The 43,500-nt window shown below is 64.2% G+C and carries 26 protein-coding genes, 1 tRNA gene and 1 pseudogene; 14 read left to right on the top strand and 14 right to left on the bottom strand.

The features are described 5' to 3' along the window. The coding region (locus J2X50_RS23245) for a hypothetical protein (protein ID WP_429098406.1) at window positions 1-1,154 on the bottom strand (1,154 nt) is incomplete at its 3' end. Between the two features lie 470 nt (window positions 1,155-1,624). Here J2X50_RS23245 and J2X50_RS23240 point away from each other — a divergent pair. The 6 genes from J2X50_RS23240 (at window position 1,625) to J2X50_RS23215 (ending at window position 8,425) form a co-directional block, all read left to right on the top strand. Then, complete coding sequence (locus J2X50_RS23240; RefSeq protein WP_429098410.1) at window positions 1,625-3,307, top strand: putative bifunctional diguanylate cyclase/phosphodiesterase; 1,683 nt, start codon at window positions 1,625-1,627, stop codon at window positions 3,305-3,307. Between the two features lie 138 nt (window positions 3,308-3,445). Then, on the top strand, window positions 3,446-3,973 hold the full coding sequence (locus J2X50_RS23235; protein WP_429098405.1) for a ubiquinone biosynthesis methyltransferase UbiE: 528 nt from the start codon (window positions 3,446-3,448) through the stop codon (window positions 3,971-3,973). Window positions 3,974-4,008: 35 nt separating this feature from the next. After that, on the top strand, window positions 4,009-5,142 hold the full coding sequence (locus tag J2X50_RS23230; RefSeq protein WP_429098403.1) for a methyltransferase domain-containing protein: 1,134 nt from the start codon (window positions 4,009-4,011) through the stop codon (window positions 5,140-5,142). After that, a complete protein-coding gene (locus J2X50_RS23225) occupies window positions 5,139-7,508 on the top strand; it encodes a SpoIIE family protein phosphatase (RefSeq protein WP_429098401.1) in 2,370 nt (789 codons plus the stop codon). Before J2X50_RS23230 ends, J2X50_RS23225 begins: the two co-directional genes overlap by 4 nt. A 4-nt stretch (window positions 7,509-7,512) precedes the next feature. Next, window positions 7,513-8,073: a slr1658 superfamily regulator gene (locus tag J2X50_RS23220; protein ID WP_340041294.1), complete on the top strand. Its 561-nt coding sequence runs from the start codon at window positions 7,513-7,515 to the stop codon at window positions 8,071-8,073. Between the two features lie 13 nt (window positions 8,074-8,086). Beyond that, window positions 8,087-8,425, top strand: coding sequence for a slr1659 superfamily regulator (locus tag J2X50_RS23215; protein WP_429098399.1), 339 nt, complete (start codon window positions 8,087-8,089; stop codon window positions 8,423-8,425). A gap of 259 nt (window positions 8,426-8,684) precedes the next feature. Here the strand turns inward: J2X50_RS23215 and J2X50_RS23210 are convergent. Continuing rightward, window positions 8,685-8,918: pseudogene (locus tag J2X50_RS23210) on the bottom strand (amino acid ABC transporter permease); the annotation flags it as partial. Between the two features lie 513 nt (window positions 8,919-9,431). Between J2X50_RS23210 and J2X50_RS23205 the strand changes: the two are divergent. Further along, window positions 9,432-17,675: a DUF7507 domain-containing protein gene (locus J2X50_RS23205; protein ID WP_429098398.1), complete on the top strand. Its 8,244-nt coding sequence runs from the start codon at window positions 9,432-9,434 to the stop codon at window positions 17,673-17,675. Beyond that, entirely contained in the window at window positions 17,672-21,562 is a 3,891-nt protein-coding gene (locus J2X50_RS23200; protein ID WP_429098396.1) for a TonB-dependent receptor, read from the top strand. The genes J2X50_RS23205 and J2X50_RS23200 overlap by 4 nt, the downstream gene beginning before the upstream one ends. Window positions 21,563-21,801: 239 nt before the next feature. Here J2X50_RS23200 and J2X50_RS23195 read toward each other — a convergent pair whose 3' ends face one another. From J2X50_RS23195 to J2X50_RS23165, 7 genes are read right to left on the bottom strand one after another with little or no spacing between them, the layout of a single operon-like run. Then, the gene (locus tag J2X50_RS23195) at window positions 21,802-22,551 is read right to left on the bottom strand and encodes an ATP-binding cassette domain-containing protein (RefSeq protein WP_429098394.1); all 750 of its coding nucleotides are present in this window, start codon (window positions 22,549-22,551) and stop codon (window positions 21,802-21,804) included. Between the two features lie 9 nt (window positions 22,552-22,560). After that, the gene (locus tag J2X50_RS23190) at window positions 22,561-23,760 is read right to left on the bottom strand and encodes an alanine racemase (protein ID WP_429098393.1); all 1,200 of its coding nucleotides are present in this window, start codon (window positions 23,758-23,760) and stop codon (window positions 22,561-22,563) included. An 11-nt stretch (window positions 23,761-23,771) separates the two neighbouring features. Further along, window positions 23,772-24,749 carry an ABC transporter permease gene (locus J2X50_RS23185; protein ID WP_429098391.1) on the bottom strand — a complete coding sequence of 326 codons (978 nt, stop codon included), beginning with the start codon at window positions 24,747-24,749 and terminating at the stop codon, window positions 23,772-23,774. Between the two features lie 47 nt (window positions 24,750-24,796). Continuing rightward, window positions 24,797-25,861 (bottom strand): substrate-binding domain-containing protein, encoded by a 1,065-nt coding sequence (locus J2X50_RS23180; RefSeq protein WP_429098389.1) that lies wholly within the window; start codon window positions 25,859-25,861, stop codon window positions 24,797-24,799. A 60-nt stretch (window positions 25,862-25,921) separates the two neighbouring features. Beyond that, window positions 25,922-26,983, bottom strand: coding sequence for a substrate-binding domain-containing protein (locus J2X50_RS23175; RefSeq protein ID WP_429098387.1), 1,062 nt, complete (start codon window positions 26,981-26,983; stop codon window positions 25,922-25,924). Between the two features lie 36 nt (window positions 26,984-27,019). Continuing rightward, window positions 27,020-28,273 (bottom strand): M20 family metallopeptidase, encoded by a 1,254-nt coding sequence (locus J2X50_RS23170; RefSeq protein WP_429098385.1) that lies wholly within the window; start codon window positions 28,271-28,273, stop codon window positions 27,020-27,022. Further along, window positions 28,273-29,484 (bottom strand): ROK family transcriptional regulator, encoded by a 1,212-nt coding sequence (locus J2X50_RS23165; protein WP_429098384.1) that lies wholly within the window; start codon window positions 29,482-29,484, stop codon window positions 28,273-28,275. The genes J2X50_RS23170 and J2X50_RS23165 overlap by 1 nt, the downstream gene beginning before the upstream one ends. A 338-nt stretch (window positions 29,485-29,822) precedes the next feature. Here J2X50_RS23165 and J2X50_RS23160 point away from each other — a divergent pair, with 338 nt between their 5' ends. The 4 genes from J2X50_RS23160 to J2X50_RS23145 all read left to right on the top strand — a co-directional run bounded on the left by J2X50_RS23160 (window position 29,823) and on the right by J2X50_RS23145 (window position 34,884). Continuing rightward, on the top strand, window positions 29,823-31,148 hold the full coding sequence (locus tag J2X50_RS23160; RefSeq protein WP_429098383.1) for an MFS transporter: 1,326 nt from the start codon (window positions 29,823-29,825) through the stop codon (window positions 31,146-31,148). A 100-nt stretch (window positions 31,149-31,248) separates the two neighbouring features. Next, entirely contained in the window at window positions 31,249-32,685 is a 1,437-nt protein-coding gene (gene hydA / locus J2X50_RS23155) for a dihydropyrimidinase (protein WP_429098381.1), read from the top strand. Next, a complete protein-coding gene (locus J2X50_RS23150; protein WP_429098379.1) occupies window positions 32,682-34,106 on the top strand; it encodes an amidase in 1,425 nt (474 codons plus the stop codon). The genes hydA and J2X50_RS23150 overlap by 4 nt, the downstream gene beginning before the upstream one ends. A 28-nt stretch (window positions 34,107-34,134) precedes the next feature. Next, window positions 34,135-34,884: an aspartate/glutamate racemase family protein gene (locus J2X50_RS23145; protein ID WP_429098408.1), complete on the top strand. Its 750-nt coding sequence runs from the start codon at window positions 34,135-34,137 to the stop codon at window positions 34,882-34,884. A gap of 187 nt (window positions 34,885-35,071) precedes the next feature. Here the strand turns inward: J2X50_RS23145 and J2X50_RS23140 are convergent, their stop codons facing one another. The 4 genes from J2X50_RS23140 to J2X50_RS23125 all read right to left on the bottom strand — a co-directional run bounded on the left by J2X50_RS23140 (window position 35,072) and on the right by J2X50_RS23125 (window position 39,445). Further along, window positions 35,072-35,815 (bottom strand): GntR family transcriptional regulator, encoded by a 744-nt coding sequence (locus J2X50_RS23140; protein WP_429098377.1) that lies wholly within the window; start codon window positions 35,813-35,815, stop codon window positions 35,072-35,074. Window positions 35,816-36,425: 610 nt separating this feature from the next. Beyond that, window positions 36,426-37,952 (bottom strand): tripartite tricarboxylate transporter permease, encoded by a 1,527-nt coding sequence (locus J2X50_RS23135; protein ID WP_429098375.1) that lies wholly within the window; start codon window positions 37,950-37,952, stop codon window positions 36,426-36,428. Window positions 37,953-37,956: 4 nt separating this feature from the next. Further along, a complete protein-coding gene (locus J2X50_RS23130) occupies window positions 37,957-38,415 on the bottom strand; it encodes a tripartite tricarboxylate transporter TctB family protein (protein ID WP_429098373.1) in 459 nt (152 codons plus the stop codon). Between the two features lie 61 nt (window positions 38,416-38,476). After that, window positions 38,477-39,445 (bottom strand): Bug family tripartite tricarboxylate transporter substrate binding protein, encoded by a 969-nt coding sequence (locus tag J2X50_RS23125; protein WP_429098372.1) that lies wholly within the window; start codon window positions 39,443-39,445, stop codon window positions 38,477-38,479. 206 nt (window positions 39,446-39,651) lie between these two features. Here J2X50_RS23125 and J2X50_RS23120 point away from each other — a divergent pair, with 206 nt between their 5' ends. Both J2X50_RS23120 and J2X50_RS23115 read left to right on the top strand, forming a co-directional pair. Beyond that, the gene (locus J2X50_RS23120; RefSeq protein WP_429098371.1) at window positions 39,652-40,329 is read left to right on the top strand and encodes a response regulator transcription factor; all 678 of its coding nucleotides are present in this window, start codon (window positions 39,652-39,654) and stop codon (window positions 40,327-40,329) included. Window positions 40,330-40,354: 25 nt separating this feature from the next. Then, window positions 40,355-42,793, top strand: a complete 2,439-nt coding sequence (locus J2X50_RS23115) for a sensor histidine kinase (RefSeq protein WP_429098369.1) — start codon at window positions 40,355-40,357, stop codon at window positions 42,791-42,793. Window positions 42,794-43,415: 622 nt separating this feature from the next. On the opposite strand, the gene J2X50_RS23110 is transcribed toward J2X50_RS23115, so the two are convergent. Beyond that, window positions 43,416-43,492 (bottom strand) — tRNA-Met (locus J2X50_RS23110). Window positions 43,493-43,500 lie beyond the last annotated feature (8 nt).

Here is a 43,500-nt window from a genome sequence, read left to right as displayed (position 1 = left end):
GCGCCCTCGGTCAAGGTCCAGTCGCCGTTCAGCGTCGCACCTTCCGCAACCGTGCTCGGGCCATCGACAATGTCGACATCAGGTACGTCGTCGACAATGTTGATCGTCAACGTGGCGGGTGCGGAAGACGCATCGCTGTCGGAGACCACCAGGTTGAAGACGTCGGTCTCGGCGCCAGCGCCATCCTGCGTCGGCTCGGTCAGCTCGTACCTGTAGGTCACCACGCCGGTGACCGGATCATAGCCGGTGATCGTCAGGGTGCCGTGCTCGCCAGCAAAGGTCGCGCCGACCAGACCGGAGATCGGGATGGTGACGGGATTGCTACCGTCGGCGGCACTGATCGTCAGGCTTTCCAGATCGCTCAGGCCGTCCGGGTCGGAAAGGGTAAACGTGCCCTGGTGGAACTCCCTGTCGGAATCGGGATCGGAACCGACGGAGCCATTGGTCTTCAGACCGGCCTCGTCCACGATCCCCGAGCCGAGGGTCGTGCCGGGCTCGAAGTTGATTGCGGGCTCGCCATTCTTGCGCTCCGTCGGGAACAGCTCGCGCCGCTCGAATTCGGGGAACTGCAGTGCCGTCGGCGGAAGCAGGGCGCTGAGGTTGAAGCCGTCGCCGATGCCGCCGACCGGGGCCTCGAAGTTGCCGCCGGAGCTGTTGGCCGAGCCGGGAGCGGCCGACATCGCGCCGTCGGGACCGAAAGCGACGTCGACGCCGGCGGATTCGAGCGCCGCGATCAGCGCGACGCGGGGCAGCTCGACATCGCCGAGGATGAAGGTGGGCACGTTGGCCGCGGCGTCCTTGATGACGATGACGCTGCCGTCGGCCTGCTCTAGGACCAGGTTGGCGCCGTCGACGCGGATGTTGTCCACCGAAACATTGGCCGGCAGCCGCACCACGTTGGAGGCGTCGGCGGCATATTCGGTCGGGGTCGCCGCGGCGGGCGCGGCAGCCTGCGGCTGGGGCGCCTGCGCCGGCTGGCCGGAACCGGCATCGACCGGCACCGGTTCGGCCTGGGCCGCCGGCAGTTGCTGCTGGCCCTCGGCCTGCGCCAGAAGCAGCTCGTTGCCGCCACCCGACTTTCCGTTGCCGGACAGCGCCAGGCCGCCCTCGATCTCACCAGAATTGTTGCCGAACTGCGAGCCGGTCGTCGCCATCGCCCTATCCCCTGTTTTGTTGTCCGACAGAACAGTGCCACAGCGACAATTGCAACCAATGGGAAACTCGGTGCATATATAGTGATATGTAGGATGGGCGACTTTTTGATGATGGTAAATTTGGCCTATATTATCCAATATATCTTTCATTCAAATACGAGGCCGATAGACGGCAACGGTGCGGGCAACGAGCGGTTGCAGCTGACCGGCCGTGCCCGAGGGTCCACCGAGGTCCCTGCCGGCGGCCCGACAGCAGGACGCGCAACCGGCCGCATGCCGGCCATGCCCACGGCGCCAGCCGTCGTCACGCTGTGAACAGCAACCGGCAAGCGTTTGCCACGGCTTACGCTGTTGTGGTAGCTTGCCTTCCGTAGCGGTAAGGAGATGCGGACTTGTACCGCTTGAGACGTTGGCTTGCGAACGTGCGGGGCGCGCAAGGCAGGGGAAGCAGGGGAGGAAGTGCATCCGACCTGCCCTCGACCGACGTGCGGCTTCAGGGATTGTTGGCCGACACGCCCGATATCGTGTCGTTCTACGGTCGTGATTTCCGCTTGACCGGCCATGCCGCCGGGCTCCGGGACGTTCACGGCAACCCGGCTTCGGCGGGCGCACATCTGCGCGACATCTATCCGAAACTCACCGAGACCGCGGCAGGGGACGCCCTGCAACTGGTTCCGCGACACGGCGTGCCGGCGATCATCGACCTGGGCGGACATGGCCGGGACCCCCGGCGCGTCCTTGTCTTCAAGGCCGTAGACGGGATCGGCATTCTCGAGCTGTCCGGAGCGGGCGCAGAACAGGGCAGCGCGGACAAGGAGGCCGAGCACGTCAAGCTGCTGCACCAGGCAACGCACGACGCCCTGACGGGCCTGCAGAACCGGCGGCAGTTCGGCGAAAGGCTGCGCCAGATACTGACGGAGATCGACAGGTCGGGGGACCGTCCCGCCCTGCTCCAGATCGACCTCGACGACTTCAAGTCGGTCAACGACACGCTCGGGCACGGCACCGGCGACACGCTGCTGCAGCTCGCCGCCAACCGCATCAGCGGCGCGCTCGGCACGGGCGAGAGCGCATACCGATATGCCGGCGACGAGTTCGCCGTCATCCAGACCGGCAAGCAGCAGCCGGGCGAGGCCGAACGCCTCGCACAGGCGATCGTCGACGCCTTTAAGGCGCCCTTCATCATCAACGACATCCCGCTCTTCGTCGGCGCCAGCATCGGCATCGCCTTCGGGCCGCAACACGGCACCGAGAACGAGGAGCTGATGAAGGCGGCGGACATCGCCCTCTATGCCGCAAAGCGCGACGGACGCGGCTGCGCGCGGGTCTTCAACCGCTCGATGATGCTGCTGCTCGAGCAGCGCGAAAACCTCAGGCGCAGCCTGCGCATGGCATTGGAGCGGCAGGAACTCTATCTCGAGTACCAGCCACTGATCCGGCCGCCGAAGACCGTGGTCGGCTTCGAAGCCCTGCTCAGATGGAACCATCCGGAAATCGGCCTGATACCACCGGGCGTGTTCATCCCCATCGCCGAGGCCGACGGCCTGATGGACGACATCGGCGCCTGGGTCATCGAAGAGGCCTGCCGCCAGGCGATGAGCTGGCCGCCTTCGCTGACTGTGGCGGTCAACCTGTCGCCGGCGCAGTTCCTGAGCGGCACGCTCACCGACACGGTCGCGCAGATCATCGACAACGTCGGCATCCGGGCGGACCGGCTCGAACTGGAAATCACCGAGACGGTGCTACTCGAACAGACCGTCGACAACCTGGACACATTGAACACGCTGAACGTACTCGGCATCCGCATCTCGCTCGACGATTTCGGCACCCACTATTCATCGCTGGGCTATCTCAAGAATTTCCCCTTCGACACGCTGAAGATCGACCAGTATTTCATCAACGAGCTGGCGACGGACCGCAAGAGCCAGACGATTGTCCGCTCCATCATCGGCCTGGCGCACGGCCTCGGCATCAGCGTGACCGCGGAAGGGGTCGAGACGGCCGCCCAGGCACGCTGGCTCGTCGACGAAGGCTGCGACTGCCTGCAGGGCAATTTCCTTGGCCGCGCCCAGGGGGCGCAGCCGACACGGGAATTTATAAAGCGTTCGGGGGTTAGGCTGGTTGCCACGGAGGAAGATCGAGCCTTCCAATAGTCATCACCGACCTGGCATGGCCGCTGTCGCATGCGACGGGCAGGCCCTGTCGGGACAACGGAAAAATCGAACCGGTGCTCATGTCAGGATCGCGGATCGTCTGCGTCACGGCATCCACCCTATCCGGCGAGGATATCAATGTCGGCAGATGCCGCACCCCAACAACCAGGTCCCGAACGCGAGTTCGGCCGGATGATCCAGCTCGACATGGACGTGACCGCATTCCTGTCGAACTGGATGAACTGCGACTACATTTCGAACTACGTGGCCAGGGCCATCAGCCATAACCGGCCCGATTCGGTGTTGTTCTCCAATCTGTTCTCATCAGCCTTCAACGAGTTGCTGGAGGTCGCCTTCCGGACCCGACATCCGGGGGGCGTGATCGCGTGCAAGGTTTCCCGGCACGCCCACATCGACCGCATCGAGCTGGCATTCGCCTGCACAAGCGAGGAGCGTCAGTTCTACGAAAAGGCGATCCTGCAGGCGCAGAGTGCCGACGCACAGCAGCGCTATCTCAATTCGCTGTCGGGCGACACCGCGCCGAGCCGGGATATGGTGCTGCTCGAACTGGCCGTCGACTACGAGGCCGCGTTGTGGCTCGAAACATCCGGCCAGGACAGGATCGCGCTCGTGGTCGACTTGCCGCTCGGGGGTTCCGCACATTGAGCCCGCATTCTTCCCGGTTCCGGGCACAATACGACATGAACAGCCAGGAGTTCACGCTCTCGGGGAGCGTGAGACCCCAGTCGATCGACGAACTCGCCCCCAGCCTCAGCCTGCTCAAGGAGGCCATAGACCGCGTACGAGGCGTACTATACCTCAACGTCCGGCGCCTGGCGCAGATGAACAACGTCGCGTTCCATGCCTTCTCGAGGATCATCGTCGATGCCTGCCGGATGCGGCCCGACCTCAAATTCGTGGTCGTCACCTCGAGTGTGGTCGGCTGGACGACACGCAAGTTCAGCCGGCTGAGCAAGATCGAGCCGAACATCACGGTCGAGGAATATGACAGCGCCTTCTATCCCGGGCAGAGCTTCCTCGAGGAAGGCGGCTTCATCCCGATCCTGCGGACGCAGACGAAGATGACCTGGCGACACGAGCGCTCGATACTCGAACGGCACGGCATGCGTCCGGGGATTTCCATGGCGGACATCTGCTGCGGCATCGGCGACTTCGCCATGCTGGTGCAGAAGGAGTTCGAGCCGGCGCGCATCGTGGCGCTCGACCATTCCCGCTCCAGCCTGGCCTACGCGCGCAAGGTGGCGGAGGAATTCGACGTCCGCGGCATCGAATATACCTATGGCGATGCGTCGGAAATGCTGCTCGACGACGACCAGTTCGACCTGGTGACATGCCGACACTCGCTGCAGATCTTCAACCGGCCGGATCTCATCCTCAAGGAACTGCTCAGGATCTGCAAGCCCGGCGGGCGCGTCTACATCACCAACGAGAAGAACTCGCACTGCCTGGGCGAACCGCGTGCAGAAAGCATACAGTGGACCTACAACGAGGTCGCCAGGCTGTTCGAGCATTTCGAGATGGACGTGGAACTGGGGCCGAAGAGCCGGCGCTACCTCGCCGAAGCCGGCTTCGAGGACATCAGGGTCGAGCAGTTCATGGTGACGAACCTCGATGGCGACCCGAACGACTTCGCCGACGTCATCGCCGCTTGGGAGGACGTATACGCCGGCGACATGGCCGCCAAGCGCGGCGATTCGCCGGAGTTCGTCAAGCGCTTCCGCCAGGGCTTCCGGGATCACATCTACGCCGCCCTTCACCCGAAGGGTTATGCTGGGTGGCCGATCTGGGCCGCATCCGGGCGCAAGCCGTCATGAGCGCCCCCGCCGAGGAGACGCCGCGATTCGGGTTGCGCTCCTTCCGGGCGAAGTTCGTTCTGGTCGTCGGCGGCGCCGTGCTGTTCGACCTTTTGATGAGCGGCGGCCTGGCATTGTGGAACGTCCAGCGGCTCTCCGAGGACGCTACCTCCGAAGTCGGCGCCGGCCTGACCGAGGCCAACCAAGCCTATATCCGCTCCTACGCCGAATCCACGGCATCCCGCGTCGACCTTCTGCTCGACCGCGTGCATGCGGACGTGAATTCGCTGGCCGGCGTGCTGCAGGCGCAGATCGACAATCCCGACAGGCAGAAGCAGGTCGGCGCGACGCTGGCGCGCCAAGCCGCGAACTCGGTGTCGGTGGTCTACAACGCTCAGGGCGACTGGGCCCAGAACCTGCCGGGCGCGCCCTCCGTCGTCAGCGTCTGGGGTTATCTGCTCGGCCCGGACCGCAAGCCGCTGCCGGCTGTGCAGGAGGAGATCGAAAACAGCGCCGTCCTCGACCTGGTTGCGCCCAGCCTGCTGACCACGGGCTCGTCGAAGCTGCAGATGTACTATATCGGGCCCAAGGAGCGGCCGATCTTCAGGACCGCACCCTACACCGATCAGGCTCAGACCTTCGATCGGCTCTATCCCGGGCACAACAAGGCCGAATTCTGGGAGTTCTTCTTCCCGGGCATCTACGGTTCGTGGGAGCAATGGGCGGCGAAGCCGGAATCGCGCGGCGTCAGCGGCAACGACATCACCCAGACGGCACCCTACACCGACGCCATCACCGGCAAGCTGATCGTCAGCTTCTTCCATCCGCTGTGGACTCCCGATCGCAGCGGCGTGGCGGGTGCGGCCGGCGCCGATATCACGCTCGACCAGCTCGCCGAGGTCGTGGAAAACGTCAGGGTCGCCGACAGCGGCTTCGGCTTCTTGACCATGTCCAACGGCAACGTGGTCGCCATCAATCCCAAGGGCGAAGAGACCATCGGCCTGGTTTCGTCGAGCGGCAAGGCCGGCGAAGGCGTCACCGGCCTGGAGCGCTCGCTCGGCGGCAGCACCCAGCCGGCGATCGCCGCGCTCGCTTTCGACCAGAACGATGACGGCGTCGTCCAGCACATCACGCTGAACCAGGGTGGCGAAGGGGTTCCCTACATTGTCGTGCTGAAGAAGCTCAAGCAGACGAATCTCTGGACCTCCGGGCCGATCCAGGCCCAGGCGATGTCCGTCGGCATCGTGGTGCCGGAACGCGAGATCTACGCGTCGCTGTTTGCCGCCCAGAATAGCATCTCGCAGGCGACCAACCGCATCCTGCTCTACCAGCTGCTCGCGATCATGGTCTCGCTGCTGATCGTGTTTGCGGCCGTCTTCGGCCTGTCCAAGCGCATCACCGCCGGCCTGAGCGCGCTTGCCGGGGCGGCCCGCCGGCTGCAGAACAAGGATTATTCGGTCCGCGTGAACATTCCAACGCGTGACGAGGTCGGCGAGGTCGGCGTCGCGTTCAACCGCATGGCGCAGGAGATCAGCTACAACACCGAGCACCTCGAACAGCTCGTCGACGACCGCACCCGCGACCTCGAAGACGCCAACCAGGAGATATCGAGCCTCAACGAAAAGCTGCGCAGCGAGAACCTGCGCCTCGGCGCCGAGCTGGAAGTCGCCCGCCAGATCCAGATGATGGTGCTGCCGAAGGAGCGCGATCTGGAGGCCATTCCGGAAGTGGAGATCGCAGCCTACATGCGGCCGGCCGACGAGGTCGGCGGCGACTATTACGACGTGCTGCAGAACGGGTCGCGGGTCAAGGTCGGCATCGGCGACGTCACCGGCCACGGGCTGGAGAGCGGCGTGCTGATGCTGATGGTGCAGTCGGTCGCCCGCGCCCTCCAGGAGACGGGAGACGGCGACCCGCTGCAGTTCCTCGACCGGCTCAACCGGGCGATCTACAAGAACATCGAGCGCACCAACTCGGACAAGCATCTGTCGCTGGCCTTCCTGGATTACGACGGCGGACGCATGACCCTGTCGGGACAGCACGAGGAAGTGCTCGTCGTGCGTGCCGGCGGCGAGGTCGAGCGCATCGACACGCTCGACCTCGGGCTTCCGGTCGGCCTCGAGCGCGACATCACGCCCTTCGTCGCCACCCGCAACATCCCGTTCGACAGCGGCGACGTAATCGTGCTGCACACCGACGGGGTGACCGAGGCCGAGGACGAGGACGGCGAGTTGTTCGGCCTCGATCGCCTGTGCGAAAGTGCGCGACAACGCCACGGCGGCTCTGCCGAAGAGATCAAGACCGGTATAGTAGAGGATCTGATGGAGCATATCGGCGCCAGGAAGATTCACGACGACATCACGCTCGTCGTCATGCGGCACAGGTGAGACCATGACCACGTTGTATGGACCGGCCGATATTGCCATCGGCATGAGGGAAAGCATCAGCCGCGTCACGCTGTTCGACGGGCCGCTCGAACTCAAATGGCACCATTGCGCCACCACTTCGGACTTCTTCGCCGAGCTGTTCGCGCTGCCCTTCCACGCGTCGCGCAACGACTACAAGGAGGTGCGGCACAATATCGGCTATCTCGTCAACGAGCTGATCGAGAACGCGCTGAAGTTCCGTGAGCCGGGCGAAATCGTGGTCGAGGCGGCGATGGAGCAGGGCAACTTCAAGGTCAAGGTGACCAACGTCATCGCCGAGGCCTCCGCCGCCGACTTCCAGCGCCTGCTTGCCGAAATCACCATGGGCGACCCGGCCGACCATCTGATCCGCCGCATCGAAGCCAATGCCGAAGACGCCGACGCGACCGGCTCCGGCCTGGGACTGCTCACCCTGATGAGCGACTATGGCGCCCGGCTGGCATGGATCTTCAGCCCCACCGAGGCGGTCAACCGCATACACCTCGAGACCTACGCAACCATCCCGGTCTCGGAGATGAGAAACTGACGGACATCATATTATGGAAATAAGAACCGACGACTATCGCGTGTGGACCGAGGCAGGCGAGATCTTCTTCGACGGCACCATGCGGCTCTCGGGCTCCGATGCCTATGCCCCGATCCTCGCCTTGATGCTGGACGTGCTCGAGCAGAAGCCCGCCGAGATCTCGCTCGACCTCCGGGACCTGGAATTCCTCAACTCGTCCGGCATCAATCTCCTGGCGAAATTCACCATAGAGGTCCGCAAGCATGCCGATGTCCGCCTGGTCGTGCGCGGCAGTTCGGAATTCCCGTGGCAGGCAAAGTCCCTGCCCAACCTCAAGAAGCTTCATCCCGCTGTGACGCTGCAGATCAACTGAGCCCACGGCGGCAGGCCTTGCCGCCAGCGGTGTCGCCTCGACCGCAGGGCATATGCCCCGATTGATCCGCGGGGCGGCCGTCCCTTCGCATGCGTCGCGCTTCAGAGCCCCCAAGAAGCCCGCATGGTTTTGCCACGCGGGCTTTGATTTTTCTCCAAGTCGTCGTTTGGCATTTGGCAGGAGACCGGTAGCATTCCTCGAATGCCCAGGGACGCGAGGCGCACGAATATCGGCTCGCGGTCTTCGGTCGCGGCGCGCCCTGCCCGACGTCCAGGATCGAGGTGATGAACAGGTTCCAGAGCACCGCGACCATCAGCATCGGGATGATCTCGAATATCCGGTTGTAGATCGACTGAACGGAGTAGAGCAGATCGGCCATGGCGATGACGCCGACCAGCGAAGTCGCCTCGATCATGCAGATCAGCTGATTGCCGGTCGGCGGCACGATGGACTTCATCGCCTGCGGAATGATGACGCGCCACAGAACGCGTGCATCGTAATTTCTGATATATTATCACAACCCTCAATTGTTGCCGCAATGCAACAGACAGTTACCTTACTGGAACCGAAAGGTTCTCCATGGTTGCACGACTCAGGGTTTCAGGCGATGAAGATTCACGACCGGCAGCAACCTGGGGGCGGGAATGCGGCGGGAATGGTGAAGGATTCAAGTGACATTCAACACTCTGCCATCATAGGCAGAGACAAGTAGGCAGTTTGCTGCAGCGACGCCGGCCGAGAGCCGGGTTGTGCCCGAACTGAAACTGACGGTTGAAGCGCGCTCTGTTTCCTCAGCTCTGCTCGTTCGCGTTCTGACGAGACCAAGGAAACAAAGCCCCCCATGGCACCTGAATGCGGAATTCGGTGGCACTCAGCGTGCCTGTCGTTGCTCGCCTTTATCCTTGTTGGCCTTACCGCTCCCGCAGCCGCCCAGGCTGTGCAACGCAGCTTCATAAACCAGAGCTTCGAGCAGCCCAACCTAGGCTCCACTGCCTGCTTTCGAATCATGTCGTCGTCCCAAGTGCCGGGCTGGGAGACGACGCATTCCAGTCAGGCTCCCGGCGGCAACTGCGCCCTTGCCGCCACGGCCGGTCCTTCCATCGAGCTATGGGCAAATGGCTTCAATGGAGTGACATCCGCCGCCGGCACCCAGCACGCCGAACTCAATGCTTCCGAGGCATCCCGGCTCTACCAGAACGTCTGTCTGGTCAACGGCGAACAGTTTGCCTACCAGTTTTCGCATCGGGGCCGCTCCGGCACCGACGTCATGGATTTCAACATCGCCCCGACGCCGACCGGCACGCGCACGCAAATCGTGCGGTCCTCGACTGGCAGTACGGCCTGGGCGACCCGCACCGGCACCTATACATACACGGGCACCTCGGGCATCCAGACGCTCGGCTTTGAAGCCATTTCCAGTTCCGGCGGCATTTCCTACGGCAACTTCCTCGACAACATCCAGATCACGCTGACACCGTATCTCGAGTTCCAGCCGGGAAATCAGTCCGGCCTCGAGAACATTCCGACGGCGAACCTTCCGACCATCAGGGTTTCCGGCACGCTGACCTCCGCGATCATCGTCAAGGTGACGGTATCAGGCACGGCGACGCTCGGCACCGACTACACGACCCCCGGCGGCAGTGCGTCCTTCAACGTCACGGTGCCGGCCGGCGACTATGACGGCACGCAATCCATCGCGACCGGTATCGTCATCCTCAACGATACGGCGATCGAACCGAACGAAACCATCGTCCTGACGATCACGCCCAATCCGGCCACCTACACGATCGCGGGCACGCAGATCTGCGGCGCGACGGCCAATGCGGCTGCCACCTACACGATCCTCGACAATGATGCGCGCATCACGGTGACGAAGGCGCTGACCGGGGTACGCCTCGCGGCGAGCGACCAGTTCGCGCTATCGATCGCGGGCACCAATGGCCCTGTCAGTGTCAACACGACCGGTACCGGCTCGACCGCCACTGGCCAGGCGCAGCTGTCAAACATAGCGGTCGGAACGGCCTACACCGTGTCCGAAGCCATGGCCCCAGGCAGCGTCAACTCTCAGGGGCGCTACGGAGCATCGCTCTCCTGTACCAATGCCAATGCCACGTCGACGACCGTCCTGCCCGGCGGGGCGGTGCGCAGCGGCAGCGTGACGCCGGTGCAGGGCGACGACATCAGTTGCGTCTTCACCAACACACCCCGCACCCCGGCGATATCCATGACCAAGTCAGCCGGGGCGATCAGCGATCTCGACAGCAACGGTCCAGACGCCGGCGACCAGATTCCCTACACATTCACGGTGACCAACACCGGCGACACCACGCTGACCGGCATCGTCATCAACGACGCCAAGCTCGACACGCCAGCCAGTTGCGTACCGACGACGCTTGCTGCCGGTGGGGTTGCGACCTGCACCGGCGTCCACACCATCACACAGGCCGAGGTCAATGCCGGCGCGGCGAGCAACTCCGCAACCGCCACCGGCACGCCGCCGGAGAGCCCGGCCGTTACGAGCCCGCCATCGACGACGACGACGACGATCGCCGCGAACCCGGCCCTGACCTTGGTCAAGTCGGCGGGGGCGATCGTCGATTCCAACGGCAGCGGCCGCAACGACGCCGGCGACAAGATCACCTACACTTTCGCCGTCACCAACACCGGCAACGTCACTCTGACCTCGGTCAATGTCGACGATTCCCGTATCGGCGTTTCGAACCTCGCGGTCACACCAGCAGCCATCGCACCCGGCGGCACCGGCACGGCCACCGTTGTCTACACCCTCGTCCAGAGCGACATCGACTCCGGCGTCGTCAACAATTCGGCTACCGTCAGCGGCACGCCTCCGACCGGTCCGGAAACCACCAGCCCACCGTCGACCACGACCACGCCGATTGCCAACGCGCCGTCGATCGCCTTGACGAAATCAGGAAGCGCCATCGTCGATGTCGATGGCAATGGTCCGGATGCCGGCGACACGATCTCTTATGCCTTCACGGTCAGCAACACTGGCAACGTCACCCTCGATCCGGTGACAGTCAGCGACCCGCAGCTCGGCGGCGCCATCGCCTGCCCGGTCACGCCGCTCGCGCCCGGCGCTTCCGCCGCCTGCGGCACGACGGCGACCTACACGCTGACCCAGGCCGACATCGACGCCGGCACCTTCGCCAACACGGCGACAGCGTCGGGCACGCCCCCTGCCGGCCCGATCGTCACCGGCACAAGCACGGCCACGACGACGATCCCGCGGTCCCGCCGGATGGCAGTGACCAAGACGGCAGCGCTCGACGATACGGTCATTGCCAACGGCACCGCGGATGTGGGCGAGATCATCACCTACAGCGTCACCGTGCAGAACACCGGCAACCTGACGATCACCAGCCTTGCCGTTAGCGACAGCTTGAACGGGGCGCCAGCGACAACGCTGAGCTGCGCACCAACGACGCTTTCGCCCGGCGCCACGGCAACCTGCGCCAGCTACAGCCACATGGTCACCCAGGCCGAGGTCGATGCCCGGCAGCCACTGGACAACGTCGCAACCGCAAATGGCTCGACGAGCACCGGCGCAGTCAGCGGCGGCGACGACAAGTTGGTGCCGATCACGCCCGCGGCGCCCAGTCTTGTCATCGACAAGACCGTCGACCAGACGTCGATTTCGGCACCGGGAACGTTGACCTACACGGTCACCGTCCGGAACACCGGCAACGTCACGCTGACCGGCGTCAATGTCACCGACACCCTGCCGGACGGAAGTGCGGCGACCTTGCCGGCCCCTGTCCAGACCGGCGCCACCGGTGCGCCCTCTGCAGATCTCGATGTCGGCGAGACCTGGACCTACACGCTGACCTATGCCGTCGATCAGGCGGCGATCAATTCGACGGCCTCGCCGCTGACCAACACGGCGACGGTGACCACAACGCAGACGCCGACGCCCGCCAGCGACGACGCCAAGACAACGATCACACGCAATCCGCTTTTGGTCATCGACAAGACCGTCGACCAGACGTCGATTTCGGCGCCTGGAACGCTGACCTATACCATCACCGTCCGCAACACCGGCAATGTCACGCTGACCGGCGTCAATGTCACCGACACCCTGCCGGACGGCAGTGCGGCGACCTTGCCCGCCCCTGTCCAGACCGGCGCCACAGTCACGCCCACTGCGGACCTCGACGTCGGCGAGACCTGGACCTACACGCTGACCTATACCGTCGATCAGGCGGCGATCAATTCGGCTGCTTCGCCGCTGACCAACACGGCAACGGTGACCACGACCGAGACACCGACGCCGGCCAGCGACGATGCCAGGACGACGATCACCCGCAACGCGTCCTTCACGACCGACAAGACCGTCGACCAGACGACGATTTCCGGTCCGACGACGCTGCACTACACGGTGACGCTGACCAACACCGGCAATGTGTCGCTGACAGGCGTCGCGCCTGTCGACACGTTGCCGAACGGCACAATTGCGCCTGTTGCCGCCAGCGGGCCCGACCTCGATGTGCTGGTCGGACCGACCGAAAGCATTTCGGCGAACGGCGTGCTCGATGTCGGCGAAGTCTGGACCTACACCATGAGTCATGGCGTGGATCAGGCGCGGATCGAGGCGGGCACCGATCTGGTCAACACGGTCGTGGTGACGACCTCCCAGACGCCGTCGCCACAGGATTCGGCCACCACCACGATCACCCAGTTTCATTCGCTCGCGATCGACAAGACAGTCGACAAGGTCCGGGTTGAAAACGCCGGCGAGCTGCTGACGTACACCATCACGGTGACCAACACCGGCAATGTCGAACTGAACGGGGTGAGCCTGACGGATTCGCTGTCGAACGGCGTCACCCTCACGCCGAGCGCCCCGACCGAAAGCATCCTGCCGGCCAACTACAAGCTCGATGTCGGCGAAACCTGGACCTACACGGCCACCTATGCCGTCACCCAGGCCGACCTCGACGATCCGACGACGCTGGTCAACACGGCCTCGGTGACCACGACCGAGACGCCTACTCCGAAGGAGGCCACGGCGGTCACCGACGAGAACGAAGTGCCGGACATAGAAGTTGAAAAGACCGTCGATGTGACCTCTATCGCGGCGCCGAGAACGCTGACCTATACCATTCGCGTCCACAACACCGGCAATGTCAGGCTGACGGGCATAGCTGCCAACGACACGTTGCCCGGCGCGGCCGGCCCCGTCCTCCTGACTGGCGAGACGGAGAGCGTTCTGCCGGCCGATGGTGCGTTGGATGTCGGCGAAACCTGGACCTACACGATCACCTATGCTGCGGACCAGGACGACATCGACGCTGGTGCCGATCTGGTCAACTCGGTCTCGGTCGAGGCCACCCCGCCGGCAGGCCCGAACGTCAGCGGCAATGACTCCGCCACGACCGACGTCACCGGCATGCCTGCGCTTTCGGTGGAAAAGACGGTCGACAGGACGTCGATCTCGGCGCCGGGCACGCTGAACTACACCATCACTCTTGCCAACACCGGCAACGTCACCCTGACCGGCGTGACGCCGACCGATACGCTGCCGAACGGCAGCACCGCCGTGCTGACGGGACCGAGCGAGAGCATCTCGACCAACGGGGCGCTCGATGTCGGCGAAAGCTGGACCTACACGACCAGCTATGCCGTCGAGCAGCCGGAGATCGACGCCGGCGCAGATCGGGTCAACCAGGTCTCGGTCGTCAGCACGCAGACGCCCACCCCGGAAACCGGCTCCGCCACCACCACGATTTCGTCAAACCCCGGTCTTTCGGTCGAGAAGACTGTCGACAGGACGTCGATCTCGGCGCCGGGCACGCTGAACTACACCATCACCCTTGCCAACACCGGCAACGTCACCCTGACCGGCGTGACGCCGACCGACACGCTGCCGAACGGCACAACCGCCGTGCTGACGGGACCGAGCGAGAGCATTTCGCCAAACGGGACGCTCGATGTCGGCGAAAGCTGGACCTACACGACCAGCTATGCCGTAGGACAAGCTGAAATCGACACCGGCGCGGACCGCGTCAACCAGGTCTCGGTCGTCAGCACGCAGACGCCGACAGCCGCAAGCAGCAGCGCAACAACGACGATCACCCAGGCGCCACGCCTGCAGGTCGACAAGGTCGTCGACCGTAACTCGATCGCCGCGCCGGGCCAACTGACCTACACCATCACGGTCGAGAACCTTGGCAATGTCTCGCTGACGCCTCCGACGGGCGACATCGTCGACACCTTGTCCAATGGCGGCACGGTAACGGTCGGTCCGCGCTCGGGTGACGGCGGAACGGCTGGCGTGCTCGATGTCGGCGAAACCTGGACCTACACTGCGACCTATCAGGTGACGCAGGCCGATATCAACGCGGGCACTGCACTGGTCAACTCGGCAACCGCGACATTCACCGCGCCTGGCGGCGGCACGGCAAGCGACAGCGATACCGCAACGACGACCATCAACCAGACGCCGGGCCTGACGATGATCAAGACGGCGACGGCGGGCGATCCCTACGACGCGGTGAATGACACCGTCGCCTACAGCTATGTGGTGACCAACAGCGGCAACACCACCATCACCCAGCCGATCAGCGTTGCCGACGACAAGATCGCATCGGTGTCCTGCCCGGCGCTGCCGGTGGGCGGCCTGCTCCCGAACGGCTCCCTGACGTGCACGGCCAGCTACACCATCGTCCAGGCCGACATCGACAATGGCTCGGTGACCAACACGGCGACCGCGACCGACGGCACTACGACATCCCTTCCGGCGAGCGAGACGGCGACTGCGACGCAGACGCCGTCGATCGCGCTGACGAAGACTGCCGGGGCAATCAATGACCTGGACAGCAACGGTCCCGACATTGGCGACACGATCGAGTTCACCTTCGCGGTGACCAACACCGGCAATGTAACGCTCGATCCCGTCACCGTCGACGATCCCAAACTGGGTGGAGCGGTCGCTTGCCCGGTCGCACCGCTCGCACCCGGCACGGCCGCGGTTGCTTGCGGCACCACAGCCACCTACACGCTGACCCAAGCCGACATCGATGCCGGCACCTTCGTCAACATCGCAACGGCAACCGGCACGCCCAACGGCGGCGACCCGGTCACCGGCACCGGCACCTCGACGACGTCCATCAACCGGGCACCGGCGCTGACCTTGGACAAGACGGTGACCTCCGGCGAGCCGTACGACCAGGTCGGCGACATCATTGCCTACAGCTACCTCGTGACCAACAACGGCAACACCACCATCACCGAACCGATCACGATTGCCGATGACAAGATCGCTTCGGAAACCATCGAGTGCGCGCCGCTGCCACTGGGCGGTCTTGCCCCCTCGGGTTCACTGACCTGCACCGGCAGCTACACGATCACCCAGGCAGATCTCAACGCCGGGACCGTCGTCAACATTGCGTCGGCGCATTCCGGAACGACCACTTCGCCAACTGACACCGCAACGGTGACCGCGACGCAGGCGGCGTCGCTCGCCCTGAGCAAGACCGCCGGCGAGATCAACGATCTCAATGGCAACGGCCGTGCCGATCCCGGCGACACCATCACCTATACCTTCGTCGCGACCAATCTCGGCAACGTCACGCTGACCGGCGTGACAGTCGACGACACGCGTATCGGGGTGACCAATCTTGCGGTGACGCCGTCGACATTGACCCCTGCCGGCGAAGGCGCGTCGAGCGGCACGGCAACGGCCACCTATGCCTTGACGCTGGCAGACATCAACGCAGGCAAGGTGGTGAATCAGGCGACTGCTACCGGCCAGCCACCGACTGGCGACCCGATCACCAATCCCTCCGACGACCCCCGTCTGCCGGGTCGCGACGACCCGACGACCGTGCCGATCGAGCCGGCGCCCGGTCTGACGCTGATCAAGACAGCCGATGCGGTCGCCGACACCAATGGCGACGGGGTCATTGGTAGTGAGGGCGATATGATTACCTATCGCTTCAGCGTCACCAACAATGGCAACGTCACGCTCTACGACGTCGCTCCCAGCGACGCAGGGCCGAGCTTTGACGGTGAGCCTGGAACGAACGCATTGTCGGCGTTCACGCCGGCGAGCGTGGCTGCGATCGAACCCGGGTCAGGTGTCCAGTTCACCGCGACCTACACAATGAGCAGCGCGGACGTCGATGCCGCCGCCGGCGTCACCGATGGCGTGAGCAACACCGCCGTGGCGGAAGGCTACACCGAAGGCGGCCAGGCGAGCGGCACTCGGGTCGCGTCGCCGCAAAGCGGTACCATACTTGGGCTGCCGCTCGGCTCCCCCAGCGATCTCAAGCTGACCAAGCAAGCCAACATCCGGCAGATCAGGATCGGTGAGAAGGCCTCGTTCACCATCATCGTTGAAAACAACCTGTCCCGCAATGTCGGCCCGGTGATCGTCACCGACACTATCCCGGTCGGCTTCCGCTACGTCGAAGGCTCGGGCACCGTTCACGGCACCGAGGCTGCACCCGAAGTCTCCGGGCGCAATGTCAGCTTCACCATCGCGGACATCGCGCCCAACGCCAAGGTCGAGATCCGGCTGCAGATGGTGGCGCTCAGCACGGCCGGGCCGGGGCGGCATATCAACACTGCAATCGCCACAAACGAAGCCGGCAAACCGCTTGCGCCGAAAGCGAGCGCCTGGGTCGAGATCATCGCGGAACCGATCTTCGATTGCGGCGAGATCATCGGCAAGGTGTTCGACGACCTCAACCGCAACGGCTACCAGGACGAAGGCGAGCCTGGATTGCCGGGCATCCGGGTCGTCACCGTCAGGGGGCGGCTGATCACCACCGACCAGCATGGGCGCTTCCACGTCGCCTGCGCCGACATGCCGGACAAGCGCATCGGCTCGAACTTCATCATGAAGCTCGACGAGCGCACCTTGCCGACCGGCTATCGCGTGACGACCGAAAACCCGCGTGTCGTGCGGCTGACCGCCGGCAAGATGACCAAGCTGAACTTCGGCGCCAGCATCGGCCGTGTCGTCCGCCTCGACCTCAAGGGCGCAGCCTTTGAAAGCGGTGGCGTCGCACTGAAGCCGAACTGGGCGAAGGGGCTCGACCAGCTGATCGACGTGCTCGGCAAGGAGCAGTCGGTGCTGCGGCTGAGCTATGTCGACGCCGGCGCCGACAAGGATCTTGCGCAACGGCGCGTGCGACATCTCGAAGCCGAGATTCTCGAACGATGGAACGCCGCTGGGGGGCGGTACAGGCTCGGAATTGAAACGCGCGTGGAGACAGGCCAATGAACACCGTCCTGATCCCCAATGTCTCTGCTCGGCAGGTCAATGGCCACGTCCGTGCCTGCCTCATGGCCAGCTGCGTCTTCATCGCCTTGGCGCTCAGTGGTCCTGTCCAAGCGCAGGGTGGTGACGACTGCATCGACCAAAGCTGCAAGCCCGGCCTGCATGGCAAGACGTTGAACAACAGCGGCGGCACGGTCAAGACCGGCCAGAACACCGAGCGCGAAACGCCTGAAGATGCCGGCGACATACCGTTCTCGATCAGCGTCGACGGCGAACAGCTCGACCGCAGCTCGACCGCGCGGCAAGGCCAGGCAGCCAAGGGACCGCGCAAGCCGGCGGCAAAGCAGATCGACGCGCAGCGCAAGACGGATATCGGGCTGAAGGCCGTGGACATCCAGGTCAAGTTCGACGGGCTCGATGCCCGTCCGACGCTCAACATCTCGACCATGCCGGTGCGGCGCGCCTATAGGCCCGGCGAGCAGATCGACTTCCTGGCGACCGCCAACTACCCCGCCTTCATCAGCCGCTCGGAAATCCGCATCTATGGTTCGAACGACCGGGCCGGCGACGAGCCGCGCGCGGTCATTCCCGTCGTCATCAATGGCAAGGCAAGCTGGACCATGCCGGCGGAAGTCGACCGGCTGACCGGCAAGGACGTCGAGTATCGCTATCTTCTGCGTGTCTACGATGCCAACGGCCGTTTCGACGAAACCGCGCCGTTGTCGATCGCCCGCACCGAGAAGGATCTGTCACCGGTGCTGCCGCGCGAGGCGACCGCACCTGGAATGGGCGAAGACCGTACCGCCTTGCGCAACATCCAGATCAATGGTGGTGCCGTAACGGTTTATGGCCGCCGGGTCCCGGCGGGGCATCAGGTGCGCGCCCTCGGCGAGATCATTCCCGTCGACCCCGACAACGCCTTCATCGTCCAGCGTATCCTGCCGCCCGGCGAGCACGACGTCGATGTCGGCGTCGTCAAGCAGGGCGATGGCAAGGACAGCGCGCTGGATTTCCGCCGCCAGATCAACATTCCCAACAATGACTGGTTCTACGTCGCGCTCGCCGATTTCACCGTGGGCAAGCGGACCGGAGACGATCATATCGAGGACGTTCGTCCCGGCGAATACGACAAGATCTACACCAAGGGCCGGCTGGCCTACTATCTCAAGGGCAAGATCAAGGGGAAATACCTGCTGACGGCGGCCGGCGACACCGGCGAAGCTCCGATCGACGAGATGTTCCGCAATCTCGACGCCAAGGATCCGCGCAGTCTACTGCGGCGCCTAGATCCGGACGACTACTATCCCGTCTACGGCGACGACTCGACCGCGATCGAGGACGCGCCGACCAAGGGCAAGTTCTATGTCCGCCTCGAGCGCGGCGACAGCCAGGTGATGTGGGGCAGCTACAAGACCACCATCAACGGCACCGAATTCATCCGGTCCGACCGTGGGCTCTATGGCGCGAATGGCGTCTACCGCTCGGCGCAGACCACCAGCTTCGGCGAACGCAAGACCGAGGCCACGCTCTATGCGGCACAGCCCGATACCTTGCCGCAGCGCGACGAATTCCTGGGGTCCGGCTCGTTCTATTGGATGAAGCGGCAGGACATCACCGCGGGCTCGGAAACCATCGCCATCGAAGTCCGTGACGCGGTCACCGGCCGGCTGATCGAACGTCGCACGCTTCGCTATGGCGAAGACTACAGCTTCGACTACATGCAGGGTACCTTGCTGCTCAAGCGGCCTGTCCTGTCCACCGCGGGCACATCAGGCCCGGTGCGCGACGGCGCTCTGGGCGGCAACAAGGCCTATGTCGTCGCCCAGTACGAGTACACCCCGGTTGCCGGCGACGTTGACGGTTACGTCTATGGCGGCCGCGGCCAGCACTGGATCAACGACAAGGTGCGCATCGGCGTCACCGGCATGAATGAAACGACGGGCGATGCCGACCAGCGTGCACTCGGCGCCGATATCAAGATCCGCCATTCCGACAAGACGTTCCTCGAGGCCGAAGTCGCCAATTCCAAGGGGCCAGGTTTCGGCCGCTCGCGCTCGCTCGACGGCGGGCTGACGATCGAGGACCTGCCTTCATCGGGGCAGCGCAACAAGTCGGCAATGGCCTACCGCGTGCGCGGCCAGGTCGGGCTCGAGGACGTCTTCGACAATGGACCCAAGGGCACGGTCGGCGGATACTTCGAGAAGACGGAGGATGGTTTCTCGACGCTTTCCGAACAGTCGGACGGCGACGAGCGCATCTGGGGCGCGTTTGCGAATATTGACGTCGACGACGCGGTCACGGTCGATCTCAAATATGACGATTTCCGCGCCGCGGACTACAACCGCTATGTCTATCCGATCGGCGATCCCGAGGCGCCAGCAAGGATCCGGACGAAGCGCAAGGGCGAGGGCGCTGTCAGCTGGCAGATGGACGAGTACTGGAAGGTGACTTTCGGCATCACCTATACGGAGCTCAACGATCCGTTGCGCGCCAGGGCGTCGCGCTACCGCAGCGGCTACAACGGCGACCGGCTCGATGCCGGCATGCGCGTGGAGTACCGGCCAAACGACGACCAGATGTTCTACGGCTTCGGCCAGGGCACCTTGTCCAGGTCGGGCGACATCCGCCGCAATGACCGCATCGGTGTCGGCACCGAGCTCAAGCTGACCGAGAAGGTCGGCCTCGATGCGGAAGTATCCTACGGCACCGGAGGCCTGGGCGGCCTGGCCGCCGTCACCTACAGCCCGACTGCCGACGACCAGTACTACATCGGCTACCGGCTCGATCCCGGCCGCGCCTTCGATCTCGACCGCAGCTACGACCTGATCGGCACCGATCGCGGCGAGATCGTCGCCGGTGTCAAGCACAGGCTCGGCGACGAGGTCTCGGTCTATTCCGAAGACAGCTACGACATGTTCGGCTCGCGCCGCTCGCTCAACCAGACTTACGGTGTCATCTACACGCCCGACACGCTCTGGACGGTGAATGCCTCGTTCGAGGCCGGGCTGATCGAGGATGACGGCGTCTACGCCGTGCTCGACGATGACGGCAAGCCGACCGGAACATACGAGTATCGCGAGAACATCGACCGCAAGGCCGTTTCCGTGTCGGTCGGCTACAACAACGAAGACGAGGGCATCACCGGGCGGGTTCGCGGCGAGGCGCGTTTCGACGATTCCGACGACAATACGCGTGACCAGAATACATACCTGCTCGCCGCCGGGCTTTCGCTCAAGACCACGCCGGACTGGCGCATGATCGCCAACTTCGAAGGCGTCTGGTCGGATGCGGGCAACTGCGATGCCGGTACCGACGCGTGCCGCCGATCGTTCCGCGACGGCGATTATGTCGAGGCGTCGCTCGGCTATGCCTATCGCCCAGTTGACAACGACCGGCTCAACGCCCTGTTCAAGTACACCTATCTGTACGACCTCCCCGGCTCCGACCAGGTCAGCGCGGTCACAGGCGACCAGTATGGCCCGCTGCAGCGCAGCCACATCATGTCGGCAGACTTCACCTATGATCTGCTGCCGTGGCTGTCGGTCGGCGCCAAATACGGCTTCCGCATCGGCCAGGTTCGCTACCGTGAGCGCAGCGCCGGCGGCGGCGCGGCATTCGAGACCGAATGGCAGCGTTCGTCGGCCCATCTCGGGATCCTCAGGGCCGACCTGCATATCGTCAAGGACTGGGATGCGCTGGTCGAGGGCAGAGTGCTTTCCATGCCCGATCAGGGCACCGTCGATTACGGCGCGCTGCTGGCAGTCTATCGTCACGTCGGCGAGAACTTCAAGGTCGGCGTAGGCTACAATTTCGGTGCTTTCTCGGACGACCTTCGTGACCAGACGCTCGACGACATGGGAGCATTCCTCAACGTCGTCGGCAAGTTCTGACGAATCGCCTCGACGCGATCGATCGACGCTGGAGTCAACATCTGCCCTCATCCTCGGGCGACGAAGGGCCATTTGAAGCCGACAACATGGAATCGTTGCCTCCCATTTCACCGCCGCAATGCCCGATCTGCCGGGCAATCCAATCGTGTCGCGCCCGCTCGACCAAGTGATGGTCGGCCTGGAACGCTACCGTAACCTGATGACGAGCGTCGCGAGCTACCCGCAAAATCAGCAGGTCGTCAGTGTTGCTGCAGGCCCGTGATCATGGCGATGATCTCGTTCTTGTCGGTCTTCGTCGTCTCGCGAATGCCGATCTGGCGGCCGCGGCGGAGGACGCAGATGCGGTCCGACAGCTTGAACACCTGGTCGAGGCTGTGGCTGACGATCAGGACGCCGATGTCGCGCTGCTTCAGCGACTGGACGATCTCCTCGACCTTGGCCGTCTCGGCGACGCCGAGCGCCGCCGTCGGCTCGTCGAGCAGGATCAGCTTGCTCGCCCAATGCGTCGCCCTGGCGATCGCCACGCCCTGGCGCTGGCCGCCGGAGAGATCGCGGATGGCGGCGTGGGCGGAAGGGATGCGGACGTCGAGTTCCTTCACCAACTGCTCGGTCTCGGCGATCATCCTGCGGCGGTCGAGCAGGCCAAAGCCGTTCACCGGCTCGCGGCCGAGGAACATGTTCATGTAGACCGTCTGCTGGTCGGCCAGCGCCAGGTCCTGGTAGACCACCTCGATGCCATGGGCGCGCGCCATCGTCGCATTCGCCATGGTCACGGTCTCGTCTTCGATGGTGATCGTGCCCGAGGTCGGCGTGTAGACGCCCGAGATGATCTTGATCAGCGTCGACTTGCCGGCGCCGTTGTCGCCGACCAGTGCGACGATCTCGCCTGGACGCACCTCCAGCGAGAAATTCTCGATCGCCGTGATGCCGCCGAAGGTCTTGCGGATGTCAATGAGCTTGAGAACAGGGGCTGCTTGGATTGCGGTCATCTCACCCTCCTAGACCGGCCAGGCGGCGGTTTCACCGAAGCCGTTCTCGATCGTTTCCACCCTGGGCGCGCCCTTCGAGATGCCGGAGACGCCGACCACATAGGCGCGCGTGACGAAGGCCTGGCCGCGGAAGCCGAAGACGGCCGTGTCGCCCGGCTTCGGCGCGCCGGCGCCGGTCGCGTCGATCATGGCGTAATAGTCGATGGCAGAGGGTGGCGGCACCTCGACGCTGCGCAATGCGCCCGAGGCGATCGTCGGCTCCGAACCGACGATCGCCTTGACGTCGTAGTCGGGGAAGATCGGGTCGATGTAGAAGCCGCCGCCGAAGCAATAGGCCTTGCCGCCCGAAAGGTGCGAGACCTCGGTCAGGTAGAGCACGGCAGGCAGCTCCGGCAGGTCTTCCATGACATGCAGCGCAGTGGTGCCATGCAGGCCGTTGCCAGGCTCGCATTGTGTCGCGCCCGCCTCTGCGAGTGCCGCCAGCATCACGCTCGACGTGGTGCCCGGCGCGTTGACCTCGATGTCCCTGCGCCCTGACTTGGCCAGCGCCTCGGCCGCGTTGGTCAGCGTCGCCAGGTTGTGCGTCGGCACCACCTTGCGGCTGGCATGGTCGAACAGCAGCGCTGGGAAGGTGGTGATGCCGGCAAAGCGCCCGCCGGCCAGCGCGTCGAAGCGGTCGGCGACCGCAGCAACGTCGGCGGCAGCATAGCCACCCTCATGACCGCGGTAAAAGGTGTCGCCCTCGGCGTGAATACGGGCCAGAAGGTCCTGCGTGCGGCCGGCGGCCTGCGCGCCCGAGGCTACTTCTTCGGCCTTGGTGTCATTGAAGACGGTCCAGTAGTCGGGCTTGAAGGTCGCGGCAGCGGCAGCGGCCTCGTGGCGGGCCACCTGCTGCAGATGGCCGAGATGAGCGACCTTGAGCCCCGCCTTATGGGTGGCGCGGGCGCAGGCCATGTCGACGGCGACGGCGCCATCGATGCCGCCGCGCTTGACCGCCCGGCAGAACGAGCTGGAACGGCCAACCTGCTTGGTCATGGCGAAGATCTTGAGGTCGAGGCGGCGCGCCTCGGCGCTGAGAACGCCGGCATTACGCTCGACGGCGTCGAGATCGAGCACATAGGCGTTGGCCGGGATCTTGCCCTTTTGGTGCAGGGCCATCGCCGCTTCGATGAAGGCCGGGTTGCGGCGGCGCAGGACGTCGAGAAACATATGAGCTTCCTTCAGCGGGACTTTTCGCGCAGCGACACGGCCACTGCTGCGAGGATGATGAGACCGCGAACGATCATCTGGTCGGAAACGGAAAGGCCCATCAGGATCAGGCCGTTGTTGAGCATGCCCATCATCAGCGAGCCGACGAGGGCGCCAACGACCGAGCCCTTGCCGCCGTTGAGCAGCGTGCCGCCGACGATGACGGCGGCAATCACCGTCATCAGGTCGGTTTCGCCGAGCGTGTATTTCGCCGCCTGCAGGCGGCCGGCATAGAGCAGGCCGGCGAGACCGGCGAGGCCGCCGCTGACGGCAAGCACGGCCAGGCGGATGCGCGGCACGCTGATGCCCGACACGCTGGCCGCGCGCGCATTGTCGCCGGTCGCAAGCACATGGGCACCGAAGCGCGTCTCGCGGTAGATGATGTGGCCGAAGGCGACAGTGATCGCCGTCCACCAGATCAGCGACGGGATGCCGAGGAACGCGCCCGAGCCAAAGAAGCCGGTGAAGGTGCTGTCGGTGACGGGGATGGAGCGCAAATTGGTCATCGAGCGGGCGACGCCAGCAAACAATCCCATGGTCGCAAGCGTCACGAGGAACGACGGCAGCCGGACATAGGCGACCAGCGTGCCGTTGAGCAAGCCGATCAGCAGACCGGCGCCCAGGCCGGCAAGCACGCCGGCGACCAGCCCGTATTCGTTGATCGTGACCGCTGCCGCCAGTGCGGCCACGGCGACAGTCGAGCCGATGGAAAGGTCGATCTCACCTGCCGACATGACGAAGACCAGGCCGATGGCCATTACGGTGGCGGGTGCCGTCTGCAGCACGATGTTGGAAAGGTTGCGGACCGTCAGGAAGCCGCTGTCCTTGAGCACGATGGCGAAGAACAGGAAGATCGCCAGGAAGCCGAGATAGACGACGTATTGCTGCAGGTTGATGCGGCTGGCCAGGCCGGCTTGCTGGCCCGTGAGGCTGGTGTTGGCTGGGGGCATCTTTCTTCCTCCTTGTGGCAGGGGGCGCCAGCCCCCCGCCCGGATAACTACTTTGCGGCCTCGGCGACGCTCGCCGGCACATCCTTGTTGAGCGACGTCTTCCACCCCTCGGCCACGGTCGCCTTGGTGACGGCGAGCGAGTCGACGACGAGGAACGGCTTCTGGTCGACACCGACCATCGCGCCTGCAGCCGACCGCGCCGCCGTCACGCCGATATTGTATGCCTCGTCGGCAACCAGTGCCGCGATGTTGCCGCCCTTGACCATGTCGAGCGCGGCCGGCTCGTTGAGGTCGAGCGTGACGATCCTGGTGCGGCTGTTGCCGGCATTGCGCAGCGCCGACAGCACGCTCAGCGCCGGCTCGGCCCAGGTCACATAGATGCCGTCGAGATCGGGATGCTGGGTCACCATCGCCTGGGCGATCTCCTCGCTGCGGGCGGGGTCGGCCATGCCGGCCTCGGCGACGATCTTCATCTCCGGATAGTCCTGCTCGATGGTCGCCTTGAAGGCACCGTCGCGCTGGTTGGTGACGTAGAAATCGGCGTCGTGGAAGATGAAACCGAGCTTGCCCTTCTTGCCGAGCGCGTCGGCCATGGCGACGGCGGCCTTGTTGCCCATCTGGAACAGGTCGTCGGAGACAATGGTCACGTAGTCCTTGCCATGGACATAACCCGCCGGCGAATTGTCGACGAAGGCGAGCTTGACGCCGGCGCTGCGTGCCGGGTCGTAGACGACGGCGGCGGTCGCCGGGTCGACCGGCAGCGAGACGATGATCGACGGCTTCTTGGCCATCACCGTCTCGACGTCGGCCTTCTGCCGGGCAGCGTCGAAACCGGCATCGGTCTGGGCGATCACCTCGATGCCCAGGCGCTTGAACTCGTCATGCGCGCCGGAGTTCACCGCGTTGGTGTATTCGCTCATCTCGTGCCAGACCAGGGCTGCGGTGAACTTGCCGCCCCTGATCTTCCGTTCCTGGTCCGGGGTCAGCACGACGCTCTTTGCCGGCGTCGGCTGCTCGCCATTCGGACCCTTGGTGGCGCCGTCGGCGGCAAGTGCCGCGGTCGCCGATAGCATCGCTGCGGAAAGGGCGAGCGCCCTCAATGTCATGCGCATGACTGTTCCTCCCGGGCAGATGATTGCCCCGGCGAGCTCATCGCCGCCGGGGCGACTGGACTACTTGGCTGCGTCGAGCACCGACTTCGGCGCATCGCGGTTCAGCGATTCCTTCCAGCCCTCGGCGACATTGTCCTTGGTCACCGTCAGCGCCGGGGCGACGACGAAGGCCGGCGTCTGCTGGCCGAGCAGCGACTTGAGGCCGGCTGCGGCCATGGCGCGGCCGAGTTCGTAAGCCTTGTCGGCGACGAGCGCGGTCACGTTGCCGCCTTTGACCATGTCGAGCGCCACCGGTTCGGCGAGGTCGAGCGTCACCACCTTGGTCCTGGCGTTGCCGCTGGAACGCAGGGCCGAGAGCACGCCGTCGGCGGGCTCTGCCCAGGTCACGTAGATACCGTCGAGATCGGGGTTCTGCAGCAGCATGGCATTGGCCAGTTCCTCGGCCCGCGCCGGGTCGGAGATGCCCTGCTCGGCGACGATCTTGATGTCGGGGTAGCTCTTTTCGATCGTCGTCTTGAACGCCTGGTCGCGCTGGTTGGTGACGTAGTAGGTGGCGTCATGGAAGATGTAGCCAACCTTGCCCTTGCCGCCGATGGACTTGGCAAGCGCGTCGGCGGCCTGCTTGCCCATCTGGAACAGATCGTCGGTAACGATCGCGGCATAGTCGGTGCCGTGCTTGTAGCCGCTCGGCAGGTTGGACAGGAACACCAGCCTGGTGCCGTCCTTGACTGCCTGGCGGAAGGCTTCGGCCGAGGTCACCGGGTCGAGCGGCAGCGCCAGGATGACATTGGGCCTGGCCGCGAGCGCGGTCTCGATGTCGCTGCGCTGGCGCGCCGCGTCGAAGCCGGCATCGGTGGTCACCGCGACCTCGACGCCGGCGCGGGCGAACTCATCCTTGGCGCCGGCCGAAACCGCATTGGTGAAGTCCGACGAGGTGTGCCACAGCAGCGCCGCCTTGTAGCCCTTGTCCTTCAGGGCGCCGATGTCTGCGTCCGAAAGGGCGACGTCCGCGCTCGGCGTCGCGGTCTCTCCCGAGGGGCCGACTGTCTGCGCGGTGGCAGCACCGGCGGCAAGCATCAGGCTGCCCGCCAGGGCAGCTGCAAGCATCTTCTTGATGATCATGTTTTCCTCCCGATCATGTCTAGCGAAGTAGGCAGTTCACTCGATGACCCCGCAGTAGCGGGCCATGAAGGCAGCGAAAGCGACGACGCCGGCGAGATATTCCTCGACCTCGACGTGCTCCTCGTAGGTGTGGCAGTTGCGGATGTCGCCGGGCGCGCAATAGACGGCCGGAATGCCCAGCCGATTGACGAAGAACGGCGATTCCGACCAGAACGGCGCGCCCTCGATCCGGCCGCGCCCCTGGAGCGCCTGACCGAGTGCCTCGGACAGCAAGGCGACTTCGGGCGCGTTCGCATCGATCTCCGCGGCAGTGCCGCCCAGCGCATGGTCGCGCCCCGCCGGATAGGCGAACTCGACCTTGATCTCGGGATCGCCGATGGCGCCGCGCACGGCCGCCTCGATCTCGGCCGCGGCCGTGTCCAGGGACTCGCCCGGCAGCAGCTTGCGGATCAGGGACAGGGTGCAGTGCTCCGGCACGGCGATGTAGCCGCCGCCGGCCAGGCCCGTAATGAGCAGGAAGCTTCGCCCGACCAGCGGATGCTCGGCGCGGGCCGCGATCTCGTCGGAGTGCTGCCACAGCGCCGTCATCGCCTGATGGCTCGCCTTCAGGGCATCCTTGCCCAGCTCCGGCACGCCGAAATAGGCCGACTTGCCCGTGATCGTGATGTCGGTGATGAAGAAGCCAATCTGCGCCGGATAGACCGCGAGCCGCGTCGGCTCGACATAGACGGTGAAATCCGGGCGCTGGACCTCGCCGCTCTCGATGCGGGCGGCAAAATCCTTGATGCCGGCGGAAACGCCGGTGCCCGGCTGACCGCTCTCCTCGTCGCCGACAAAGGCGTAGGACACGTCGCCGGCAAGACGGATGCCCGCCCTGTCGAGCAAGGCGAGGGCTGCAAGCGACGAGGCGATGCCGGCCTTGAGATCGCCCGAGCCGCGGCCCCAGACGGCGCCGTCCATGACCGGCGCCGCAAACGGATCCTCGCGTTCGGTGCCGGCCCAGTGCTCGCGCCAGCCGTCGACATGCACCGTATCGGTGTGGCCGATGAAGAGGAGCCGCTTGCCGCCGCCTGCGCCCTTGCGCTCGCCCCAGATGTTGGGCCGCCCGGGCAGGAACTCGGAGGTGCGCAGGCCCGAGAGCCCGAGGGACGCCATCTGCAGCTCGAGATAGGTTACGAAGTTGGCCTCGTTGCCGGTGATGCTCTCGCACCCGATGGCGCCGCGGAACAGCGCCAGCGCCGCATCCTCGTCGAGTGCCGCCTCGAGACGCCTGGTCAATTCGTCCGACATTACACAGCCTCCCTCAACGCGCGCATGTCGACCTTCGGCAGCGAGATGCGGCCGTCGGGCGCGTCGACGCCGAAAAGCGCATTGTGCAGTTGCCCGAGCCCGATCGCCGCGGCCCCGATGATCGCCGCGCGCGAGCCCAGCTCGCCCGTCTCGACATTGACCGGGTAGGGAAAGCACTGCGGCAGGAAGACCTTAACGCGCGACAGGATCTCCGGTCGCAGGCCGATCGACCCGCCGAGGATCACCTTCTCCGGGTTGGCGATCGCGGCGATGGCGCCGATGCCACGCGCCAGATGCCTGGCGATCTCGTCAAGGACGGTCAGCGCCGCCTGGTCGCCGCCATTCGCGGCCTCGAAGATCTCCGGCACCGTCAGGCGACGGCCGGCAAGCGCCGCGTAGCGGTCCATGATGCCGTGCGAGGCAACCGCACGCTCGAAGGCCCCGGTGCGCAACGACTCCGCCTCGAACGGATTGGCCCCCAGCGGCAGGAATCCCAGTTCGCCGGCAGCGTTGATGGCGCCACGCACAAGATGGCCGCCGACCATCAGGCCGCCGCCGACACCGGTGCCCAGCGCCACATAGGCGAGATTGTCGATGCCCTGTCCCTGCCCGAGCCAGTTCTCGCCGAGCACGGCCAGATTGACGTCGTTCTCCAGCATCGCGTCGAAGCCGAAGGCATCCGAGAACGCCCCGACCACGTCCATCTTGTCGAAGTCGGCGATGTTGGGGGCAAGCAGCACGCGGCCGGTGGCGCTGTCGGGCGCGCCGGGCACGCCGATCACCGCCAGCTTGATCTTGTCGCGGGCAATGCCTTGTCGCGCCGCCGCCTGGAAGGCCAGCCTGACGATCTGGTCGACGATGAAGCGGCCGCCGCGCGGATCGGTGGGCGCGGTGTCCTCAGCGAAGATCTCGCAGGCGAGATCGGTGATCGCCACGCGGACCTTGGTGCCACCGAGGTCGACGGCGACGATGTAGGCGGCGTCATGGACGAGCTCGTAAGTGACGGCGGTGCGCCCGACATGGCCGCTGGTGCGGCCCGTCTCCTGCACCCAGCCTTCCTGCTCAAGCACGCGGACGATTTCGGAGATGGTCTGCTTGGACAGGCCGGTGAGCTTGGAGATCGATGCACGGGAAATGGGCCCGCCCTGCACGATCGCTTCCATCACGGAGCGCTGCGAGAACTTCCGGGAGATGCGCAGGCTGTCGCTCACATCGGCCTCTTTTAATTCGTTCTGTAACCGAACTTATTAAAGACGCAGCCGGAATGTCAACGGTTTTGTAGGCGGCGAGCCGTCCAAAAGCTCGCTGAATACCCCCAACGTCGTACGACCCTCGAGCATTGCACCATTTCCAGCGCGAACTCGACGAAATTGACAACAATATTGATATTGATTGTATGGCGGATGTCAGAATAATGTATAGCGCTTTAGAGCGCTGCCTTTGCAAGCAGCCTCGGGGAGACACAATGACTTCCCGCCAAAGACCGGCGCGGCCGATCGGTGGAGCGGGAAGCACCCGGCAACAGCCCTGGACCATGGGAGGATCCACCATGCAAGCAGTCAGTACCGGCGCGGCGGCAGTGAAAGCGCCAGCCAAGAAGCAATCGGTAGCACGGGTGGCGGGCGCCAGCCTGGCCGGCACCACCCTCGAATTCTATGATCACTTCATCTATGGATCGGCGGCGGCGCTGGTCTTTCCAAAGCTCTTCTTCCCGCAAACCGATCCGCTGATCGCCACGCTGCTTTCGCTGGCCAGCTACGGCGTGGCCTTCGTGGCGCGGCCGCTGGGCGGCGCCGTGTTCGGCCATTTCGGCGACAAGATCGGCCGCAAATGGGTCCTGATCGTGACGTTGCTGATGATGGGCGTGGCCACCTTCTGCATTGGCCTGCTACCCACCTACGCCAGCGTCGGCGTGCTGGCCCCGTTGTTGCTGGTGCTGCTACGCATCGTGCAGGGACTGGCCTTGGGCGGTGAATGGGGCGGCGCCGCCATCATGGTCAACGAGCTGGATCCCGAAGGCAAGCGGCGCGGCTTCCTTGGCAGTCTGGTCCAGCTTGCAGCACCGATCGGCCTGCTCCTAGCCAACGCGGTGTTCGCCTTGATCACCTGGCTGGTATCGGAAGAGGCCTTCCTGAGTTGGGGCTGGCGCGTGCCCTTCCTGCTGAGCGCCATCCTGGTCGGCGTGGGCATGTATATCCGTGCCAGTGTGCACGAATCCGGCATGTTCGAGAAGCTGGAAGAGACCAGCGGCGAGTCGCGCGCTCCCATCAAGGAAGTGCTGAGCAACTACAAGAAGCAACTGCTGATCGCCTTCGGCGCGCGCCTGGGCGGCGACATCGCCTTCTACGTGTTCACGCTGTTCCTGCTGTACTACGTGCCGACCAAGCTGGGCCTGCCCAGGAGCATCGCGCTGAACGCTGTGCTGATGGGTGCAGTGGCACAGATCCTGTTCATTCCAGTGGCGGGCCTGCTGGCCGACCGCATCGGACGCCGTCCGGTGCTGATGCTTGGCGGTTTCGGCGGCGCGGTTTGGGCCTTCATCTTCTTCTTGATGGTCAACACTTCCAACCCAGCGTTGATCATGCTGAGCTCCTTCGTCGGCATGGTACTGGTGTCGTTCATGTTCTCGCCGCTGGCCTCATTCCTGCCCGAGCTGTTCGCCACCCGGGTCCGGGTGACCGGCGCCTCGTTGGGCTTCCAGTTCGCCGGCGTATTTGGCGGCGCTCTCGCCCCTCTGATCGCAGTCTCGCTGATCGACCGCTTCGGTAGCACCACGCCGGTGGCGATCTACCTGGCGGTGGTCTGCATACTGATTGCACTGTCCGCCATGGCCGCGCGAGAAACCGCCCGCATGAACCTATCCGACGCGGGCTGACGCGGCATCCGCCCTAGCCACATCAGGGAGCGCGGCAGCAGCCGTGCTCCCTGTACATCCAAGACAAGACCAATGCATCCAATCTTGCGAGCACAGCCGAGTGAAACAGTTCGACATCATCATCCGTAACGGCACCATCGTCACTGCCTGCGACACCGTGCAATGCGATATCGCCATCGTCGATGGCCGCATCGCCGGGCTCGGCCATGACCTGGGCAGCGCAGGGCAGGAAATCGACGCCAGCGGCAAGCTGGTTCTCCCCGGCGGCGTGGATGCCCATTGTCATCTGGACCAGCCCGTGCCGGATGGGCTGAAGATGGCCGACGACTTCTACACAGGCTCCATTTCCGCCGCTTGCGGTGGCACCACCACGGTGATCCCCTTCGCCGCACAGGAGAAGGGGCACTCGCTGCGCGCGGCAGTGGAAGACTACCACCGCCGCGCCGAAGGCAAGGCCGTGGTCGACTACGCCTTCCATCTGATCGTCTCAGATCCAACCCGCACCGTGCTCAGCGAAGAGCTACCTGCGCTGATCCGCGAGGGCTATTCGTCGTTCAAGATCTATATGACCTACGACGATCTCAAGCTGGATGACCGCGAGATCCTAGAGGTGCTGTCGGTGGCCCGCCGCGAAGGCGCACTGGTGATGATCCACGCCGAAAACTCCGACTGCATTGCTTGGCTGACCGAGGCGCTCGAGGCCGTCGGCAACACCGGGCCCAAGTTCCACGCGCTGGCGCGGCCGATGGCAATCGAGCGCGAGGCCACCCATCGCGCTATCACCTTCTCGGAACTGGTCGACCTACCCATCCTGATCGTGCATGTGTCAGGGCGCGAAGCAGTGGAGCAGATCCGCTGGGCGCGCGGCCGCGGCATGAAAATCTTCGCCGAGACGTGCCCGCAATACCTCTTTCTCACTGCCTCCGACCTGGATCAGGAAGGCTACCTCGGCGCCAAGTGCGTGTGCAGCCCGCCACCGCGAGACCGCGCCAACCAGGAAGTGATCTGGGACGGCCTGAGCGATGGCCTGTTCACCATCTTCTCGTCCGACCACGCCCCCTTTCGCTACGACGACCCGCGAGGCAAGAAGCCGGGCGGGGAGGAAGTGCCGTTCAGCTACATCCCCAACGGTATCCCGGGGCTGGAGACCCGGCTGCCTTTGCTGTTCTCCGGAGGTGTTGGCACCGGCCGCATCTCGGTCAACCAGTTCGTGGCGCTGACTTCGACCAATCCCGCCAAGCTGTTTGGCCTGCACCCACGCAAGGGCACCATCGCGATCGGCTCGGATGCCGATATGGCTATCTGGGATCCCGAACGCCAAGTTGTGATCCGCAACGAAGACCTGCATCATGCCGTGGACTACACGCCATATGAGGGACAATTGGTGAAAGGCTGGCCGGTGACCACGCTGGTGCGCGGCAAGATTGTGGCCCAAGACGGCAAGGTTCTCGCGCAGGCCGGCCACGGCCGCTTCCTGCCGTGTGCGCTGCCGGAGATGGCCAAACCCCGCTATCGAACCGCAGGAGGCAGCCTGTGAGCAACGCAAGCACCGCCGGAACCACACCGGACATCGTCGCGCTGGACGCCGCCGGCATCGCCGCGCTCGTATGCGCAGGCCGGCTGGACGCCGCGGATGTAGCCATGACCTTTCAGGCTCGCATCGACGAACGAAATCCCGAACTGAACGCCGTCTTCGAGCAACGGCCGGATCTGGTTCAGGCCGACGTGGCCGAATTGCGCGCGCGCCTGGCTCGTGGCGAACGGCCGCTGCTGGCTGGCGTACCGGTCATCGTCAAGGACGTGGTCTGGACCAAAGGCCGGCGCGTGACCCAGGGTTCGCAGCTATACCGCGACTTCGTCGCGCCGGAAGACGCCATCGCCGTAGAGCGCCTGCGCCGGGCAGGTGCCATCATCCTGGGGATGGGCAACACCTCGGAATTTGCATGCAAGGGCCTGACCACCAACAAGGTGTACGGGCTGACCAGGCACCCGGCAGATCCGACGCTGACCGCCGGCGGCTCCTCCGGCGGCTGCGCAGTGGCTGTGGCGGCCGGTATGGCGCCGCTGGCACTTGGCACCGACGGTGGCGGCTCCAGCCGTCGCCCGCCCGCGCATGCCGGCGTGGTCGGGTTCAAGCCATCGTTCGGTGCCATCCCCGACGCGGCAGGCTTCCCTCACGCCTTCCATGGCGTCCAGGTCATGGCGCCGATCACGCGCACCGTAGCCGATGCCGAACTGATGTTCCGTGCCCTGTCCGGTCCTGACCCGCGCGATCCGGCGACACTGGGCTTTGCCATAGGGTCGGATGCACGTCCGCTGCATGCGCTCAGGATCGCGTTCAGCCCGCGACTCGGGCTGAACGTGCCGGTGGACGACGACGTGGCGGCGGCCTTCGATACGGCCGTCTCCCGCCTGCGGGCTGCCGGCCTGTCGGTCGAGCGCGCCGATCCCGTCTGGCCGACAGGCGCCGACGAGGCCGCCCTGATGCCGCTACAGCATGTGGGCCTGGCCAACCTGTACGGTGAAGCCTGGCGCCGCGACCCCGACCTGTTCGACCCGGATATTGCCCGCCAGATTGAGCGGGGGCTGGCCTGGAGCGGAGTGGACGTGGCCCGCGCTCGCGAGGCCAGCCACAGCATCGGCCTCGCCATGGCGGCCTTCTTCACGCGCTACGACCTGCTGCTTTCCGCGACCACGCCCTGCGTCGCGTGGCGCAACGACCGGTTGGGGCCGGAGCAGATCGGTGGGGTGACCGTAGAGCCGCGTGCGCACGCCGTGTTCACACCTTTCTTCAACCATGCGCAGGCGCCCGCCATTTCCGTGCCCTGTGGCATAGGCCGCGACGCCCTGCCGGTAGGCCTGCAGATTGCCGGCCCGCGCGGAGCGGACCTGCGTGTCCTGGCCGCCGCCCGCTTGGCCGAATCCGCCTTCGCCTCCTTGCTCCACCCAGCCGCGTGAGTATGGCCCCATGCCCGCACACCACCCCATGCGAATCCTGGTTCTTAACCCGAATACCAGCGAAGACATCACCGCCCGCCTGATGAGCGTAGCCGAACAAGCGGCCGCACCCGGCACCGAACTGCACGCGCTCACGGCCAGCCGCGGCGTGCCCTACATCGCCACCCGTGCCGAGGCGCAGATTGGCGGCGCGGTTGCCTTGGAAATGCTGGCCGAGCACCATGCCGAGTACGATGCCGCCATCATCGCGGCCTTCGGCGACCCCGGCCTGATGGGTGCGCGTGAACTGTTCGACCTGCCGGTTGTCGGCATGGCTGAAGCCGCCATGCTATCGGCCTGCATGCTGGGCCGACGCTTCGCGATCGTCACCTTCGCGCGCGCACTCGGACCGTGGTACGAGGAATGCGTGGACATGCACGGCCTGCGCGGACGTCTGGCCGGCATCCGCATGCTGAACGGTGCTTTCACCTCGGTATCGGACGTGCAGGAAGAGAAGGAAGCGCTGCTGATCGAACTGGCCAATCGCGCCGTTGAGGAAGACGAAGCCGATGTGGTGATCCTGGCCGGTGCACCGCTTGCGGGCCTGGCCGCGCGTGTACGCCACCGCATCCCGGTGCCGGTGGTGGATCAGATGGCCGCCGCCCTCAAGCAGGCCGAAGCCCTGGTCGCCCTGCATCCGCGCAAGGCCACCGCAGGTACCTTCCGCCGCCCTGATGCCAAGTCCACCATTGGCCTGCCGACCGCGCTGGCGGCGCGCATCGAGCATCGTAGAACATGATGAGATAGGGACGGTCTGCCTAACAAGCACTGCGGCGATCGACTAAGCGAGCATCCTTGATGCCCAAAGCGAGGAATGCGCTATGAGCCAAATTCTGATGTGGCGTCTCCACAATGACAGAGGCTGTCCGTAGCAAGCAGTTGCCTCTTCATTTCGCGGAATGGGCTCGCAAGCCGAGTGGAAGCCCTCATAACTCCGCAAACACCGCCTCAAGGTCCACCTCTTCCTCAACCGGTGATTCCAGGTTGAGGGTGCTTTCCACGTGGCCGAGATGCTCTACCATCAGCTTCGCGGCGCGCGCGCCGTCTCCCGCCTCTAGCGCATCGATGATGTCGTCGTGTTCGTGATGCGGGCAGGACGGCAACCCGGGCGCATCGTAGAGCGCGATCACCAGGCAGGTCAGCGAGCAGAGCTCGCGCATGTACCTTCCCAGGTATTGGTTGCCGAAAATCTCGGCCAGCTTGCAATGAAACTCGCCTGAAAGGCGAATGATGGCGCGACGGTCGTTGGCCTTGCGCGCCTGAGCTTCTTGGCGCGCGATGGCGCGCAGCGTGCGCAGGCCCTCCCGCGTTATGCTGGCGGCCAGGTCATGTACCAGCGCGGGTTCCAGGAGCCGCCTCGAATTCAGCACCTGCCTTGCCTCCGCAACGCTTGGGCTCGAAACGAAAGTGCCCCGGTTGGGGAGCACCGTTAGCACGCCTTCGTGCGCCAGCTTGGCAAAGCCGAGCCGCACCTTGGTACGGCTGACACCGAACACACCGGCCAGCCTTTCCTCGACCAGCTTGGTCCCAGGCGGCAGCCGGTGCTCCCAGATCGCCGCCAGGATGCGCTCGGCGATTTCTTCGATGGAGGCTCCTTGAGCAAGATCACCAGTGGGAGGGACGGCGGCAATGGCGCCGTTGGCATTGGGTGCTGCGGTGGCTCTTGGCATGACGAGACTCGGTTAGGTGAATATCTGAATGGAAGGCCATCCGGTCAGGCAGCTCTGGAAACAAGGCAACCGCACCCACCGGACATGGCGACACACATCAAGTGTATAACACACCGGGGCTTACTGGTGGAAAGTCGGCGATAAGCTTTCGGCCACTGGTCGACCTCCACCCTTAAGGGAAGGACACGCCACCGGCGCCAATTCGGCTGCCCACAGCGCAGATTACGGACCTTTGTCTGGCCGGCTAGTGATCGACCGGCTGACGGCCGCCACTTCCGCATCCTGTGCGTTGTCGACGACTTCAGCCGAGAATGCCTGGCGACCGTGACCGACAACTCGATCACGGCGAGCGCGTGGCGCAGGGTATAGCCCTTCTCTCCCTGGCCCAGCTCACGGCATTTCTCTTCGAGCCGGGCCTCAGAAGTCCGCTTGCCGCGAGCATGCGGAGGCCCCCGTGCATGTCGATCAGGTGTCGAAAGCCAAGAGTCCGGCTGAAACTATCCTGCCCGCCAAACGACTCGGCAGCAAAGGCTGTCAAATGATCGACCCGATCCGCGCGTCCCTCTCCGGAGAGGGAATGCCCAGCGCAGCAGCGCCCGTTCGGCAACGATCAACCACCGTCGGAAGGTAGAGAGTTAACTGCAATCTTCTTCGACCTTTGACGCAGGAACCGTGTTGCCAGCCAGGGCGCAACGGCTATCACGACAGCCATGATCCACAGCGCAATCGATATCCTGCTCTGGAACAGGATGCCGAGGTCGCCGCCACTGATCGCCAGCGCGTTGCGCAGGTTCACCTCCATTACGTGTCCGAGCACGAAGCCGAGGATCACCGGGGCGAGGTCGAAGCCGAGCTTCCGAAAGAGCCAGCCACCGACCCCGATGACGAGCATGAGTAGTATGGAATCCGTACTTGCGTGGGTCGAATAGACGCCAACCACGGAAAGCACCAGAATGCCAGGAACAAGGATCCAGTTCGGCAGCGTCAACAGGCGCGAGAATATCCCCACCAGCGGCAGGTTTAGGATAAGCAGCAGCACGTTGCCGATATATAGCGACGCGATGAGGCCGCCGACCAGTTCAGGCCGTTCGGCGAACAGCTGCGGACCTGGCTGGATGTTGTAGAGCATCAACGCGCCGAGCATGACTGCGGTCGTGCCACTTCCCGGGACGCCCAAAGTCAACATAGGCGCGAAAGCGCCGGCCGCGCAGGCATTGTTTGCGGCTTCGGGCGACGCAAGGCCACGTATGTCGCCCTTGCCGAAGGTGCCCTCAGTGTCGGAGATGCGCTTCTCCAACGTGTACGAGACGGCGCTGGCGACCGACGCGCCGGTGCCAGGCAAGACGCCTACGATGAAGCCGACTATCGAACCGCGCAGTGTTGCTCCTGTCGTGAAAACGATATCCTTCATCCGGACGAAGTTGCGGCCAATCTTGGTCATCACCGACCCGGAATGGTGTTCCTCCAGCATCAGCAAGGCCTCCGATACCGAGAACAGGCCAATGACCAGGATGACGAAATCAATGCCGTCATTGAGTTCGCCCAACCCGAAGCTGAAGCGATAAGCGCCGGATGTCGGATCGAGCCCGACCGTCGCCAGCATCAGGCCCAGCGTGCAGCCGATCAGGGTCTTGACCGGCTGGTCGCCGACCATCGAGCCAAGTGTGGCGAAGGCGAAAACCATCAGCACGAAATACTCGGCGGGGCCGAAGCCGACAGCCAGCGACGCCAGCCAGGGCGCGAAGAAGGTCAAGCCGAGTACGCCGATGATACCTCCCACGAATGACGAGATGCCGCTGATCATCAGCGCTTCGCCCGCCCGCCCCTGACGGGCCAGCGGGTTGCCGTCGAGCGCAGTCATCACCGCGCCTGCGTCACCCGGAACGTTGAGCAGGATCGACGAGATGCGGCCGCCATACTCGGAACCGCTATAGATGCTGGCGAGCAGGATCATCGTGCTTTCGGCCGGCAATCCGAGCGTATAGGCGATCGGCAGCAGGAGCGCGATGCCATTGATCGGCCCAATCGCCGGCAAGGCGCCGATGATAGTGCCGAGGAAACAGCCGATGAGACCGATCAGCAGGTTCTGCCAGGTGAGAGCGACCGCAAAACCGGTCCAAAGGTACTGAAGGTCCATCGGATCAGCTCCACAGATTTTTGAGCAGGTCGCCAACCGGCAGGTAGACGTCGAGCAGATAGTCGAAAACGAAGTACCAGAGCGCAGCTTGAACCCCGCTGCCCACGAGCGCAGCCTTCCAGGAAGCCCCGAACAATCGGCCGATACCCAGGCAAAGCAGGAACATCGCGGCGGCGAAGCCTAAGGATTCGAGAACCAAGGCCGATGCAACCAATACCCCGATCATTACGACAGACTGCGCAAGCAAGTTGCCACGCGGCCAATTGGGCGCGTCACCGGGTCGGGCAAGATAGATCATCGAGAATACGGCCAGCGCGATTGCCAGCATGACCGGAAAGACCCGCGGACCTAGCGGGTCGGACGAAAACGCATACTGGATGCGGCTGCCGGCCACACCGTAAACGATGCTCGAGGCAAGCAGACACATCGCGGCACGGCGGCCGCCGGAAAGATAGGGCATCATTGTCGCTCTCAGAAACAGTTGCGCAGCGCCGCGGGAGTACGGCGCTGCACAATGGGAATCGTCAGAGGCCGGCTTCTTCAGCCAGCGACTTGAAGCGCTCGACGTCTCCCTTGACCTGCGCGTCAAACTCGGCGCCGATCTTGGTGTACGGATAAAGTCCGCGGGCCCTGAGCTCGGCCTGGTATTCCGGCGTTGCGACGAGCTTGGTCAACGCGTCGGTCCAGCTGGCATAGTCGGCGTCCGAAACGGCCGGCCCCATGTAGTACCCACGCCAGATGATCCATTCCATGTCGAAGCCCTGCTCGCGCGCGGTCGCGATATCTTCAAGGCCCGGCAGACGCTCCGGTGCAAGGACAGCCAGAATGCGAACCTTGCCGGCGGCATGGTGCTTGCTCATTTCGGAAGCATCGCCGGCGCCGATCTTGACGTGGCCGCCTTCCAGAACGGTCAGCACCGCGCCACCACCCTCAAGCGCGACATAGCGCATCGCTTTGGGGTCTTGTCCGGCGCTCTTGGCGACGATTGCGGACTTCATCCAGTCCTGGCTGCCGACCGCGCCGCCGCCACCGATGGCGAAGTCACCGGGAGCCGCCTTGTAAGCCTCCACCAACTGTTTCAACGTCTTGTACGGCGAGTCGGCGGCAACAACGATCACGCCATAGTCGGCGGCAATGGCGCCGAGCCACTTGACCGCGGATGCATCATGGCTTCCAAATTTGCCCTGGGCCAGCAGTAGCGCCGATCCGGTCGAAGCCGCTACGATCAATTCGGGATCGTTGGGACGTTTGCCGACGACATGGTTGTAGGCCGTCGCGCCGACGCCGCCTTCCATATAGTTCACCGCCATGGGTACGCTGACGAGTTTGGCGGCGAGCAGTGCGTTGGCTGCCAGCCGGCAGGTGATGTCGAAACCGCCGCCGGGCTTTGCGCCGGCAAGACACTCCGTCTTGTCAGGAAGCGCGGCTGCAGGGCTGGCGATTGCAATAGCGAGCGCGGCGCTCATGGCGAGCGGCGTCAGAAAACGAAGCATGATTGATCCTCCCTGGATGCGATCTAGCCGCCGGATTCCGGCGGAAGCGGAAGCCAAAAAGGCGCGCGAAATTCCTGAGCCAGATGCGCGTGCATCCCTCCTCCCCCAAGACTCCCGCGCCGTTGAACAACGCTTGACTCTCACCCTATAGATGCATCCTGTCATTGAACTGTCTTGGGTTGACAGGTGGAGGAATGGCGTCCGCAATGCGTATTCTGCTGGTGGAGGACACCAAGGATGTTGGAGAGGCAATCGTCGAACGGCTGACCCGGATCGGCCACGCGGTCGACTGGGAACTCGACGGCGACAGCGCATTGGCCGTGATCGAAGAGCAATCGGGCTATGACCTGGCGATCCTTGACGTGATGTTGCCGGGCTTCGACGGATTCACCTTGTTGAAACGGATGCGGACACGCGGTCTGACCACGCCGGTATTGGTCTTGACCGCACGCTCCCGTGTCGAAGACAGGGTCGATGCACTGGACATAGGTGCGGACGATTACCTCGTGAAGCCATTCGACTTCCGCGAACTGGAGGCACGCGTTCGCGCTCTCATGCGGCGCGGAGCCGGTGACGCAACCAACGTGCTGCGCTGCGGCGACATCAGCATCGACCGTTTGAGTCGTATGGTGCGCGTTGGTGATCGCGAGGTTCACCTGAAGCGTCGCGAACTTACGTTGCTCGAAATACTGTCGTCGCGGCCCGGGCGCGTATTCAGCAAGGAAGAGTTGCTCGACAAGATATTTGGCTACGACGAAGCCCCGGCGCCCAATGCAGTCGAGCTCTATGTCGGCCGGCTACGACAGAAGATCGAAGGTGCGAAGGCCCGCATCGTAACCGTGCGCGGCTTCGGCTACCAGATTGTCACCGATGGCGAGGCCTGAACCGTCCCTCTTTCTTCGGCTAATCATGTTCATGTCGGCTGTGCTGGCATTCGGCGCAGCGGTGCTGATGTCGGTAGCTTGGTATTCCGCCAGGGGTGCCGCCGACGAAGCCTATGATCGCCTGCTGCTGGGTGCGGCGTTCCAGATCGCCGATGCGATCACGATCCAGGATGGCCGCGCCGAGATCGAGCTCCCTGTGTCGGCGTTTGAGCTACTCGAGCTTTCCGAGCGCGACCGCATTTTCTATCGCGTGCTGGATCCTGCCGGCAACACGCTGACGGGATACGACGACCTCTCCGATCCGGGGAGTGCAACGGGCCCAGCCAACGAAACCGTCACCAACGGGTCCTACCGAGACGCCACCGTTCGGGTCGCGCGGGTCGCCCGCACCTTCGACGATCCGCAATTATCGGGTGAAGCCGTTGTCATTGTGGCCCAGACAGTGGGAGCGCGGTCAGCACTGGCGCGCGATTTGACCTTGCGCTCGCTATTCCTGGTCGCGGTGATGGGCATCATAGCCATTGGGGGTATGATATTCGCGGTGCGTCGGGCGCTCGCGCCCATAGGCCGGCTGGAGGCTGCCATCCGTCTGCGTGATCCACTCGACCTCACCCAGATCAACACGCCGGCGCCGCGGGAACTCGCGCCTTTCGTTGCTGAAATCAACAGTTTCGTGGAGCGTTTGAACGGTCGCATTGCGTTCATGCAACAGTTCATCGCCGATGCGGCCCATCAGTTGCGCACTCCAATAGCCGCGCTGGACGGGCAGGTTGAGATGCTATCGAATCTGTACGTGGGTCCTGAGGGCCGGCAGCGGCTGGATCGTATCAAGGAGCGAACCGGGCAACTCGCAAGGCTCGCCAACCAATTGTTGAGCCATGCCATGGTTGCGCATCGCGAAAAGGCGATGACCGCGACCGAGTTCGACCTTATCGAGGTAACGCGGCGAGCTCTCGACGAAGCCGTCCCCGATACCGCGCGAGACCTCATGGTATCACTCTATACGTCACAGGAAGAACTCATCATCATCGGTGATCCCGTCAATGCCGGTGAGGCGATCAAGAACGTGATCGACAACGCGGTTCGCCACGGCGCGTCGACTGAAATTCGCGTCCGCGTCTCCGACGAGAACGACAGGGCAGTCGTAGAGGTCGAGGATGATGGCTCCGGAATCCCGCAACAGTACTGGCAATTGGCTCCGCAGCGTTTCGGCCTTCCGTCCGCCGATACCAGTGGCACGGGGCTGGGCCTTTCAATTGCCTCCGAGGTAGTCGCCGCTCACGGCGGAAACATCGGCTTCAGGCGCAACGATTTCGGTTTTGTGGTTTCACTTTCATTTGGTCACGCGCCGCGGGAGACGCCTTTATGTATGAGCAGGTCTGTTGCATGGCCATTCGCGGGGATCGTTTGCTTCGTGGCGGGGGTCTTTGGGGCGCAAGCACAGACGACGACGCTGTTTCCCGTCGAAGGCGAGACCGAACTGATTTCGATCCATGCAGCCACAGACCTTTATGCTCTGAGGCCGCTCATCCTTGATTACCAGAAACTGTCGCCCGGCACGACGATAGAGGTTGTCGAGTACGTCACCAATGACCTGTTTTCCGCCGCGCAGAAGGCGTGCAAAGAACAGCGTCCATTGGGCGATCTCGTTCTATCATCGGCCGTCGATCAACTGGTCAAGCTTGCCAATGATGGGTGCGCGCAGCGGGCGTCCGGCCAGTACCTGCAATCGCTGCCCCGTTGGGCAAACTGGCGCGACGAGGTTTTTGGGTTTACCTACGAACCCATCGTTATCGCCTACAATCGAGACCTGGTGCCTGCGGGGGATGTACCGCGTGATCATCTCGAACTGGCCGATCTCTTGCGCCGCAAGCCGGAGATCTACGCCGGCAAGATAGGGACTTACGATATTCGCCAATCCGGTATCGGCTATCTGCTCGCGTTTAACGACGCGCGCCAGACGACGACAACCTACGGACGCGTACTGGAGAGTCTTGGCCGCGCCAACGTAGTCCTTCGTTGTTGCACGTCGGAAATCCTGGAGGAGGTCGGGAAAGGTCGGCTTCTGCTCGGATACAATATGCTTGCGTCCTACGCCTATGAGCGCGTCCGCGAAGGATACAAGCTGGGCATTGTCATGCCCGCCGACTACACGCTCGTGCTCTCTCGCGGCGCAATCGTGCCGCGGATCGCAAAGCACTCCGAGGCCGCCGTTCGCTTCCTCGACTATCTGTTATCGCCGCGCGGGCAACAGATTGCGCTGGACGAGTCCTTTTTTTTCGGCGCGGCCGGTCAGGTTCCACCGGGCGTGGAAGGGCCTGATATAGCCACGTCTGGCATCGCACGACCGATCGCGATTGGCCCCACGCTACTCGCCGTTCAGGACGACGCACGACGGAAACGCTTCCTTGAGGACTGGGCGAAATCGGTCGTACAATTCGGCGGTTCCGAGGCGCCGAGATAGGCTGCAATCCTTTGCTGCCCCCAGAACGAAACGCTGCTCGACATGTCGGCTGCGGGCTTCGGCGATTGGGCCGGCTTTTTCGAGCCGCAGCTCGAGGCTGGCAAAACACTGGCCGGCAAGCGGCATAGCTTCTCGTCAGCACGATAGCAGGCTCGTTGGCAGACCCGTAACGGGCACGGTCTTCGTCGGGTCTTGCGACAAGAGACGCAATCACGCACCGCAACTTGCTGGCCGGGCTACGCACCCAGGGCGCGGCTGGAAGTGCGATTTCCGACATTGCGAACTTGGAAGCATCATCGAGGCCATCAGGGCCTGAATGTTTCACGACAGCATGAGGGCCGCAATGGATGCGCTCGAGGCGCGCAAGACCACGCTCACGAACCAGCTTGCCGCCGCCGCCCAGGACAAGCCGGAGCTTTTGCCAAGCATATCGTCAGTTTACGCCCGGAAGGTCCCCAGCTAATCGAGAAGATCGTGCTGACGCCGGGCGCCCAGCGCGGCGAGATCGAGGCGACGCTTCCATGGCGAGCTGGGCACGATCCTGAACTGGGCTGATCGGCAGGTGGTTGTCGGTGCGAACAAAAACACTCCCGGCGGGGTTCGCGCGGGAGCGTTTGTATTTTGGTTGCGGGGGTTGGATTTGAACCAACGACCTTCAGGTTATGAGCCTGACGAGCTACCGGGCTGCTCCACCCCGCGTTGAACTT

Origin of the sequence: Aminobacter sp. BE322, assembly GCF_050433525.1 — a bacterium.
In the GTDB taxonomy this organism is placed as follows: Bacteria; Pseudomonadota; Alphaproteobacteria; order Rhizobiales; family Rhizobiaceae; genus Aminobacter.
This window is presented reverse-complemented; position numbering and strand designations above follow the sequence as displayed.

What these genes read in the sequence shown, in the direction of transcription:
- J2X50_RS23135 (WP_429098375.1), bottom strand. Translation starts at nt 37,952, where the DNA reads ATGGACCTTCAGTACCTTTGGACCGGTTTTGCGGTCGCTCTCACCTGG.
- J2X50_RS23225 (WP_429098401.1), top strand. Translation starts at nt 5,139, where the DNA reads ATGAGCGCCCCCGCCGAGGAGACGCCGCGATTCGGGTTGCGCTCCTTC.
- J2X50_RS23235 (WP_429098405.1), top strand. Translation starts at nt 3,446, where the DNA reads ATGTCGGCAGATGCCGCACCCCAACAACCAGGTCCCGAACGCGAGTTC.
- J2X50_RS23130 (WP_429098373.1), bottom strand. Translation starts at nt 38,415, where the DNA reads ATGATGCCCTATCTTTCCGGCGGCCGCCGTGCCGCGATGTGTCTGCTT.
- J2X50_RS23205 (WP_429098398.1), top strand. Translation starts at nt 9,432, where the DNA reads ATGTCGTCGTCCCAAGTGCCGGGCTGGGAGACGACGCATTCCAGTCAG.
- J2X50_RS23195 (WP_429098394.1), bottom strand. Translation starts at nt 22,551, where the DNA reads ATGACCGCAATCCAAGCAGCCCCTGTTCTCAAGCTCATTGACATCCGC.
- J2X50_RS23215 (WP_429098399.1), top strand. Translation starts at nt 8,087, where the DNA reads ATGGAAATAAGAACCGACGACTATCGCGTGTGGACCGAGGCAGGCGAG.
- J2X50_RS23200 (WP_429098396.1), top strand. Translation starts at nt 17,672, where the DNA reads ATGAACACCGTCCTGATCCCCAATGTCTCTGCTCGGCAGGTCAATGGC.
- J2X50_RS23160 (WP_429098383.1), top strand. Translation starts at nt 29,823, where the DNA reads ATGCAAGCAGTCAGTACCGGCGCGGCGGCAGTGAAAGCGCCAGCCAAG.
- J2X50_RS23220 (WP_340041294.1), top strand. Translation starts at nt 7,513, where the DNA reads ATGACCACGTTGTATGGACCGGCCGATATTGCCATCGGCATGAGGGAA.
- J2X50_RS23170 (WP_429098385.1), bottom strand. Translation starts at nt 28,273, where the DNA reads ATGTCGGACGAATTGACCAGGCGTCTCGAGGCGGCACTCGACGAGGAT.
- J2X50_RS23125 (WP_429098372.1), bottom strand. Translation starts at nt 39,445, where the DNA reads ATGCTTCGTTTTCTGACGCCGCTCGCCATGAGCGCCGCGCTCGCTATT.
- J2X50_RS23175 (WP_429098387.1), bottom strand. Translation starts at nt 26,983, where the DNA reads ATGATCATCAAGAAGATGCTTGCAGCTGCCCTGGCGGGCAGCCTGATG.
- J2X50_RS23180 (WP_429098389.1), bottom strand. Translation starts at nt 25,861, where the DNA reads ATGCGCATGACATTGAGGGCGCTCGCCCTTTCCGCAGCGATGCTATCG.
- J2X50_RS23190 (WP_429098393.1), bottom strand. Translation starts at nt 23,760, where the DNA reads ATGTTTCTCGACGTCCTGCGCCGCCGCAACCCGGCCTTCATCGAAGCG.
- J2X50_RS23115 (WP_429098369.1), top strand. Translation starts at nt 40,355, where the DNA reads ATGTTCATGTCGGCTGTGCTGGCATTCGGCGCAGCGGTGCTGATGTCG.
- J2X50_RS23185 (WP_429098391.1), bottom strand. Translation starts at nt 24,749, where the DNA reads ATGCCCCCAGCCAACACCAGCCTCACGGGCCAGCAAGCCGGCCTGGCC.
- J2X50_RS23120 (WP_429098371.1), top strand. Translation starts at nt 39,652, where the DNA reads ATGCGTATTCTGCTGGTGGAGGACACCAAGGATGTTGGAGAGGCAATC.
- J2X50_RS23230 (WP_429098403.1), top strand. Translation starts at nt 4,009, where the DNA reads ATGAACAGCCAGGAGTTCACGCTCTCGGGGAGCGTGAGACCCCAGTCG.
- J2X50_RS23145 (WP_429098408.1), top strand. Translation starts at nt 34,135, where the DNA reads ATGCGAATCCTGGTTCTTAACCCGAATACCAGCGAAGACATCACCGCC.
- J2X50_RS23140 (WP_429098377.1), bottom strand. Translation starts at nt 35,815, where the DNA reads ATGCCAAGAGCCACCGCAGCACCCAATGCCAACGGCGCCATTGCCGCC.